Raw genomic sequence first — 57,671 nt, 5'->3', positions numbered from 1 at the left:
TTGCCCTATGGGCTGGTCCTGCCAGGTATCACCCTGACCCCGGACACGGGGGACGTTCACCGTTGGCGCACCCTTGATGCGCTGGCGTGCTACCCGGAGTTTGATTGATGCGCGTTTATCAGGTGCCAGTGCATACCCGCCTGTGGCTGGCAACGGCCCTGATTGCGTGCTCGTTACCCCAGTTACTGTTGGGTCCTGTCTGGCAATCAGTGTTGCTGGCTGTGGTGGTGGTCATTCGCTGGTTGGTGGACCATCAGCGTATGCGTTTGCCTGGGCGTATCGTGCGGGGCGTTCTGATGGTAACGGCAGTGGGTATGACCTGGTACAGCTTTGGTCGCATCTATGGGCCTGAAGCCGGGGTGGCGTTACTGGTCAGTCTGTTTGCCCTTAAATACCTTGAAATGGTCCAGCAACGTGATGCCTATGTGGTGATCGTGCTGGGCTATTTTGTGTGTGCCACAGCGCTGTTGTTCGAGCGTGGCCCCGGCATGTTCCTTTTTGTCTTGCTGTGCATGCTGTTGCTCACTGCGTGTCTGGTAGGCATCAACCACAGTGATACACGCGCCAGCGCTTTTTCTCACCTTAAAACCGGTGGGGTGATGCTGTTGCAGGCCATACCTGTGACGCTGGTCCTGTTTCTGTTGGTGCCCCGTGTTGCCCCGTTGTGGAATATGCAGCTGGATAGTGGCAAGGCCCGTACCGGCATGAGTGACAGTATCTCCCCGGGGGATATCAGTGACTTGTCTGAATCTTCTGAGTTGGCGTTCCGGGTCGCCTTTCAAGGCGAGATGCCTCCGCCCTCGGAGCGTTACTGGCGAGGGCTGACATTAAGCCACTACGACGGACGTACCTGGCAACAAGCCATGCCTCGGGGTATGGCAGTAGATAGCTATCTCTACAATGGAAGGGGAACACCTCCAGATTGGTATAACCGCTTGCAGGAACAGGGGGCGCAACAGGCGAGCTATTCCTACCAGTTGATCATGGAGCCGACCCAGCGTCGCTGGTTGTTTGCCCTGGCGGTGCCCATGCTGGAACAGGGGGATGCGTCGCTGGCCAGAGACATGCGTCTGGTGGCGAGGGCGCCGCTTTCGCAGCGGACAGCCTATACAATAACCAGTTTTCCGGGCTTGAGTGCGGCAATCCCCCTGTCCGTGCAGGAGCAAGATCTGATGTTGAGCTTGCCTCGCGACAGTTTTGGGCGCCGTGCCAGGGGGCTCGCACAACAGTGGCGTCTGAATAGCGACAGTGACAGACAGATCGTGTCCCTGGCCTTGCGTCATTTCCGGGAGCAACCGTTCCATTACACCCTCAAACCCCCACCGCTGACGGCAGATCCCATCGACGAGTTCTTGTTCCGTACCCAGCGTGGGTTTTGTGAACACTATGCCTCCAGCTTTACTTTTTTGATGCGGGCGGCGGGGGTGCCTGCCCGGGTAGTGGTGGGTTATCAGGGCGGCGAGCAAAATACGCTTGGTTCTCACTTGCTGGTGCGGCAGTACGATGCCCACGCCTGGGCGGAAGTGTGGTTGCAGGGCCAGGGCTGGGTCCGGGTGGATCCCACCGCAGCGGTAGCCCCGGAACGTATCGAGCTGGGGCTGCGGGGTTCCCTGCAGGGAGATGCAGAGGAGCAGGGAGCACTGGCCGGGCTGGAGAGTTTTGCCGCCGGGGGCTTGCTTGGCCGGCTCCAGCTGTGGGCGGATTATGTGGATTTCCGCTGGCAGACCTGGGTGCTGGGGTATGACAATCAGTTTCAGCTCCAGGTACTACGTCGCCTGCTTGGCGACGTTACGCCTTTGCGGGTGGCCGTCAGTCTGATCGTGGCCATCACCCTGTTGCTGGGGGTATACATGCTGGTACTACTGCGCCAGAGCGGAAAGTTGCAGCAAACCCTGCTGGAGCGTGAATTCTGGCGGGTTCATCAGCGACTAGAGAGGCACACCGGACAATCTCTTCCCGCGGGGCTGAGTCCAGAGGGGCTGGCCCGTGCGGTAGAGGTTCAGACGCCGAAAGCGGGACCTGTGGCCCGTCAATGGGCCGGCTATTACCAGCAATTACTCTACAATCCTGGCTTTGGTGCAGGGAAAGCCCAAATCCGTCATTTACGTCGACTGCGAAATCGCTTATACAAATTATTGGACTAGTGTGCCGCTTTCGGGGCACGCTGGTGGAGGCATAAAAATAAACCGTTGTTATGGAGAACAACCGCATGCGTGCCGCGAATTACAAGAAAGCGCTGGAGCTGACCGCGCATTCACCCTGGGCTCAGCAATTCTGGGATGATCTGGTGCCGCTCAAGGATCGGGTAGTCAGGCATCCGCTGTTTGACGAGATGGCGGCAGGTTCACTGTCCCTGCCGCGTTTCCGCTCGGCATTGTTGAACTTCTATCCGTTGGTGGAAAACTTTCCCAAATACATGGGCCTGAATCTGGCCAAGACCCGGCCGGGGCGCCATGCAGGCCATGAAGAAGCCAAGAACTGGCTGATTGGCAATATCAAGATTGAGCAGCGCCATGCCTACTGGTACCAGGATTGGGCCATGGGCTTCGGGATCACCTTGCGTGACCTGGAATTTGTCGAGCCACCTGCTGCCATGGATGCGGTGAATCACTTTCTCTGGAACATGGGGCATCAGGGCACTCTGGAAGAAGGGATTGCTTCGACCAATCTTGCCATTGAATGGGCGACGGGCGAGTGGAGCCAAAGCGTGGTCAAGGGCATGAAGGCCTATCAGGAAAATGGCGTGGCAACGATTAATCGCCACTCCATGGCCTGGTTACGGGCTCACGCCTCCTATGATGACGATCACCCCCATGAAGCCATGGAGCTGATCAAGCTGGTTTGCGTGGATGAGGCCCAGAAAGAGAGAGCCTTTGCGGCGGCCAGCAAAGGGCTGGAGTATTACATCCAGGCCCTGGATTATTGCTACGACCAGGCGGGCTGAGTCAGGGTTATGGTCGGGCGTCTGAAGTCGGACGTCTGACGCTCTAACCCAACCCAGCTGGGTGCGAGATAGCGACTTTGCAATGCAGGTGTGCCGTTGTGGCAGTCAAATCAGGCAGGGCGGCATGGGCCGCGAGATTGGCGTTACTGGTTTACTGCCTTTCGCGTCAGACGTCCGACGTCAGACGTCCGACGTCAGACGTCTGAGCGGCGTGTTTCCCGTAAATCCCTGATGACAAGCAATCACATATAAACCTTGAGCTTGTCCCGAATGACCTTCTGAATTGCCTTGATCTCCATGGGGGAGCGGTCCACCAGTTTGGAGGGCTGGATGCGGTGCAGGTGCAGGCAAGGAAAGTCCTTGCGAAATGCCCGCAGGTCCCCCTTGGTAATCACAGGCAGGAAGGGGACTTCCGTGGTTTCCTTCTTCATCAGGGCCCATAGCCCTACCTTCAGCGGTACGGGTTTGATGATCCGTTTCCCATACTTCAACAGCCGCAGTGTCAGAAACAATCCTTCCTTGCCGAACAGGTCGCCGGGCACGATATACATGCCGGTGGCATGCACGCTTTCATCCACGATGCCGTTAAAGGTGTCGTGGTAGGCGTACGGGTTTGGCAGGATGATCAGTGACCGCTCATCGTGATCCGGTAACGAGATATCGTAATTGGTATAAAGCTGCTCCACCGGTGCACTGAAAACGCACAGCGTGTCCTGGAACTGTTTGATAAAATTGACCGCCCGCTGGTGGTTGTCAAAGTCATTCAGCTTCCAGATTAGATGCTCAGGTATCCCCAAATCGCTCAGCATAAATCGCTATTTCTATTCGTTATAAATTATTAGTGCTGAGCCAAATATAGCATAGCCTTCGCTGACCACCAGAGACGATAGGCAGAAAAATGGTTACAAGTGACTGCGTTCACGTTGAAAAGGCAATGGAAGTAACGAATGCCCCATAATTTTCCCGTTGATGATGTCATTCCGCAGTTAATTCAAGCACTTGACGAGTACGGTCGTGCCATTCTGGAGGCCCCGACCGGAGCGGGGAAATCCACCCGTGTGCCTTTGGCGTTACTGGAAACAGAGTGGGCCAGCCATGGCAAAATCCTGATGCTGGAGCCGCGCAGGGTTGCGGCCCGCTCAGTGGCCACGTTCATGGCAAGCCAGCTTGGGGAACAACCAGGGGAGCGGGTTGGGTACCGGACCCGATCTGATACTCGCAGCGGCCCGAATACCCGCGTTGAAGTGATCACGGAAGGGATTCTTACCCGCATGCTGCTGTCAGATCCGGAGCTGAAGGGTATCAGCCTGGTATTGTTCGACGAATTCCATGAGCGGTCTCTGCAAGGGGATTTGGGCCTGGCGCTGGTGCGTGAAGTTCGGGAGGTTTTCCGGCCTGATCTGGGGTTGCTGGTGATGTCGGCCACGCTCGACAGCGAATCACTTCAGAGCTGGCTTGAGGCACCGGTCATTCGCAGTGAAGGCCGGCGCTTCCCGGTGGAAATCCGCTATGCCGCGGTGCCCTCCAGAGAGGACTGGAGGGTACATTGCTTACGAGAGGTTGTTGCTCTGGCGCCTACGGCAAGTGTGATGCTGGTCTTTTTGCCGGGCCAGGGGGAAATCCACTGGTTGGCAGGTCGACTTCATGAAAACGGGTCAGGGGAGCGGGTTCGCGTGTTGCACGGCGGTTTGCCTGTCAAGGAGCAACAGGCCGTTCTGGATGAGGCTCGTCACGGCGCCTCACTGATTATTCTGTCTACCAACGTGGCAGAAACCAGTCTGACCATTGATGGGGTGACTCATGTGGTGGATAGCGGGTTTATCCGTGAGCCACTTTATGATCCTGCCAGACACCGCTCGAGGCTTGTCACACGACGGGTCAGTGAGTCCAGTGCCCGGCAGCGAGCTGGCCGGGCCGGCCGGCTTGGCCCTGGGCAGTGTATACGTTTATGGGCAGAGTCAGAGGTGCTTGCCCGTTACACCGCTCCAGAAATACAGCGTGTTGGCCTCGACGGGCTGGTCCTGGATCTTGCACGCTGGGGGTGTAGCCAACCTGATGGAATGGAGTGGTTGGAGCCCCCGCCTGGAGGCGCCTGGCGTAGTGCGGTGGATCGGTTGACCTCAGCCGGGGTACTGGACGGACAGGGCGCTTTGACGCCGCTGGGTGAAGCGGTGTCTTCGGTGGCGACGGAGCCGGCGCTGGCCATTCTGGTGATTGCCGGCAGAGAGGTCGGGTTGGTTGAGACTGCATCGCGGCTGGCCGCCTTACTCTCTGATCGCGATCCCTTTCAGGGGCAGGGTGTGGACGTGCGCGACCGCCTGCAGGCCCTGGAACAGCGCCCCCAACAATATGGAAACTTGCTGGCCGAAGCCCGCAGACTTGCCGGCGGCAAACATCGTGATGAAAGCGATTGGCGGCAAGGGCTAGGCGCGTTACTGGCCTGTACCTTCCCGCAACAGGTGGCAAGGCAAAGGCCCGGGCGAGACGGGGTGTATCAGATGGTGGATGGCCCCGGTGTCCGTTTACCGGAACGGGATCGATTGCTTGGCCACGAGTGGTTAGTGGTTCTCGACACCGACGGGCAGCCACGGGATGCCCGGTTGAGGTTGGTCATGCCGTTGGATGAGCGAGCCGTGACTGCGGTGCTGGACAAGCACGCTCGCTGGCGCAAACGTGCCGGTTGGGATAGTGAGCGTGGCCGGGTGACCGGGCGTCGTGAGCAGGTGCTGGGCAATCTGGTGATTGAATCGCATCCCCTTGCCGAGCTGTCTTCAGAGCAATGTGTCGAAGGGCTGCTTCAGGGGGTTCGTGAAGCCGGATTAGACAACGCCTTGCCCTGGGATGAAGAGGCGCGCCAGTGGCAGGCCAGGGTTGCGAGAATGGCGTTACTGGAATCGGGTTGGCCGGCAGTGGACGACTCGACCCTGAAGGCAACCCTTGAGCAGTGGCTGGCTCCCTTTATGGCCGGCATGCGACGACTGGACGATCTGCGCAACCTGCCACTGCAGCATGCACTGGATGTGCTGTTGACGTTGGAACAAAGGCAGGCGCTGGAGGTGCAGTTACCGGCCCGGGTGGCAATTCCCAGCGGGCGCAACGCCACGCTTGATTATCGTAGCGAACACGTAGTGCTTGCAGTGAAATTACAGGAATTGTTTGGGCTCGGAGTCTTGCCGACCCTTGCCAAAGGGCGTTTGACGATCACCGCACATTTGCTGACCCCCGCGGGACGGCCTGCCGCGATTACCAATAACCTTGAGCGCTTCTGGCGGGAAAATTACCCGGCCGTGCGCAAGGAGCTGCGTGGGCGATACCCCAAGCATCCTTGGCCTGAGGACCCGCTTGAGGCCACTGCGACGGCACTGACCAAGCGAAGGCTGGGTCAGTAATTTCCATGTCTTTGCCGTATTCAGAAAACGGCGAAATCGATATCCAGGTTGTATTTACGGGTGGTAGGCCGCTGCCGACCGTTGGTCAGGCGTGTTACTTCGCGATAGGTGAAATCGCGGAGTTCGGCGGTGGTGACCTCACCATCTCCGTTGCTGTCTGCACGCTTGTTGGTCAGTGCATTGATGACACTAGCCGTAAAAATCCCGTTCTGGATAGCCTCGGTTTCAAGTGCGAATTCCTGTCCGCCAGATGCACTGATGATGATCGCTCCAGTAGAAGCACGCAGATCCACAAAGGCGTTCTGCAAAAGCGCGTAGGAGATGCCCGGAGATGCTTCTGATTGAGGTTGTGCTCTGACGGACAGACCGCGACTTTGTACTCCCGGTGGCAGTTCCAGACGGGCTACCGGCTCTGTGACTTCCCCTGAGTGGCAAGTATCCAGCATCAGCAGTTTGTTTCTCGAGGGAATTCCGTCGAGCAGTCGGTTGATGTCCTCGTAGGGCAGCCCTTTGCTCGCGGGAGTGGCAATGTCAATATCCGAGGTTCCAAAGAAGTAGTTGTCCTGTTCGTCAAGAAAACCGTGCCCGGCCAGAAATACGACGACGTGATCCTGCGCTGTCCCTTGGTTGAGAAACGCCTTGGCATCACGGACCGAGCGCGCGGTGACCTGGCGGTCCAGCAAGGTAAAGCGGTGAACCTCGCGGTATTGATCACTGGCGCCAAGGGCGTTGGCCAGATCGGTGGCATCTTTGGCGGCGTAGCGCAGGTCGAGACGGTCATCAGCATAATCCGAGACACCAATGGTAAGCAGATAGAGCGCTGGCTTGCGGTTGTTATCAGCCTGGTTGTAAGTGAGGAAACGGGTTTCTGATTGCAGGCCGTCATCGGTGCTGACGTAAGCCCGGATGTTGTTTCTGCCGGGTGTCAGATCAATCGACAGGGTGCCGTGGTTGTTTTTCAGGGGTAGGCCCTGCTGGCCAAACACCGGCACCTGATTCACCTGCATGTGTAGTGTCAGGTCCGAATGTTTGGCGTCCTCAACCGCATACGTCAAGCTAATCTGGTCCATTCGTTGAAGCAGCTCCTGTGGGCCGCTCAGGGTCAATGCTGGTTTATCTATATTCAGAGGCATCCGTGAGGGATGGCCATGATGACGTTGCTGCCGATGGCTGACCAGTTTTTCCCAGAGCATGCGGCTGTTGGGCGTAGCGTATCCGAGACGCTGCAGTACAATATCCGGTCGATTTAGCCAGTAATCGTATTGTGCGTAATCAAATACCTTGCTGTCTTGCACAAAACTGGCGTTGTGCAGTGCGCGAGGGGTCGACCAGTAGTAGCCATCGGGCGAGTTGATAACAAATTCACCCGACTTGTCGATGCTGATGGTTGCCACCAAGCGTGGGTGGCGGTTGCCGATATCCGGTTTCACCAATACCTGATCGAGTTGCGTGCTTACCGTGTTGAGCCGGAAGTTGCCGCTGGGTATGTCTGTCCGCCAGATCTTGATAGTGCCGTTGCTGGAGGCAGTGATGACCGCGCGCTCGTTCAGTTGTTCGAGGGCGGTGATGTGTCCCTGGTGGGCTTCCACAATGGTTTCAAGGACCAGACCGGAGCGAATATCCCGGATATTCAGGTTGCCACTGTCATCGGCATTCCACAGTTGGCCATTGGGGGTCGCCTGCATCAGTTCAGAGCGCCCCCACAGTGGGTACATCTCCATGAGCGGTTTGCCAGAGGTATCAAACTGCTGGATCACATCAATGGCCGGGTTGAACGCAGAGGAATAACCGGTCAGTCCGGAAACGAAAAATGTCTCCGTCAGTTTGTCGTATTCCAGGGACTGCTTGCCAAGCTGGGTATAGGGAAGATCCAGTGTCACGCCAGCATGAGGAAGGAGGACCTTGCCTTGATCGATTCTCACCGCCAGTGAGCGGCTCTGTTCGTCAAAGAGAACAAATTCATGGACTGTCGAATCAAAACGATACCATTCGGTTGAGGTGTCCTCGGCAACGTCATACTCATAGAGAATGTTGTCTCTCGCGTAGACGATTCCCTTGTCGGTGAAGGCATGGTCGGCGATCTGAAAGTTGAGTGTACGGACCAGTGCCGGATCGTCGGTGCTGGCGATTAGCTCCATGCCGCTGGCAGAGACATGCATCCACTTGTTATTTAGCTGTGCGCTATTAACCGGCAAAGGCAACGCGCTTTTGTGCAAATTCAGGGACGACAGATCCAGGACAAACATGTCACCTTTGCCAATGGCGCCGGTGGTGACGGTCAACGCTTCCTGCTGAACAGAGAGACTGTTGATCGGGTAGAACTGGCGGGAAAGCGTATCAATGACTTGTCCGGTGAGTGAGTCACGAATCAGGATATCGTCATCGGTAAACTGGTCGTCGTATTGAACCGTGCGGTTGAAGAGCAGGGCCCGGCTTTCAGACACTGCGGCATGGTGATTCACGGCTGGACTGTGGGGCAGGGCATACGGAGTAAACTGACCGTCAAGCGTATAAGTGCCGTTATCGGCGATGATGGTGCCCGGGCCGGAAAACACCAGGTTGCTGCTTAGGGCAGCCACCCAGACGCTTTGGTTGTCGTAATTGATCGTGCCGCATTCGGCGGGGAATTCCGTGCAATACAGCAGTATTGGTTGTTCCGGGTGGAGTGTCAGTGAGGTTATCTGCCGCTGGCCCGGTTTACTGTAATGATCGGGCAGGATCAGATCCGGGACGCTAATGGGGGATGTGGATTCCTTGAAGGAGATGGCAGGTTGGTCGCAGTAGCTTTCTTGCGGATCCGACTTTTCACGGCAGGGCCGGTTACTGATGGTCAGCTCATGCACAGAGACTCGAAGGTCCTCTCCTATGGTAACAAGGCGGCCATCGGACGCGGTGGCCATGACCATGGGGGAGGAATGTTCAAGGCGCTGGCGATGCTGAAGTTTGCCCCAGGCGGTGTTCCAGATCTCCAGTTCATTTTGGTTGTTGATTGATACAGGGTAGACCCCGAACAGGGCGCTGGTACGCAACTCTCGGTCAACCTGGAATGAGGCATCGAAATGGCCACCGAAGGGCTGATAGCCATTGCCCAACATGACCCAGCCGAGAAACCCTCTAGGGCCATAATCCCCCACATAGACCGCTTTGCCGCTGTTGGTCATGTGCAGATTCTGTCCGCCTGCCCGTGTGGTAAACAACGCCTTGCGCTGGGCAAGATCCCAAAACGTTAACCATGAAGTCTGGCTGCTGTATTCCCGGGTCAGAAACGCAAGCTGCCCTGTCTGGTCGGAATAAGCCATCCCTTGTACCCGGCCGCTGGGCTGTTGAGCAGGAAGAATCTCGGGTGCGAGTGTGCTGATGGGCAGGTCACTGTAGGCAAAGCCAAAGGAAATCTGACGCCGGTCGTAGAAGGGGATCCCGCTTTCCACCAGATCAATCCCGTATTCCTTGATGAGCAGAACAGGGCGGCCGGTGGCAGCCAGGACCCAGAACCACACCTTTCCGGTCATCACTGTACCGTTGATTTCATTGCGGGTTTCTACCGCAAATTCAGCCACGTCACGTTCCCACATTCGGGTAATCGAGGTGAGCTGAATGCTGCCCTCCTGGGCATGAAAATCACTCCGCTCGGTGGGCGTCAGGGGGTAGCGCTTGCCAATGTCAAAGTTCCTTGAAGAGGCGCTCCTGATGACGGTGTGGTAGCTGGTATTGCCGAGTGCAATGTCGCGAAAGAGCTGTTCGGATGCGTCAGGGGATGCCACCGGTTCACCTTCCGAGAGGGGCAGGAAGACAGGTGAACCGTCGCTCCCCATAAAATAGCGGTACGTCTTGCCTTGGTGAGCCGTGGGCAGGAAGGCCGAGTTGTCCATGAGGTCGTGACTGTCTCTCTCGGCGTCTGCCAGATAGGCAATGGCCCATTCATCATGTGTGCCCAGGCGTTTGGCGGGGTCTATATGGATCAACTGGTAGAGGCTGGAAGACTCGTGTCGCTGGAAAGATTGCTGGTCCTTGTCCTGTCTGGCTCGGCGGCTAATTGCAACATTTCTTGCCACCGTCGCAGATGCGCCTGCGGGAAGCGCAAAGGCGGGAATGTTCAGTGCCTGGGAAGCTGGACTGATCAAGACGAGTAGAGGAAGGATAAGGGAAACAATACGCTTGGGCATTCTGCTAACCGTCAGAAGGATTGCATCGATTTTGACAGCCGGTTGACGCAAAGCAAGCGGGCACGATCCCGGCGGGCCCTGAAAGGGTGTCCGATGGATCCTGAAAGCAAAAAGCCCGGCACTTGGCCGGGCTTTTTGTGGTGAAGCGATTACCGTGTCTTAGACAGACTGGGCAACCGGGATCTTCACGGTGTCTGCCACTTCTTGGTACTCCGGCAGCTTGTCGAAGTTCAGATAGCGGTAGATTTCTGCGGACATGGAGTCGATGGTGTTCGCGTATTCCATGTACTCGGCGGCGCTAGGCAGCTTGCCGAGGATGGACGCCACGGACGCCAGTTCAGCAGACGCCAGGTACACATCCGCACCCTGACCCAGACGGTTCGGGAAGTTACGGGTGGAGGTGGATACCGCAGTGGACTTCGGCGCGATGCGAGCCTGGTTACCCATACACAGGGAACAGCCCGGCATTTCGGTACGTGCACCGGCACTACCGAAGATGTTGTAGTAGCCTTCTTCGGTCAGCTGATGTTGATCCATCTTGGTCGGCGGGGCGATCCACAGACGGGTCGGCATGGTGCCGCTTTCCACTTTCTGCAGCAGTTTACCAGCAGCACGGAAGTGGCCGATGTTGGTCATACAGGAGCCGATGAACACTTCGTCGATCTTGGCGCCAGCCACGTCAGACAGGGTCTTGGCATCGTCCGGATCGTTCGGGCAGCACAGTACCGGCTCTTTGATTTCGTCCATGTTGATTTCGATGACGGTGTGGTACTCGGCATCGGCGTCAGCACGCATCAGGCTCGGGTTGGCCAGCCACTCTTCCATGCCGGTGATACGACGCTCAATGGTACGGGCATCGCCGTAACCGTTGGCAATCATCCACTTCAGCATGGTGATGTTGGACTTCAGGTACTCAGCCACGCTCTCTTCGGAGAGGGTGATGGTACAGCCTGCAGCAGAACGCTCGGCAGAGGCATCAGACAGTTCGAATGCCTGCTCTACGGTCAGCTCTTCCAGACCTTCGATTTCCAGGATGCGGCCGTTGAAGACATTAACCTTGCCCGCTTTAGCGACGGTCAGGTGGCCTTCCTTGATGGCTTGCAGCGGAATGGCATGTACCAGATCACGCAGGGTAATACCCGGCTGACGCTTACCGGTGAAGCGAACCAGTACGGATTCCGGCATGTCCAGCGGCATAACGCCGGTGGCAGCAGCAAAGGCTACCAGACCGGAACCGGCCGGGAAGGAGATGCCCATGGGGAAACGGGTGTGGGAGTCCCCCCCGGTGCCCACGGTATCAGGCAGCAGCATACGGTTCAGCCAGGAGTGGATGATGCCGTCGCCCGGACGCAGGGAAACACCGCCACGGTTCATGATGAAGTCGGGCAGGGTGTGCTGGGTTTCAACGTCAACCGGCTTCGGGTAAGCGGCGGTGTGACAGAAGGACTGCATTACCAGGTCAGCCTGGAAGCCCAGACAGGCCAGATCTTTCAGCTCGTCACGGGTCATCGGGCCAGTGGTGTCCTGGGAACCCACGGTGGTCATTTTCGGCTCGCAGTAGGTGCCCGGACGGACGCCTTCCATGCCACAGGCCTTGCCGACCATCTTCTGGGCCAGGGAGTAACCCTTGCCGCTGTCGTTGGGCTGCTCTGGCTTGCGGAACAGGGTGCTGGGCTCGAGACCCAGGCACTCACGGGCCTTGGTGGTCAGGCCGCGACCAATGATCAGGTTGATACGACCGCCGGCACGGACTTCGTCCAGCAGTACCTGGGAGCGCAGATCGAATTCAGCGATGACTTCGCCGTTCTTCTCAACCTTGCCCGCGAACGGGAAGACGTCGATCTGGTCGCCGGTTTCCATTTTGGAAACGTCGCACTCGAAAGGCAGGGCGCCGGAATCTTCCATGGTGTTGAAGAAGATAGGCGCAATTTTACCGCCGATACACACACCGCCAGCACGCTTGTTCGGTACGAACGGGATGTCGTCACCGAAGTGCCAGAGTACGGAGTTGGTTGCAGACTTACGGGAAGAACCGGTACCGACAACATCACCTACGTAGGCAACAGGCAGGCCTTTGGCCTTCAGTTCTTCCATCTGTTTCAGCGGGCCGATCTCGCCGTCTTTCTCAGGGAAGATGCCTTCACGGGCGTTTTTCAGCATGGCATTGGCGTGAACCGGGATGTCCGGGCGGCTCCAGGCGTCCTGTGCAGGAGACAGGTCGTCGGTGTTGGTTTCGCCGGTGACCTTGAAGACGGTCAGGGACATTTTTTCAGCCAGGTCTTCACGCTTGGTGAACCATTCGGCCTCGGCCCAGGATTCGATGACTTCCTTGGCTTTGGCGTTGCCGGCTTTCATCTTGTCTTCCACGTCGTGGAAAGCATCAAATACCAGCAGGGTGTGCTTGAGCTGTTCGGCAGCTTCTTCTACCAGTTCGGCGTCGTCCAGGGCTTCCACCAGCGGCGCGACATTGTAGCCACCCTGCATGGTGCCCAGCAGCTGTACCGCACGCTTCTTGTCGATCAGCGGGGAGCTGGCTTCGCCTTTCACAATCGCGCTCAGGAAGGCGGCTTTTACGTATGCAGCCTGGTCCACGCCCGGCGGAACGCGGTTAACGAACAGGTCCTGAATGAATTCTTCTTCACCAGCCGGCGGGTTCTTCAGCAGTTCTACCAGGTCGGCAACCTGCTGCTCGTTCAGCGGCTTTGGCGGCACGCCTTCGGCGGCGCGCTCTTCAACATGTTTGCGATAGGCTTCTAGCACAGCGTTTCCCTCTTGCTCAAATTGGCTGAATTCTTTTGGAAATCAGTCTTTTAGGGTGTAACTGGGGGTTGGAATTGCGCGCGGAGTATAGCGGAAACGCCATCAACTGTTAAGTGAAACGACCGTTATGGGTATTCACCAGATGAATACTCATAATCACTTGGCGTAAGTTTTGGCCAACTCAATATGGGGCACGGATACCTGCTGGTGGCCGGCGAAAGCGCTTGTAGCTCCACAGGTACTGTTCAGGGCCTTCATTGATCAGTGCTTCGATGGACTGATTGAGGGCCACAAGAGACGTGTCCAGATCCGGATCCGCAATGGCGTTGTCCGCGGGCCGGAAGCGCAGCTCAAAACCCTGGGTGCCGGGCAGGCGCTTGGCCCAGGCCATAAAAGGCCGGGCACCGGTTTGCTGGACCAATTTGCAAGCCAGGGTGCCGGTGTAGGCGGGCTGGCCATAAAAGGGGGCATGACGACCACTGCGACGGTCGGGCACCTGATCAGGGAGGATGGCTGTCATGGCCCCTTTGCGCATGGCGCGCACGAGTCCAGCCACACCGCGGGCTGTGGTGGGGTACATGGTGGAGCCGAAGTGTTCACGTCCCTGTCGCACCAGTGCGTCGACTTCCGGTAACCCGGATGGGGCGAACATCACGTGCAGGTCGTAGTGATCGGCCAACCAGAAGTTAAGCACTTCCCAGCAGCCTAGATGCGGAGCCAGGATCATTACCGGTTTGCCGCTATCCACGGCCGCCTGCAGTGGCTCGCCGCCGTCGACCCGGACGACCCGCTTCAGACCGGCTTCGGGGTGATGCCAGAACAGGGCAATCTCGAAGGTATTCCGGATGCTCTCGACCAGCGATTGGCGTGCCAGCCGCTTGTGCTGGCGCGCAGACAGCTCGGGGTAGCAAAGCGCCAGATTGATCCTGGAATTGCGCAAGGCCGCGGTGGGCAAGGTGGCGATAAGGGTGCCAATCAGGGTTGCCAGCCAGCGGTTCAGCGTGAATGGCAGGCAGGCCACCAGGCGCAGGGCCAGTACGGCTGTGCGCCCTTTGAATGTCTGCATGCGTGGATTCGATCGTCTTCCCATGGCGGGGGAGTATACGAGTTGCAGCGCCGGGACGCAGCAGCCATGGGTAATAACCGCTTCATGTGTGTACCACTGCAGCGAGGCCGCTATAATACTGCTCCACCACGAGGACACCATGCACGATATTTCCCACATACAGCAGTTTTTGCCCTGCGCGACGCCACAGGCGTGGATTGACTGGGCGCTGCAGCACCCGGACATTCTGCTGATTGATCATGCCCATTGTGAAAAGAAGGCGGCCAGCACGGCGTTGAACCTGATGTTTCGCTATGTGGATCGCCCCGAGCTGCTGGATGCCCTCAGCCAACTTGCAAGGGAAGAGCTGCTGCATTTTGAGCAGGTGATCCAGATCATGCGCCAGCGTGGTGTCACCTATGATCACCTGTCTCCGGCCCGTTATGCGCAAGGCCTGCGTCAACATGTGCGCACTTCCGAGCCCGGGCGATTGGTGGATACCCTTATCGTCGGCGCATTAATCGAAGCCAGAAGCTGCGAACGCTTCGCCGCCCTGGCCCCCCACGTGGACGAAGAGCTGGGCCGTTACTACCGCTACCTGCTGAAAAGCGAGTCCCGTCACTACGAAGATTACCTGCGCCTGGCCGAACAATATGCCGGCGAGCCGATTGAGGAGCGGGTGGCATTCTTCAAGGTAGCAGAGCAGGAGTTGATCGAAACACCGGATGAAGCGTTTCGGTTTCATTCGGGAATCCCGAGGCAGTGAACAGTTAACAATTAACAGTGAACAGCTGCGCGACTAACGCCGAGGGTTCATAAACACATGAGGCCGTGTCCAGAGTATGGGCGCGGCCTCATGTGTAAAGATCAAAACAACCTGTTTCGCGACGCTGTTAACTGTTCACTATTCACTGTTAACTAATCGCAAAGCTCTCCAATCGCAACCCAAGCTCACTATCCGCCACAATCTGCCACCCAAGCGCCCCCCAGTCCCCCAGCACCCAGCGTTTGCCGGTGCCGTTGGGCAGGTCAACGTCGTGGACGTTGGGGCGGTGGGTATGGCCGTGGATGAGATGCTGGACACCAGCATCCGTCATTTCCCTGACCACTTCTTCCGGGGTTACATCCATGATGTTTTCCGCTTTATTGGCGTTCTTGCCCTGGCTTTGCATGCGCATGCCCTGAGCGATCATGCGGCGCTGCTCCAGGGGCTGCGAGAGCATCCCCTGTTGCCATTGCGGGCTACGCGCCATGGCGCGGAATTGCTGGTACTCGGTGTCCAGGGTGCACAGGCTGTCGCCGTGCATGAGCAGGGCCGGGGTGCCGTACAAATCGACCACAGTGCCCTCGTCCAGCAGGCTTCCGCCACAGGCGGCGGCGAAGTCCTGGCCAAGCAGAAAGTCGCGGTTGCCGTGCATGAAGTAAAGCTTGCTGCCGCTGTCAGCAAAACGCCGAAAGGCGGCGATGGCTTGCTGGTTGAACGGGGTGTCATCGTCGTCACCGATCCAGGCTTCAAACAGGTCGCCAAGCACATAGAGGGCATCGGTCTGGCCCGCATGGGTGTTGAGCAATGTCTCCAGTGCGGTCAGGTGTTCAGGCCGGGCCGGGTCGAGATGGAGGTCGGAAATGAACAGGCTGTAAGGCATGGTTACTGGGCGCCTTCTGCCTGCTGGGCCGGGGCTTCCAGTCGGTAAGCCTTGAGAATCAGTACCGTGGCTTCCGGCACGTCGTCAGCCATCATGCCACTGAGACGTTGGCTGGTGGTCGGCTCACGGGCGATATTGTCGACCACGTTCATGCCCTCTGTGACCTTGCCGAATACCGCATAGCCCCAGCCATACTTGTTACGACCAGTGAAATCCAGATTGCGGTTGTTCACCAGGTTGACGAAGAATTGCGCGGTAGCAGAGTGCGGGTCAGAGGTGCGAGCCATGGCCAGGGTGCCACGCAGATTACGAAGCCCGTTATCGGCCTCGTTCTGAATGGCCGCCCGGGTTTCCTTGCGCTGTCCGTTCTTGTCGAAGCCACCGCCCTGAATCATGAAGTTTTCGATGACACGGTGAAACTGGGTGCCGTCGTAATAGCCGCTGTCCACATAGTGCAGAAAGTTGGCCACGGAGATTGGGGCTTTGTCTTCGTACAGCTCCACGGTGATCGGGCCTGAGGTAGTTTCCAGGCGGACCAGGGGGTTGGCCCAAAGCAGGCCGGGGAGCAGGGCGATCAGAACAGCAGCAAGGCGCATGGCTTATTCCTCGATCAGCTCGGCAGATTCGATGATCACAGGCTCAACCGGTACGTCCTGGTGAAAGCCTGAGTTGCCGGTGGCGACCGCACGGATCTTCTCGACCACTTCCATGCCGTCGCAAACGGCACCAAATACGGCGTAACCCCAGCCATCCTGGCTGCGTTCCTTGTCCAGGAAGTGGTTGTCCGCCACGTTGATGAAGAACTGGGCAGAGGCAGAATGTGGATCCGGGGTGCGGGCCATGGCAATGGTGCCAACCTTGTTGGACAGGCCGTTGCCCGCTTCATTCTGGATAGGATCACGGGTGGGCTTTTGCTGCATGTCTTCGGTGAAACCGCCGCCCTGGATCATGAAATTGCTGATCACACGGTGGAAAATGGTGCCGTCAAAATGGCCATCCTTGACGTATTGCACGAAGTTTTCGGTGGTTCCGGGGGCTTTTTCTGCGTCCAGTTGCAGGGTGATTTTGCCGTAGGTTGTATTCAGCACCACTTTCATCGGGTTTTCTCCACAGGGTAGGGCCTGTAAGCCATAGCTGAAATTGCCACGGTGCGGGCCCAGAGTCTTTGACTGAAGGGGGTCGCACTGTACACTAGCGCACCTTTATTTTCACTGTATCCGGCGAAGGCAATGAGCGAAACCAAAGCGCCCAGCAATTTTATCAGACAGATCATCGATCGCGACCTTGCAGAAGGTAAAAATGACGGTCAGGTGGTCACCCGTTTCCCGCCGGAGCCCAATGGCTACCTGCATATCGGGCATGCCAAGTCCATCTGCCTGAATTTCGGTATTGCCGAAAGCTACCAGGGTGCCTGTCATCTGCGTTTTGACGACACCAACCCGGAAAAGGAAGAAGACGAGTACATTCAGTCGATCAAGCAGGATGTGGAATGGCTGGGTTTTGAGTGGGCGGGAGAGGTGCGTTTCGCCAGCAACTACTTCGACCGGCTGTATGAACTGGCCGTGCAGTTGATCCGCAAAGGGTTGGCGTATGTGGATCTTTCCAGTGCTGAGCAGATCCGTGAAATGCGGGGTTGGGCGCAGCAGGCAGGTACCCCCAGTGAGTACCGGGAGCAAAGCCCGGAAGAGGCGCTGGCCCAGTTCGAAAAGATGAAGAACGGCGAGTTCCCGGATGGCGGGGCGGTGCTGCGGGCGAAAATTGATCTGGCCAGCCCCAATATGAACTTGCGCGATCCGGTGCTTTACCGGGTGCGCCGTGCGACGCACCATCAGACCGGCGACAAGTGGGTTATCTACCCCATGTACGATTTCACCCACCCGCTGTCAGATGCCATTGAAGGCATTACCCACAGCTTGTGTACTCTGGAATTCGAGGATCACCGTCCTTTCTATGACTGGGTGGTAGCCAATACCGATGTTGGCGCTGAGCCACGCCAGTACGAATTTGCCCGTTTGAACCTCAACTACACGGTGACCAGCAAGCGCAAGCTCAAACAGCTGGTTGACGAGAAGCACGTGGATGGCTGGGATGACCCGAGGATGCCGACCATTTCCGGGATGCGACGCCGTGGCTATACCCCCGCCTCCCTGCGTACTTTCTGTGAGTCCGTAGGAGTGAGTCGGGCGGACTCCGTGGTCGATATGGGGATGCTGGAAGCGGCTATCCGTGATGACCTGAATCAGCATGCGCCCCGTGCCATGTGTGTGATTCGTCCGCTCAAACTGGTGATCGACAACTGGGAAGAGGGCAAGGAAGAATCGCTGACTGCGCCGGTGCATCCACAAAATGAAGCCATGGGAACTCGCCAGGTGCCCATGACCCGTGAGGTCTACATCGATCAGGACGATTTCCGGGAAGAAGCCAACAAGAAGTTCAAGCGACTGGTGCTGGGTGACCGGGTGCGGTTGCGCTATGGCTATGTGGTGCGTGCTACGGACGTAGTGAAGGACGATCAGGGTAACGTTATCGAGGTCCGCTGCAGCTATGATCCGGAGACGTTGGGCAAGAACCCTGAGAATGATGAAGGTCAGGGCAAATTGCGTGGTGTGATCCACTGGGTTAGTGCCAGTAAAGGGCTACCTTGTGAGGTTCGCCTATATGACCGGTTGTTTACGGTGGCAAACCCGGCCAAGGTAGAAGAAGGCCAGACGTTCCTGGAGAACATCAATCCTGAGTCTCTCAAGGTGGTGTCCGATTGCTGGGTAGAACCGGGCCTGCGCGGCGCATTGGCCGAAACCCGTTATCAGTTTGAGCGCGAGGGGTACTTCTGCGTAGATCAGGAGAGCACGGACGAGCGGTTGGTTTTTAACCAGACCGTGGGGCTGCGGGAGTCGTGGCCCAAGGACAGCTGATAAAGGCAGTGAATAGTTAACAGTGAATAGTGAATAGCTGCGCGGTTTCGTGTGGTGGTTGACTTAAGACAGAGAGGCCGCGCCCAGAGGTTGGGGGCGGCCTTTTTGTTGGTCGCGAAGAATGGTTAGACGCCCGACTTGAGACGTCGAGCTGCGATAAACCATAAAAAAAAACCGCGGCCAGCATGGGCTGGGCGCGGTTTTTGGGCGAGCAGCGGGACTTAACCCAGCGCCTTCTCGCCGGACTGCAGGGTCTGGAAAATCAGGGTGTTGATGGTCATGGGGCCGACGCCGCCGGGGACCGGGGTGTAGGCTGAGACGCGGTCCAGAAGGGGGGCGAGCTCAATGTCACCACATTTTTGCGGGTGGTAACCAGCATCAACGACCACGGCGCCATCCTTGATCCACTCTGCCTTGATGAATTCCGGCTTGCCGACCGCGCCGACCACGATATCCGCCTGTTTGATCAGTTCTGGCAGGTTTTGGGTGCGGCTGTGACAGATGGTAACCGTGGCATTGGCTTCCAGCATCATCATGGCCATGGGTTTGCCGAGGATGGCGCTGCGCCCCACGACTACGGCATGCTTGCCTTCCAGCTTGACCTGATAATGCTCCAGCAGGCGCATGATTCCCTTGGGGGTGGCACAACCGTAGGCGGCTTCGCCCATGCTCATGCGGCCAAAGCCCAGACAGGTGACGCCATCCACGTCTTTTTCCAGGCTGATGGCATCAAAGCAGGCCCGTTCGTCAATCTGCGCGGGCACCGGGTGCTGCAGCAGAATGCCGTGCACATCGGGGTTGTTGTTCAACTCGTCAATTTTGGCCAGCAGCTGTTCGGTTGTGGTGGTTTCCGGCAATTCAATGGCTACGGATTCCATCCCCACGCGGTGGCAGGCGTTGCCCTTCATTTTTACGTAGGTGGCGGAGGCCGGGTCGGCACCGACCAGAATGGTGGCCAGAATCGGGGTGCGGCCACCGGCTTTGGCTTTCAGGGCTTCGACACGTTCGCGCATTTCTTCTTCGAACTGCTGAGCCAGGGCCTTGCCGTCGAGAATCTGGGCGGTCATGGAATCTCTCTCTACATTATTGATGGTGAAGGGAATCAGGGGGCGCGATTTTCGCATGGCCCGACCTGTGGCGCAAAAGGAACTCCCTTGTGATCACGATGCTGTGATCACAAGTTGTTTAAAATCTGAACGTTAGGGATTTTTTCTTTCCCGGTGCGTTGACGCTTACCGGGGTGCCGAGTATTATGCGCGCCTCGCTTTCAAGCACTGTTGGCGTGACTGATAAACGGGGTGTAGCGCAGCCTGGTAGCGCGCCTGCTTTGGGAGCAGGATGTCGGGGGTTCGAATCCCTCCACCCCGACCATCAGATTAGCGGAACCTGCAATGCGCCTGTAGCTCAACCGGATAGAGCAACGGCCTTCTAAGCCGTCGGTTGCAGGTTCGAGTCCTGCCAGGCGTGCCAGGCAGGAAAGCAACAAGTTTATGGTGACTGTAGCTCAGTTGGTAGAGCCCCGGATTGTGACTCCGGTGGTCGGGGGTTCAAATCCCCTCAGTCACCCCATCTTAAAAGCCTCCGGGACACCCCGGAGGCTTTTTCGTATGTGCCTCCGGGTACTGCTGTCCGATGACCGGGCGGCTATGTAGGCAGGAAGGGCGGCATTGATTATAATCTGCGCCCTTGAATATTGATCGTCACGCTTCAAAGTGGTCGGCGAGCAGCGAAAAAGTCTTTTTAAAGAGGATGTTATGCAGGTTTCTGTTGAAACGACTTCAGGTCTTGAGCGCCGTCTGACGGTGGGTGTACCGGCGGAGAAAGTGGACTCTGCAGTAGAAGATAAACTGCAGGAAGCCAAGAAAAATGTCCGTCTGGACGGTTTCCGCCCGGGCAAAGTGCCCATGCGTGAAGTAAAGCGTCGCTTCGGCAGCGCCGTGCGTAACGATGTGCTGGCTGACGTTATGCGTGAGGCCTTCATTGAGGCGGTAGAGCAGGAAAAACTGCAACCGGCCGGCATGCCGGGCTTTGAAGCGACCACCAATGAGCCGGGTAAAGACCTTGAGTTCGTGGCGACCTTCGAAGTGTATCCGGAAGTAGAGCTGCAGGCTTTTGACGGCATTGCTGTCGAGAAGCCGCAGGCAGACGTTTCTGATGAAGACGTCGACACCATGATCGAGACCCTGCGTCAGCAGCGCGCCCAGTTCGAAGAAGTGGAGCGTGCCGCAGAACAGGGTGATCGCGTCAACATCAACTACAAGGGTCTCAAAGACGGTGAAGCCTTCGAGGGCGGCACCGCAGACGGCCAGAACCTGGAGCTGGGCTCCGGTCAGATGATCCCGGGCTTTGAAGATGGCATCGTTGGCATGAAGGCTGGCGAAGAGAAAGACATCGACGTGACCTTCCCGGAGGAGTACCACTCCGAAGAGCTGAAGGGCCAAGCCGTTGTTTTCCAGATCAAGGTCAACAAGGTAGAAGGCAAGCAGTTGCCGGAAGTGGATGCTGAGTTCATGAAGGCTTTCGGCGTTGACGATGGCGACGAAGCCAAGTTCAAGGCAGAAGTTCGCAAGAACATGGAGCGTGAGCTCAAGAACGCGATCACTGGCAAAGTGAAAGAGCAAGTCATGGAAGGCCTGTCCGACCTGCACGCATTTGACCTGCCGGCGGCTCTGGTTAGCCAGGAAGTTCAGCGCATGCGTCAGCAGATGGTTCAGCAGTTCGGCGGCGGCCAGCAATTTGATGCTTCCATCCTGCCGGATGACCTGTTCACCGAGCAGGCCCAGCGCTCTGTGCGTCTTGGCCTGATCATTCGTGCGATCCTTGACCAGAACGAGCTGAAAGCTGATGCCGATAAGGTGAAAGCCCGTGTTGAGGAAATCGCCGAGCAGTACGAGAAGCCTGAAGAAGTGGTGAACTGGGTGTACGGTAACCCCCAGCAGCTGCAACAGATCGAAGGCGCGGTGCTGGAAGAGCAGGTGGTTGACCTGGTGCTGGCCAGCGCCAAGGTCGATGAGAAAACCATGTCCTACCAGGATGCAGTGAAGCCGCGTGAGCAGGCTGAAGCCTGATTAGCCAGGCGATAACGGATCGGAAAAGGGGCCTTCGGGCCCCTTTTTTTGTTCCAGGCAGTCCCGGTAGTGGCATTCGCCAGTGCTGTATTTCCTTGCCTTTGGTGAGGGTATTGCCGCAATTTTTCCTGTTTTGGCTGCCGAATTGACCTATTAATGCACAATCTGGCCAAGAATTGCGCACTTGAACCCCACCAAGGCCCACTTTTATAGACGCCCCCATGGTGCCGTCATAAGATGCCAGAACAGTGATTTTTCCCGAAGCCCTTGTAATTCGCCTGTTTGGGCCCCATTGCAGCTTCAGGAGATGGCCGTTGCGACGGCCCTAATAATACCGTCCCGTCGTCTACGGATGACCGACCAGAGGGAAGCGCTACATGATCGACTTGAGCCGTATCCAATCCATGACCCCGGAAATGAGCCAGCTCATCAAGGACCCGACCAATCTGGGTCTGGTGCCGGTGGTGATCGAACAGACTGCTCGGGGTGAGCGTTCCTTTGATATTTATTCCCGTCTGCTGAAAGAGCGGGTCATTTTCATGGTGGGCCAGGTGGAAGATCACATGGCCAACCTGATCGTGGCGCAGCTTCTGTTTCTTGAATCCGAAAACCCGGACAAGGACATCCATCTGTATATCAACAGCCCGGGTGGCTCAGTGACTGCCGGTATGTCTATCTACGACACCATGCAGTTCATCAAGCCTGATGTGTCCACTATGTGTGTCGGTCAGGCCGCCAGCATGGGGGCCTTCCTGCTGGCTGCAGGCGCAGAAGGCAAGCGTTACGCCCTGCCTAATGCCCGTGTGATGATTCACCAGCCGTTGGGTGGTTTCCAGGGCCAGGCCTCGGATATCGAGATCCATGCCAAGGAAATCCTCAAGATCAAGGGCCAGTTGAACAACCTGCTGGCTCACCACACGGGCCAGCCGCTCGAGCGTCTGGAGAAAGATACCGATCGCGACAACTTCATGGGGGCGGAAGAGGCCCAGGAATACGGCATCATTGACGCCGTCTTGAAGCAGCGTCCCGTGTAATTAGGTAACGTTCGTTTAAAAAGTGTCCTAACGGCACCGCCGGGAGCCCGGCGGGCTTGAAAAAGCCCCGGTCTCCCTGCATCTTCAAAGATACAGCGATTTTCAATACACAGGTTTAGAGGCAATTCGATGACCGATACCACTGGCAAGAGCGATGACGGCAAGCTGCTGTACTGCTCCTTTTGCGGCAAGAGCCAGCATGAGGTGCGAAAGCTGATTGCGGGACCCTCGGTCTTCATCTGTGATGAATGTGTGGACCTGTGTAACGACATCATCCGCGAGGAAGTCCAGGAAGACAGCAGCGATACAGGAGGTGAGCGTCTTCCCAAGCCCAGCGAAATCAAGGACACCCTTGATGAGTACGTGATTGGCCAAGAGCGCGCCAAGAAAGTGCTGGCAGTGGCAGTTTACAATCACTACAAGCGGCTGCGCACCAGCGGTAAGGGCCGTGATGAGGTTGAACTGGGTAAAAGCAACATCCTGTTGATCGGTCCGACCGGTAGCGGCAAGACCCTGTTGGCAGAAACGCTGGCGCGACTGCTGAATGTGCCGTTCACCATCGCGGATGCAACTACCCTTACCGAAGCCGGTTATGTTGGTGAGGATGTAGAAAACATTATCCAGAAACTGCTGCAGAAATGTGACTACGATGTGGAAAAGGCCCAGCGCGGTATTGTCTATATCGATGAAATCGACAAGATTTCCCGCAAGTCCGACAACCCCTCCATTACCCGTGATGTGAGCGGGGAGGGCGTGCAGCAGGCGTTGCTCAAACTGATCGAAGGGACCGTTGCGTCCGTGCCGCCCCAAGGGGGGCGCAAGCATCCCCAGCAGGAGTTCCTGCAGGTGGATACGTCCAACATGCTGTTCATCTGTGGTGGTGCCTTCGCCGGTCTCGACAAGGTTATCCGTGACCGTTCCGAGAAAGGCGGGATCGGTTTCTCTGCCGAAGTGAAGAGCAAGGACGATACCCGCAATCTTGGAGAGTTGCTGGTGGATGTGGAGCCCGAGGATCTGGTGAAGTATGGCTTGATCCCGGAGTTCATCGGCCGTCTGCCTGTCATCGCGACGCTGGAAGAACTGAGCGAGGAAGCCCTGGTTCAGATTCTCACCGAGCCACGCAACGCCCTGACCAAACAGTATGCCCGCCTGTTCGAGATGGAAGGTGTGGAGCTGGATTTCCGCGAGGACGCCCTGCGCGCAGTGGCCAACAAGGCCATGGTTCGCAAGACCGGTGCCCGTGGACTGCGTTCCATTCTCGAAAGTGTATTGCTGGACACCATGTATCAGGTGCCTTCCATGGATGGCGTGGCCAAGGTGGTCATCGACAGCCCTACCATCAAAGGCGAATCCGACCCGTTGTTGATTTACGAAAACAGCGAGCAGTCTTCCAAGGTGGCGCCTGACTGAGGCGCCTCCCCGGTTATTTAGAGGCAATCTGTGCTGAAAGATATCCCCCTTTTGCCACTGCGTGATGTGGTGGTATACCCCCATATGGTCATTCCGTTGTTTGTTGGCCGGGAAAAATCCATTGCTGCTCTCGAAGCGGCCATGGCCGCTGACAAGCAGATCATGCTGGTGGCCCAGCGAAATGCATCTGACGATGATCCCGGTGTCGACGACATTTATCGGGTGGGTACCGTCTCAACCATTCTGCAGCTGCTGAAACTCCCTGACGGTACCGTGAAGGTACTGGTAGAAGGGGGCCAGCGTGCTCACGTTGTGAAGGCAGAGTTTGGCGAGCAAGGCGCCATTGCCGACGTTCGCGAACTGGAAGAAGGTTTGCCGGACAGCGGCGAACAGGATGCACTGGCCAAGTCTTTGCAGTCCCAATTCGAAGACTATGTGAAGCTGTCCAAGAAAGTGGCGCCGGAAGTCACAGGGTCAGTTTCATCCATTGACGAAGTCAGCCGTCTTGCCGACACCATTGCAGCGCATCTTCAACTCAAGCTTGAAGAGAAGCAGGACGTGCTGGAAATGGTGGATGTCCGTGAGCGGGTAGAGCACCTGATTGCGCTCATGGAATCGGATATTGATGTCCTGAAGGTAGAAAAGCGCATCCGTGGCCGCGTCAAGAAGCAGATGGAAAAGAGCCAGCGCGAGTATTACCTGAACGAGCAGATGAAGGCGATCCAGAAAGAGCTTGGTGATCTGGACGAAACCGGTAATGACCTGGACGAGCTGGAAAAGAAACTCGACAGCGTGGGCATGCCGAAGGAAGCGCGCGACAAGGCCCAAAGCGAGTTCAACAAGCTCAAGATGATGTCGCCCATGTCGGCAGAAGCGACCGTGGTACGAGGTTATCTGGACTGGATGACCTCGGTGCCGTGGAAAAAGCGCAGCCGGGTAAAACACGACCTCGCCAATTCCAAGCAAGTGCTGGACAGTGACCATTACGGTCTGGAAGAGGTAAAAGACCGTATTCTGGAATTTCTGGCAGTGCAAAGCCGGGTCGGCAAGGTGAAAGGACCTGTACTGTGCCTGGTGGGGCCGCCTGGTGTGGGTAAGACTTCGCTGGGGCAGTCCATCGCCAAGGCGACCAACCGCAAGTTTGTTCGCATGGCGCTGGGTGGTGTACGCGATGAGGCTGAAATTCGCGGTCATCGCCGGACCTATATCGGTTCCATGCCAGGCAAGATTATCCAGAAGCTGTCCAAGGTCGGGGTAAGAAACCCGTTGTTCCTGCTCGACGAAGTCGACAAGATGGGCATGGATAACCGCGGTGATCCGGCCTCTGCGCTGCTTGAGGTTCTGGACCCGGAGCAGAACGATACCTTCAGCGACCATTACCTGGAAGTGGACTACAACCTGTCAGAAACGTTGTTCATTTGTACGTCCAACTCCATGAATATTCCCGGACCGTTGCTGGACCGAATGGAAGTGATCCGTATCCCCGGTTATACCGAGGATGAGAAGGTCAACATTGCACTGCAGTACCTGGTGCCCAAACAGATCAAGAACAACGGTCTGAAAAAAGACGAGTTGGTGATCGGCGATGACGTGGTGCGTTATGTGGTGCGTCATTACACCCGCGAAGCCGGTGTTCGTGGTCTGGAGCGTGAGATCAGCAAGATCTGCCGCAAGGTCGTGAAAGAGAACCTGTTGGCGGGGGATGCCGCTGCGTCGGTGGCTCTCAGCGAAGATCAGGTAGAGCACTATCTTGGCGTGCGCAAGTTCAGCTTTGGCCGCGCAGAAGAGAATGACCAGGTTGGTCAGGTTACTGGCTTGGCCTGGACCTCCGTTGGCGGCGAGTTGCTCACGATTGAAAGTGTTTCCACTCCCGGTAAGGGGCGGGTAATCTCTACCGGCTCTCTGGGCGATGTGATGCAGGAATCGATTCAGGCGGCCTGGACGGTGGTGAAAAGTCGTGCGGGCACATTGGGAATTCGCCGTCGGGCACTGGAGCGCAACGATCTCCATATGCATGTGCCAGAAGGGGCAACGCCGAAGGATGGCCCAAGTGCTGGCATCGGCATGTGCACGGCCATGGTGTCGGTGTTGACGGGCATCCCGGTCAGGGCAGATGTGGCCATGACGGGTGAAATTACCCTGCGTGGCCAGGTATTGCCGATCGGTGGCTTGAAGGAAAAGCTTCTGGCAGCACACCGCGGTGGCATTAAAACGGTATTAATACCGGAAGAAAATGAACGGGATCTCAAGGAGATTCCGGAGAATATCAAGGCATCCCTGGATATCAGGCCTGTAAAATGGATTGACCAGGTGCTTGATGTGGCGCTGACTCACCAACCCAGTCCGCTTTCACAAGCGGAGCAGGAGGAGGATCTGGCGTTAGCTGAAGAGAAAAACCAGGAAGGTAACAAGCGTCCCAGTACACACTGACAGTCAACGTTTAAAAGTAATTTTAAATAGTTGATCTGTATGGTTTTTCATTTTTTTAAAACTTGGGAGAGTCTGCACTGTTGGTTCCTTGACGGCCCTTATACCCATTGGTATAAAAGCGGCTTCGCCAAAGGAGAGTGCGTCTCGCCTCGACCATAAAACCGGGAAAACAGAAAGGGGAACTTTGTGAATAAGTCAGAGTTGATTGATGCGATTGCCGCTAGCGCGGACATTTCCAAAGCTGACGCTGGTCGTGCTTTGGACGCTACTTTGGAAGCGGTAACTGGCGCCCTGAAAAAAGGTGACAGCGTTTCTCTGGTAGGTTTTGGTACTTTTGCTGTGAAAGAGCGCGCTGCACGTGAAGGCCGTAACCCGCAAACTGGCCAGACCATCCAGATCAAGGCAGCGAAAGTACCGGGCTTCAAGGCCGGTAAAGCGCTGAAGGATGCGGTGAACTAAACTGTTTGCAGGAGCGGTAGTTCAGCTGGTTAGAATACCGGCCTGTCACGCCGGGGGTCGCGGGTTCGAGTCCCGTCCGCTCCGCCAGTTTGAGAAAGCGCAGCCGTTCGCGGATGCGCTTTTTTCCGTTTATAGGAACTGTTGCTTGATGGGCGGTTCTGACATAACAAGACAGACATTCGAATCGTAATTCGAGAGTACCCCGACGGAGTAATTTCATGCAGGAGTTCAGACGGTTTGTCCGCGGTCCCGTGGGCAAGGTCCTGCTTGCCGCGATCATTCTTCCTTTCGTGATTTCCGGCTTTTACGGCTATTTTGTTGGTGGCGGTAGCGGCGATGTGGTGGCTGAAGTGGAAGGCACACCCATTACCCGTAACGCGGTCAACCAGCGGGTAGAGCGTGTTCGCGACATGTTGCGACAGCAAAGCCCGAATATGAATCCGGCCTTGCTGGATTCCTTTGTGCGCCCGGAAATGGTGCTCGATGGCCTGGTCAACGAGCAGTTGATCCTCAGCGCTGCCGAGCAGTCCAAGCTGGTATTCAGCACCAACCAGGTATCTGCTGACGTTCGCCAGATCGAGTTGTTCCAGGAAGACGGCAAGTTTTCCAATAACCGTTTTGAGCGTGAGTTGCGTAGCCGTGGCATGAGCCCGCAGGGCTACATCCGTGGGCTCCAGCAGGACATGGTTAAAGAACAGTATCGTGCGGGCTTCATGGCTACGAACTTCGCCTTGCCGTCCGAACTGGACGAGCAGCGCCGCCTGGGTGAGCAGGTTCGCGATATCCGCTATACCGAGCTGGATCTCAATGCCCTGCGTAGCAGTTTCTCCGTGAGTGACGATGAAATCGCCACCTTCTACGAGGAGAACCAGGGCGAATTCATGCGTCCGGAAGAGTTCCGTATTGCCTACGTGAGCCTCTCGGCAGATCAGTACGCCGATCAGGTGTCGGTCACCGATGAGGATGTGGCGGAAGAGTATGAGGTCCGCAAGGCGATTCTTGCTGAATCCGGTGCCAATACGGCTCGCAAGGTAGCGCATATCCTGATCGCAGTAGACGGTGATCGTAGTCTGGAAGACGCCAAGGTACGTGCCGAAGAAGCTGAGAAAGCCATTGCCGGTGGTATGAGTTTCGCCGATGCCGCTGCGGACTATTCGGACGACCCGGGTTCGGCCACCAGCGGTGGTGACCTGGGCGTGGTGACCAAGGGCGCGCTGCCGGCAGAAATGGAGGCGGCCATTGCAGAACTCGAACCGGGTGTGGTGTCTGCACCGGTAGTAAGCGATGCGGGTGTACACCTGATCAAGGTCACCGAAGTGGCAGAAGAGCGTGACATGCCTACCCTGGCAGAACTCTCCTCGCAAATTCGCGCGGATCTCAAGCAGGCTCGTGCTGAGGCCATGCTCAACGAAGATGTGGCGACCCTTGAAGAGTCTCTGTACGAGCACAGCTCACTGGACAGCCCGGCAGAGCAGATCGGTGCAGAAGTACAGCGTACCGAATGGGTTGCCCTGTCCGCGTTGCCGTCTCCGTTAAACGCGCCGGCCGTTCAGCAAGCCCTGAACAGTGATGAAGTTCGCCGTGATGGCCATAACAGTGAGTTGCTTGAATCTGCCCCGGGCCAGTATCTTGCCGTGCGGATCGTCGAAGAGAAGGCCGCAGAGCCGCTGCCTCTGGACGAAGTCCGTTTCGCCATTGAGGAGCGTATCAAGGGTGAGCGCGCGGCTGACAAGGTTCAGTCCCTGATCGGCGAGGCCGAGAAAAAGCTGGAAGAGGGCGCTAGCCTGGAAGATATTGCTAGCCTGTTTGAAGCGGAAGTCCAGGAGCAGGAAGGGCTGCAACGTGGTGGCGCCGAGCCGTCCATGGAAGTGGTCAATGGTGCTTTCGGTCAGTCACGCCCGGCGGAAGGCGGCGAGGGCAGTGTGGCGATTACTCGCACCGGAAATGGCTCCCTGATTGCGTATCAGGTCACTCGAGTGGAAGACGGTAACGCCGACCCGCTCACTGACGAGCAACAGCTGGCAGCCCTGCGTGAGCTTGGCAATATCGAGGGTCAGCGCAGTTTCCGTCAGGTTGTTGCCCTGTTGAGAGAAGAGGGGGATGTGGAACTGCATCCATCTCGCCTCAGTACCAATGCGGGTGATGAGCAGTAAGTTCGTTATCAGCACGACTAAAAAGCCCACCAGACGGTGGGCTTTTTAGTATATAGCTATCAGCTATCAGCTGTGAGCTACAAGCTACAAGCTACAAGCTACAAGCTACAAGCTACAAGCTACGCTTGGCAGGAAGAAAAAACTCAAAATAGTTCCCGGTTTTTTGAAGAACGGAAACGCCTTCCAGATCGTTGAGTTCGGCGCCAATAAATAACCTGAGCACTCCGTAGGAACGTAGCGCAGCGGAGTAACGCACGTAGTGCGGCCCCGAAGGGCTGAGCGAAGCGAATAACCATGCTCGCATGGCGAACCGAGTCTAAACGAGGTAAGGATTCCAGAGCGCATGGGCACCATCACTTGAATGGTCTCTGCAGAATGCCCCCTTCGGACCGCACCTTTTTCTCCTGCAAAACACGGGGCGAAGACGCCTCTGTAGCAGCTTGCGCGGCTTTGTTTTGAGAATGTTGCCAACAAAAAAGCCCGCCCGGGAAACCGGGCGGGCTTTTTGTTGGGTTCGAGAGGGGGAGGCGGCTTATCTGCTGCCCCTGCCGTTGTCTTACTCGGCTTCCAGCTCGAAGGGCATGGACACGGTGCTGGCACCGGCATCGACATAGGTAATCTCGCCAGTGATGCCGGACGCCAGATCCGAGCACAGGAAGGCGGCGGTGTTACCGACTTCCTCAATGGTTACATTGCGACGCAGTGGCGCTTTGGCAGCGTTGTAGTCGAGCATGCTACGGAATTTCTTGATCCCGGAGGCAGCCAGGGTGCGAATCGGACCGGCAGAGATACCGTTCACACGGATACCTTCCGGCCCCATGCTGGAGGCCAAATAACGGACAGACGCTTCCAGGCTGGCTTTGGCCATGCCCATGACGTTGTAGTTAGGCACGGTCTGGCGAGCGGCGTGGTAGCTCAGGGTGAGCAGGGCGGCGTTGCGGCCGGCCATCATCTTGCGGCCTGCTTTGGCCAGCGCGACGAAGCTGTAACTGGAGATGTCGTGGGCAATCTTGAATCCTTCGCGGGTGGCCACGTCGACGAAGTTACCGTCCAGTTCGTTACCGGGGGCAAAGCCGACAGCGTGAATGATACCGTCCAGTCCATCCCACTTGGCCGCCAGACCCTCGAATACCGCGTCAATCTGGGTGTCATCGGTGACATCACAGGGAAAGCACAGTTCGGTGCTGCTGCCGTAACGTTCGGCGGCTTTTTCCACACGGCTTTGCAGCTTGTCATTCTGGTAGGTGAAGGCCAACTCGGCGCCTTCACGATGCATGGCTTCGGCAATACCGGTAGCGATGGAGCGGTCGCTGGCAATACCAACGATCAGATAGCGTTTGCCTGCAAGAAATCCCATGGTCTTCCCTCAACGGTTTCAGGTGTATCCCGGTTTATGTGGGTGCAGTGTGTGCATTGCGGCCAAGTATAGGCAATTTCTGCCCTGATGACGCGAACTCGGCCCCATTGAAATGCAACGGTGTGTTTCCTTTGGCGGGGCTTTCAATAGCCCACTAATCCCCGGCAAAAGCCGCGTTGATCAGCTTACGGGTGTAGGCTTGCTGGGGGGCATCGAATATCGCTTCCACGTCGCCCTGTTCGACCACCTGGCCATCTTTCATAACCATAACCCGGTGACAGATGGCGCGGATTACCTTGAGATCGTGGCTGATAAACAGATAGCTCAGCTGGTGGCGCTGCTGCAGGGACTTCAGCAGTTCCAGAATCTGGAATTGGACACTGCGGTCCAGCGCTGAGGTTGGCTCATCAAGGATCAGAAGGTCTGGCTGCAGGATAAGCGCCCGGGCGATGGCGATACGTTGCCGCTGCCCCCCGGAGAATTCATGGGGATACCGGTGCCGGGCCTGTTGTGGCAGGCCCACTTCGTCCAGCAAGGCGTTGACACGGCTGTCCCGCTCCTGGCGAGCCAGGGCCGGTTCGTGCACGGCAAGCCCCTCGGCAATGGCCTGGCCCACCGTCATGCGGGGATTGAGACTACCGAAGGGATCCTGAAACACCACCTGCATGCGGCGGCGCCAGGGCCGTAATTGCCCCTGGCTAAGTGTATGGATGGCGGTGCCATCCAGGGTGATGCTGCCCTTGCTGGCGATTAGCCGGAGCAGGGCAAGTGCCAGGGTCGATTTACCCGACCCAGACTCGCCAACAACGCCGAGGGTTTCGCCCTTGTGTACCGTCAGGCTGATACGGTCTACGGCCTGAAATACCGGTGCCGGAGCAAATAGCCGGGTGCGTTTACCTTTGAAGGCCACGTCGATATCGGTGGCTTCCAGCAGGACGGCGGTGTCCTCAGGCAGGGCAGGCATACGGCCCTGCGGTTCGGAGTTCAGCAGGTGCCGGGTGTACTCCTCCTGCGGTTCCGTCAGCACGGTCCGCGTCGGCCCGGCTTCCACGCGTTTGCCGTTGTGCATGACAATGATGTCATCGGCAAACCGGCCGACGACGCCAAGATCATGACTGATCAGAAGGATCGACAGGCCAAGCTCGGTCTGCAGTCGCTTGATCAGGGTCAGGATGGTTTCCTGTACGGTGACATCCAGAGCGGTAGTCGGCTCGTCGGCAATCAGGACCTGGGGATTATTGGCCAACGCCATGGCAATCATGACGCGCTGGCGCTGCCCACCACTTAATTGGTGGGGATAGCGCTTTAGCATGTCATCACTGGCGGGCAGTTCCACTTGTTCGAGCAGTTCCAGGCAACGTTTGCGGGCCTGGGCATGGCTCATGCCCTGATGGACAAACAGGCTTTCGCTGATTTGCTTCTCGACGGTGTGCAAGGGATTGAGGGCGGTCAGCGGCTCCTGGAAAATCATCCCGATACGGCCGCCGCGCAAGGCCCGCTTCTGCTTGTCGTTGAGCTGCAGCAGGTCCTCACCCTCGAAAGTCACGCTGTCCGCTTTCCAGGTGGCGCTGTCGGGCAGCAAGTCGAGTATCGAGAGGGCCGTTAACGACTTCCCCGAGCCGGATTCGCCCACCAGTGCCAGCATGCGACCGGGTTCCAGGTCCAGATCCATGCCATCCACGGCAACCTGATGACCAAACTGTATGTGTAGTCCGCGCAAGGAAAGCAGGCTCATTGCAAAAACTTCCTTGTGTCAAAGGCGTCACGAATCGCTTCGCCGATGAACACCAGCAGCGTCAGCATGATGGTGAGCGTGGTGAAAACGCTGATGCCAATCCAGGGGGCATGCAAGTTGGCTTTGCCCTGGCCTACCAGCCGGCCCAGCGAGGGGGCATCGGGCGGCAAGCCGAAGCCGATGAAATCGAGAGATGTCAGTGTGACAACGGCGGCATTGAGGATGAAGGGCAGGAAGGTCAGCGTCGCGACCATGGCATTGGGCAGCATGTGGCGGAACATGATCACCGGAGCCCGCACGCCCATGGCTTTGGCTGAGCGCACGTAATCCATGTTTCGACAGCGCAGGAATTCAGCACGAACCAGATCCACCAGTGTCATCCAGGAAAACAGCAACATGATGACCAGCAGGCTCCAGAAGCTGGGAACCACAAAACTGGAAATGATTATGATCAGGAACAGGGTGGGCATGCTGGACCAGATTTCGATAAAGCGCTGGCCAAACAGGTCCAGCTTGCCGCCGTAGTAGCCTTGCACAGCACCCACGAGGATACCGACGATGCTCGACAGGATGGTCAGCATCAGCCCGAACAGCACGGAAATGCGGAACCCGTACAACAGTCCGGCCAGGATATCGCGGCCCTGGTCATCGGTACCCAGCCAGTTCTCCGAGGAGGGCGGGGCCGGGGCAGGGACATCCAGGTCGTAGTTGATGGTGTTGTAGCTGAAGGCGATAGGGGGCCAGATCATCCAGCCCTTTTCGTTGATCAGCTCCTGTACCACCGGGTCTCGGTAGTTGGCTTCAGATTCGAAAAAGCCGCCGAAGGTGGTCTCCGGGTAGCTGTTGAATACCGGCACGTACCAATCGCCCTCGAAGCTCACCAGCAACGGCTTTTCGTTGGCGACCAGCTCGGCACCAAGGCTCACCACAAACAGCAACAGAAATACCCATAGCGACCAGTAGCCGCGACGATTGCTGCGAAATGCTTGCCACTGGCGGGCCCAGACGGGGTTGGTGATTTTCAGCAGAGGCATATCAGTGGTCTCTCCGCTCAAAATCGATGCGCGGATCGACCCACACGTAGGTCAGGTCACTGACGAGCTTCATGACCAGGCTCAACAGGGTGAAGATGAACAGGGTGCCGAATACCACCGGGTAGTCCCGGCTGATCACCGCTTCGAAGCCCAGCAGGCCGAGGCCATCCAGTGAGAAGATGTATTCGATCAGTAGCACACCGGTGAAGAACATGCTGATAAAGGCAGCGGGGAAGCCTGCGATGATAATCAGCATGGCATTGCGGAACACATGACCATACAGCACCTGTTTTTCCGCCAGACCCTTGGCGCGGGCGGTTTGCACATACTGCTTGCGGATCTCATCCATGAAGGAGTTCTTGGTCAGCATGGACAGGGTGGCGAAGTTGCCGGCCACGATGGCTATGGTGGGTAGGGTGATGTGCCAGATATAGTCCCATACCTTGCCCATTACCGTGAGTTCATCAAAGTTGTCAGAGGTGAGCCCGCGTAACGGGAACCATTCGAAATAGGAGCCGCCGGAAAACAGCACGATCAACAGCAGGCCCAGCAAGAAACTGGGAATGGCGAAGCCGATGACGATAAGGGTGCTGCTCCATACATCAAAACGGGTGCCATCGTGCACCGCCTTGCGAATGCCGAGGGGGATGGAGACCAGATAGGCGATCAGGGTGCTCCACAAGCCAAGAGAGATAGAGACTGGCAGGCGCTCGATGATCAACTCGGTGACCGACCGATCGCGGTAGTAGGATTCGCCAAAATTACCGCTGAAATAGTTTTTCACCATGAGCCAGAAGCGCTCGGGGGCAGGCTTGTCAAAGCCGTACATCTTCTCGATACGCTCCACCAGTTCCGGGGGCAGCCCTTTGGCATTCTGGTAATTGCCCCCGGTCATGGTGTCGGCACTGCCGCCGGCAAAGCTGCTTCCGGTGCCGCCAGTGCCGATCCCCTGAAGTTCAGCCAGGGTTTTTTCCACGGGCCCACCGGGCGCGGCCTGGATAACAACAAAGTTCAACAACAAAATGCCAAACAGAGTCGGTATCACCAGCAACAGGCGTTTGCCGATATAGAGCTTCATTGCGCAGTGCTATCCCACCAGGTGTCCAGAGAGGTATCGAGTGGCACGTACCGGGCAAACTCCGGGTGACGCAGCCGGGCCTGGTAGGCAATGCGATGCTCGTTGGTGTACCAGTTAAGCACCGAGTAGTAATTCCATTGCAGCACCCGGTCCAGGGCTCGGCAGCTGGTCACCAGCGCTTCGCGGTTGGGGGCCGCGATGATCTGGTCGACCAGGGCATCCACGACCGGGTTCTGTATGCCGATCAGGTTGCGGCTGTTGGGTTGATCGGCAGCGGCTGAGCTCCAGTATTCCTTCTGCTCATTGCCTGGAGAGCTGGATTGCCCGATGCGCCCCACAATCATGTCGAAATTGAAATTACGGATGCGCTCCACGTATTGGGCTGAATCAATGGTGATAACGCTGGCGTCAATGCCCAGGGCTTTGAGGTTGCGCGAGAATGGCAGCACCACACGCTCGAAGGCCGGGGAGCTGAGCATAATCTCGAATTTGACCGGGGTCCCCTTGGGCGAGAACAGGGTGCCATCACGGAACTGGTAACCCGCCTGTTTGAGCATCTGTTGCGCCTGGCGAAGATTCTCACGTGGGCGGCCAGAACCGTCGCTCTGCGGGGGCTGGTAGGCAGTGGTAAAGACTTCATCGGGTAGCTGGTCCCGGAACGGCTCCAGCAATGCCAGCTCGGCCTTGCTGGGCAAGCCGGTTGCCGCCATGTCGGAGTTTTCGAAATAACTGCGGTTACGCTTGTACTGACCGTAGAACAGGTTGCTGTTGGACCACTCGAAATCGAACGCGTAGCCGATGGCCTTGCGCAGGGTCATATCCTGGAAAAGGGGTTTGCGGATGTTGAACAGGAAGCCCTGTGCGCCCCACGGGTTGTGGTGAGCGACGGTTTCGGTCTTGATCTGCCCTTTGCTGAAAGCGGGCCCTTTGTAGGCCGTTGCCCACAGTTTTGAGTTGTTTTCGTGGCGCCAGTCGTAGTTGCCACTTTTGAAGGCTTCCAGTGCCACATTTTCTTCGAGGTAATAATCGTAAGTGATGGTGCCGAAGTTGTTACGGCCGCGCATGACCGGCAAGTCTTTTGCCCAGTAATCGTCACGCAGCGCATAGGTAATCTGCTTGCCGGGGTCGGCCTTGACGATACGGTAGGGGCCAGAGCCTACGGGAATAGACATGCCACTTTTTTCGAAGTCCTGTTTTTCCCAGATGTGTTTGGGTAACACGGGAAGCTGACCGATGATCAGCGGGAGCTCCTTGTTGATGCTGCCAGGCTTGAAATGAAAGGTCACCGTAAGTGGGTCGTTGATTTCGACGTTATCCACTTCTGCATAGTAATAGCTGTAAAAAGGGCGCCCTTTCTCCATCAGGGTGTTAAAGGTCCAGGCCACGTCCTCGGCACGCACCGGGTGCCCATCGGAAAAACGGGCTTCTTCGTGCAGGTGGTAGCGTACCCAGCTGCGGTCATCTGGCCACTCGATGGTTTCTGCCAGTAGCCCATATTGGGTGAAGGGTTCGTCTTCGCCGCGCACGGTGAGCGAATCGTAGAGATGGGAGTTATCGGTTGCCCCCATGCCGGCAGCGGGGCGCCCCTTGGGCACGAACGGGTTGAGTGAATCGAAGCTGCCTACCACATGCAGACGCAGGGAGCCGCCTTTGGGAGCATTCGGATTGGTATAGTCAAAATGACTGAAACTTGCCGGGTACTGGGGCTCGCCGTGCATGGCAATGGCGTGGCCCTTGTGAACTTCCGCGCTGGCTAGCCCGGAACAAAGACACAACCCCAGAAACAGCCCACGCAGCATTCGTTGATGAATGGTGCCGTGAATGGCCATAGGAACTCCTTTTTATTCTTTCATCCACCAAGTATCCAGACCCAGCCCGAAGGGGATTGGTTCCGGGGGACGGGCAAACTTGTCCCACCAGGCAATCCTGTGGTGGCGGATATGGTAATTGAGGACGCCATAATGCTGGTAGCGCAGGCGACGATCCAGTGCCTGCAGTGCCTGCGTGTAGTCATTTTCTGTCGCGGCGGACAGCGCGGTGTTAACCAGGTGATCCACAATCGGATCGCTGATGCCGGCCAGGTTGCGGCTGCCCGAAATGTTGGCGCTGTCGGAGAGAAAATAATCCTTCAGCTCCGGGCCTGGGTAGTCGCGCATGGGCAGCACAGACAGCACCACGTCATACTTGAAGTGATCCAGCTTTTCCTTGAAGGCCGCAGGGTCGACTTCCCGGTAATCGGCTTCAATACCCAGTCGTTTGAGATTGCGGAACCAGGGAGCAAGTATGCGGTAGATACCGGGGTTATGGTAATTCAGAACCGTGAAGCGAAGCGGTTTGCCCTCGCTGTTGACCAGCTTGTTGCCTTGCATCTGCCAGCCGCTCTCCTTGAGAAGCGTGAGGGCTTCACGCATTCGGTCACGGATCTGGCCGCTGCCGTCGTTGACCGGCGGGGTGATATCCGCAGAAAAATAATCGTCGGGCAATGCGCTGGTCAGCGGAGCAAGCAGGGCCTTCTCGGCGTCTGTTGCGCTTTGGGTGGCACGGTACGGGCTATTGGGAAACCAGCTAACGGTACGGGTATAGGCGTTGGCAAACAGGTTACGGTTTGACCACTCGAAATCGAACAGCAGGCTTGCCGCCTTCCTCACCCTTTGGTCGTCAAATGGGGCCCGCCGGGTGTTGAAGAAAAAGGCCTGAACCGGGCGGGGAATCCGGTGGGGGATTTCCGCCCGCAAGACTCGCCCGTCATTCATGGCGGCGAAGTTGAATGCGGTAGCCCAGCGTTTCGAACTGTATGTGTAATGAAGGTCATAACCGCCAGACTTGAACGATTCAAATCCCACATCGGCATCCCGGTAAAATTCGAAGATCACCTTGTCGAAATTGTAACGCCCGCGATTCACTGGCAGGTCTTTTGCCCAGTAATCTTCAACCCGCTCAAATACCACCTTTTTGCCGCCACTGATGTCGCTGACCCGGTACGGGCCGCTGGAGACCGGCGGTTCCAGTGTGGTGCGGGTAAAATCGTGCTTTTCCCAGTAGTGCTTTGGCAGAATCGGGATGGCGCCAACAATCAGGGGCAAGTCCCGCCGCGCCTCACTGAAGGTAAAGCGAACCGTTTGTGCATCTATCGCTTCAACAGAGGCCACATCGACCAGCCGCAGGCTGTATTCGGGGTGCCCCTGTTCGCGCAGGGTGTTGAATGAGAACACCACATCGTCAGCGCGAATGGGTTCTCCATCATGGAAGCGGGCGCCATCACGCAGGTGAAAAATGCACCAGCTGCGGTCTTCAGGGTATTCAATCCAGTCGGCGATCAGTCCGTAAGCTGCTCCGGCTTCATCCCCCAGCGGGTTATGTGGCTGAGATCCCATTAGCAGGCTGTCACCCAGCTCGGTGACCCCGTACATCTGGATGCCGGGTGTATCAGCGGGGCTGATGCCCTTGAGGATATAGGGATTGAGGCTGTCGAAGGTGCCGTTTCCGAACAAGGTGATACTGCCGCCTTTGGGGGCGTCCGGGTTTACGTAATCCAGATGCTTGAAGTCGGCGGGGTATTTCAGGTCGCCGAAGGGGTGGTAGCCGTGGCTACGAGTGACGTGGGGCTGTTCCGCCTGTGCCGAAGGGAGAATCCCCAGGCACAGGCAGGCAGTGATCAGACATCGTTTAGAAAGATTGGCGAATATCAACGTAAAGAGTCAGCCGTTGCCCGGGTTGAATGTATCGGTTGCTGGCCACTGTCTGGTTCCAGCTCTTGATATCGTTTACCGATACATTAAAGCGGTCGGCAATGGCATACAAGGAATCCCCGTTACGTACGGCATAGCGAACCTTTCGGACCATCTTGTCGTCAGCCCGGCTGGCCGGGCTGGCTGCCTGACTGCCTTTGGCCCAGATGGCAAGTGACTGGCCGATGCTCAGGCTGTCGCCAGGTGCCATGTTGTTCCAGCGTGCCAACTCTTTCACGCCCACGTCATGGGAACGGGCAATCGCCCACAGGGTGTCGCCGGAGCGCACGGTGTAATCGAGCCGGGTGCGGCCGTTTCGCTCACGCCCCTGATTGGCGGCAAGGCGGGCGTCGGCACTCAGGGTGTAGCTGTCACTACTGGCCGCGGGCCCGGGAATCAGCAGGGTACGACCTGCAATAATGGTGTTGCCCTTCAGATGGTTGATGCTGCGTAGTGCCTGGGGGGTGGTGCGGTAACGGCGTGCAATGGCGCCGAGGTTGTCGCCGGGCTGAATCTCATAGCGGGCCCATTGCATGCGCTGGTCAGCGGGCAGGGCGGCGAGGCCTGTGCGGAAGTTGTCTGCCCGCTCCACCGGGATTAGCAGCCGGTGAGGGCCATCCGGTGAGGTGGCCCAACGGTTGTAGGACGGATTGAGCAGGTACAGCTCCTCGACGGAAATGTCTGCCAGCCGAGCCGCCTGGGCCAGATCAATCTGCCCACCGGTGTCTACTTGCTCGAAATAGGGTTCGTTGCGGATGGGGTGTAGTGCTACCTCGTACTTGCCCGGCTCCTGCACGATCTGGGCGATGGCGAGCAGTTTGGGCACGTAGGCAGTGGTTTCACGAGGGAGTTTGAGACTCCAGAAATCCGTCGGTTTGCCTGCCTCTTCGTTACGGCGAATGGCACGGGAGACCGTGCCACCCCCGGCGTTATAGGAGGCCAGCGCCAGAAGCCAGTCGCCGTCAAAGCGATTGGACAGTTTCTGCAGGTAATCCAGGGCCGCATTGGTGGATTTGATGACATCGCGGCGCTGATCTTCCCACCAGGTGCGTTGCATGCCGAAGTAGTCACCGGTGGAGGGGATGAACTGCCAGGGGCCAGCGGCGCGGCCGTGGGAATAGGCAAAGGGGTCGAAGGCGCTTTCCACTATGGGCAGTAGTGCCAGTTCCAGTGGCATTTCACGGGCTTCTGCCTGCTCGACAATATAGTGAAGATAGCGCTCGGAGCGAGTGGTCACCCGTTGAAAGTATTGAGGGTGCCGGGCATACCATTCCCGTTGCACGCGAATGCGGTCGTTTTCAACGGTGAGATCGAGCCCGTATCCGGCACGCAGGCGGACCCACAGATCGTCATCATCGGCCGGGTCAGGTTTGCTGGCGTCGTCCACCGGCGCGGGTTCTTCCATGCCATTGGCCAAGTTCACGTCATCTACCGAGGGCTCTGCCGCGGGCATGGGGGGCAATTCATCAATGGATTGATGGCTGGCGCAACCAGACAACAGGGCCAGTCCTACCAACATGGCTGCGCTAAAAAATATTTTCATAATAATTCGGACAGCAAAAATTTTCGGTAATTCTAAAAGTCAGGCTTTGCCGGCAGCAAGCGCTGTCGGCTAAAAGTTGTCCTTCCAGCGACGCAAGGCGGCAAACGTCTGCGTATCACTCTCGCGGGCACCGGGCTCGCGGGCCTCGCAGGCTGCTTTGACAGCAGGGTCCGATGCCCTCAAAAAGGGGTTGGTACGGGTTTCTTCGGCCAGCGTGGAGGGCAGGGTAATCTCTCCCAGCTGCCTTGCTTGCTTCACGGCGCTGTGGCGCGCCTGCAGTCGAAGATCGTCCGGAGTTACCGCCAGGGCAAAGTCCAGATTGGCCTGAGTATATTCATGGGCACAGTAGACCAGGGTCTCGCCGGGCAGTTCGGCGAGGATTTGAAGAGAATCATGCATTTGTGACGGAGTTCCCTCAAACAGTCGCCCGCAACCTCCGGCAAACAGGGTATCGCCACAAAACAGCCAGTGCTGGTCGGCGCAGTAGAAGGCAATGTGTCCCAGCGTATGGCCTGGCACCTCCATCACGCTGAGGGCGATATCGAGCCCAGCGGGGGTAATGCAGTCATTGTGGTGCAAGGGATGCGTCATGCCGGGAATGGATTCGCGGGCTGGGCCATACACGGGGATATCCCTGTTGGCGGTAAGGGCTGCGATTCCGCCCACGTGATCCGGGTGGTGATGGGTGATCACGATGGCGGTGAGAGCAAGAGCGTGCTGGGCCAGAAACTGCTCGACCGGGGCGGCGTCACCGGGGTCTACCACGACGCAAGCGTCACCCTGGGGGATGGCCCAGATATAGTTGTCACGGAATGCGGGGATGGCAGTGGGGCTCGATAGCATGACGTGATAGGCTCCTGAGGAAGACGTTTAACAGGTATTGTCCCCATGCAACTGCCGCCACTCAACCGTATTTCGTTCAGTCCCTCTGCTGCAGGCTCGGAAGCGATGGTCCGCGGGTTCGACCAATGGCTCGAAACAGAGCCCGGCCAGGCCGTGCTGGCTGCTGAAGCGGGCATGCTCAACGAGTGGTTGCGCGGCCAGGTCGGACAGCGTGCTGTGGTGGCGTACAGTAGCCGCGGCCAGGACTTGCTGCGCGAGTGCCCCTTGCGCTGGCATACCTCGGTGGCGCCGCCAGGGTTTGACGGAGTGGCGATCCAGGCGCGGCCGGAGTTGTTGCCCTTTGCCAAGAGTAGCGTCGATCTCATGGTGCTGCATCATGTGCTGGATTTCGCACAGGACCCTCACCAGGTGTTACGGGAAGCCAGCCGGGCGATTGCGCCGGGGGGCAAGATTGCGCTGGTCGGTTTCCATCCCTTGAGCATGATGGGGCTGGCGCGCTGGTTCTTTTGGCGTGAGCGTCCTGGCTGGTCCGGCCGTTTCTACCGGCCAAACCGTGTCACGGACTGGCTGCAGGTGTTGGGATTTGAGGTCGATGGGATGGCCAGTGGCTTCTATACTATGCCGCTTTCTCAACATGGCCGTTCGCGGATTCGTTTGCTGGCGTGGCTGGGGCGCGTATTGTGGCCTCGTCATGGCGGTACCTATTTGCTGGTTGCCCGCAAGCGGGCGGGTATGGTCAAGCCTTTGCCGAGCCGCCAACGTAAAGTGCCTCGCAATACCGTTGTTCCTGTGCCAGTGGCGCGCTGGGGGCAGCAGAACCGGGAGTCCTGATTCATTGAAAGCAGTTTATATTTATACCGACGGCGCCTGCCGGGGTAACCCTGGCCCAGGGGGCTGGGGCGTTGTGTTGCGTTACGGCAGCAATGAGAAAGAAATGTACGGTGGTGAGCCTGAGACCACGAATAATCGTATGGAGCTGATGGCCGCGATTCGTGGGCTGGAAACCCTGACCAAGCCGTGCCAGGTGGTGCTGACCACGGATTCCCGTTATGTCATGGATGGCATTACCTCCTGGATGGCCAACTGGAAGAAGCGCGGCTGGAAAACGGCCTCAAAGCAGCCGGTCAAGAATGTGGATTTGTGGCAGCGTCTGGATGCCGCTGCGCAGCCACACACCATCGATTGGCAATGGGTCAAAGGGCATAGCGGTCATCCGGAAAATGAACGGGCAGATGCGCTGGCCAATCGTGGCATCGACGAGTTGTAACCGAATACTGGTGAAGGAAAGCTAATGCGTCAGGTCGTACTCGATACGGAAACTACCGGCCTGGAGCCCAATGATGGGCACCGGGTGATCGAAATCGGTTGTGTTGAAGTCATCAATCGCCGGATTACCGGCAATAATCTTCATCTGTACCTCAACCCTGAGCGGGACATCGACGAAGGGGCGCTGGCTGTGCACGGCATCAGCACCGAGTTCCTGGCGGACAAGCCCACGTTTGACAAGGTGGTTGATGAGTTTTTGGCCTTTGTAGATGGCGCCGAACTGGTGATTCACAATGCCCCCTTTGATGTGGGCTTCCTGAACCATGAATTGCGCCGGCTGGGCGCCGCCTACGGCAGCATTGAACAGCGCTGCGGGGTGCTGGATACCCTGGTCATGGCACGGCAGAAGCATCCCGGCCAGAAGAACAACCTGGATGCGTTGTGTCGCCGTTATGACGTGGAAAACGGACACCGTGAGCTTCACGGGGCCTTGCTGGATGCGGAGATCCTGGCGGATGTCTATCTCGCCATGACCGGTGGCCAGACCCGGCTGTCGCTGGGGGGGAGTGACGGCGCCGATCAGGGCGGTAGTGCAGTGGCAGAAGCCATCCGCCGGCTGGATGCCCAGCGCTCACCGTTGAAAGTGGTGCGTGCAAGTGAGTCTGAAGTGGCACGGCACAGTGCCAAGCTGCAAGCCATTGCGGGCAGTAATGGAGAGCCTACCCTGTGGGAGCGCTCCGAGAGCGATTCGCTGCACTAGGGAGCCTCTGAACAACGCCTTGCGTGCTCAGTCTTTCAGGCTGGCTCCCTAATCCTGTCTTTCTGTCTGACCGGGAAAGGGGGTAATACCCCTTCCCCGGTGGCCCCCATCAATGATGCTCTTCAGGGCTTTCGCTGTATTCACTGGCATCGTGGTGCTCGATCCAGCCATTCTCGTACATGTAGGTAGTCGCCGGCTCCAGTGCCATGGCCGTCATCACCAGACCGGTGATGGACATGACGATGGTGTAGGGCAGGGCCATGATCACCATGCGGCCATAGGACAACCTGACCAGAGGTGCCAGTGCAGACGTCAGCAGGAACAGGAAGGCCGCCTGGCCGTTGGGGGTCGCAACGGAGGGAATGTTGGTCCCGGTATTGATGGCGACGGCCAGCAGGTCAAAGGTATCGCGGTCAATTTCCTGCTTGAGTAGCGCCTGGCCGACTTCGTCTACATAGACCGTGGCGACGAATACGTTATCGGACACAGCTGACAGTACCCCGTTGGCGATGTAGAACGCCGGGCCCTGGACATGCTTCTCGAGGGTCAGTACGTATTCGATAACGGGTGCGAACAGCTGTTGATCGGCGATCACTGCGACCACCGCGAAGAAGACGGTGAGCAACGCGGTGAAGGGCAGAGCTTCCTCGAAGGCAGCACCGAGGCGGTGTTCTTCGATGATCCCGGTAAAGGATGTGGCAAGAATAATGACTGTGAGCCCCACCAGGCCAACCGAGGCTGCGTGAGTGGCCAGGCCAACGACCAGCCAGACGGCCGTGATTGCCTGGACAACCAGCGCTGCCCGGTTCTGGGGGGTGCGTTTGCGGTCTTGCTCCAGCGCGTACTGTCGCATGATGCCACGTACTTTTTCGGGGATATCCTCGCCGTAGCCAAAGCTGCCGCTGATTTCAAGGAAGACGCAGGTCATTAATCCCACCAACAGAACCGGCAGGGTAATGGGGGCCATGCGCAGGAAGAACTCGCCAAACTCCCAGCCTGCCTTGTTCGCAATCAGCAGATTTTGGGGCTCCCCCACCAGTGTGCAGACACCGCCCAGTGCGGTGCCGACCGCGGCGTGCATTAACAGGCTACGCAAAAAAGAACGGAATCGCCGCAGGTCCTCGCGGTGCAGTTCTTCAACGCTGGTATCGTCACCATGGTCGTGTTTTTGCTGGAATGTCTTGCCAGAGGCGACCTTATGGTAGATGCCATAGAAGCCGGTACAAACGGCAATGACCACCGCAGTAACGGTCAGTGCGTCCAGGAAAGCAGACAGCACCGCTGCCGCCATACAGAACAGCAGGCTCAATCGCACCTTGGATTTCACCCCCAGCAAGATGCGGGTGAACATGAATAGCAGCAGGTCTTTGAGAAAGAAAATACCCGCTACCATGAAGATCAGCAGCAGCATCACCTCAAGGTTGCTCTCTACCTTGTGCAGCACGGTATCGGCTGAGGTCAGCCCAATCATGACCGCCTCAATGGCCAGCAGACCACCCGGCTGTAGCGGGTAACACTTCAGGGCCATGGCCAGGGTGAAAATGAACTCTGCCAACAGCAGCCAGCCCGCGGTGACAGGGCCGAGGGTCAGCGCCACCACAGGGTTGAGCGCCAGGAACGCAATGATGGTGTACTTGTACCAGGCCGGAGCCTGACCGAGAAAGTTGTGCAAAAAGGCGCGGCCGATGGTCGCGGGCATGACAATTACCTGCTGGGCGTTGGGTGGGGGTTGGGCGCCGCAATGATAAGGAGTTGCCATGCCCCAGTACAGTGCAAAGCATGGACAAATTGTCCTAGATCAAGGTCGTATTGCGATCCCTGCTGGGTAGCGGTAACAGGTAATAAGGCTTTTACGCCTTTTGCAACTGTGGCGAGGTTAACAAAAAGCCAATAAATCAGTTGCTTACATTTGAAAGTTGACGCAGTGTTTAATCGCATGCCAAAGTTGATGCGCCTTGTTTTACAATCTTGTTGTAGTGTTTCGGGCGCATCCGGGGGGCAAAATACCCGGGCTTCAGCCCGACAATAATAAAGTTTGGTGCTTGCGGAGAGTCCATGGTCGCCATTACAAACACCACCTCCCTGACTTTTCTCAAGGAAGCGATCGATAGCACCTTGACCGAAGCTGAGACCCGGCTGGAGGCGTTTTCCGATGATAACGCTCTGAAAGAAGAGCTGGAGCACTGTGCAACGGCGTTTCAGCAGTTGCGGGGGATCTGTCAGGTGGTCGAGCTTCCTGCTGCCGCCCTGATGAGCGAAGAAATGGCGCTGGCCGCGCGCGAGTTGCTGGAAAAAGTGTCCGAAAGCCGGATTCAGGCGTTGGGCAATGCCATTGTGCTGTTGACCCGTTATTTCGATTACGTTCAGTTGAAGAATCGTACCTTGCCATCCTTGTTGATTGGCGGCATCAATGAGCTGCGTCGAGCTGGCGGCAAGCCATTGATTCAGGAAAGTCATTTCTTCAGTGCAGATCTGTCCCGCCAGCGCAACCCGGAAGCCCCTGACACTGAGGTCAGCCGTGATGAGCTGGCGGCATTATCTCGCCGGTTGCGGCATATGTATCAGGTCGGGCTGGTCGGTATCCTGCGTGAGCAGAACCCGCCGACGCACCTCAAATTAATGGCCCGCGCCATGGCGCGACTCGACAAGGCGGCAGGCCCGTGTGGCCTTAGCCGCTTTTTCTGGGTGGGGCAGGCCGCCCTGATGGCCATGGCGGCAGATGAAATGGCCCTTACGCCCGCTCGCAAGGCATTGTTGTCCCAGTACGATCGCCAGCTGAAGAAGGTGGTGTATGACGGTGGCCAGGCGTTGGATGAAAATGCGCCTTTACTGCTTCTCAAGGAAAGCCTTTATCTGGTCTCGCTGAGCGCCGTACAGGATGGTGTGATTGGCCAGGTGAAACAGGTCTTTGATCTGAAAAATGCAATTTCGGATACCGAGCTTCAACGTGAACTGTCCTTGATGACAGGGGCCAGTGGCTCCGTGATTCGTTCAGTGGCCAGTGCCATGCGGGATGAAATTGGTGAGCTGAAACAGACTCTGGATCTTGCCTCCCAGGGGGTGGCCGATACCAATTATGAAGCGGTGGCGGATAGTCTCAGTCAGTTGGGCAGCACCCTGTCCATGATCGGCAAGGATGATGACGCGGCGGCCATCAAGGACCGCTCCGCTCAGGTTCGGCAGTGGCCTGCTGACCAGAGTGTCGAGACCGATGCATTCCATGCCCTCGTGGATGATCTGCTGCGAGTGGAAAACGTGGCGGCAAATCTTGAGCGCAGCCTCGCGCCGGAAGATGATGTTCACAAGGCCAGCAATAACACGGCTATTTCCCTGTACCAGCTTGATGAAGCTCGAATGACAGTTGTCGGTGAGTGTCGGGCTGGCCTGGCCCTGGCCAAGCGGTCCATCAGCTCCTTCATGGACAACAATTGGGATGCCATGCACCTGTCAAACCTGCCAGGTACTTTTGCCTCCATTGCCGGCGGCCTGATGTTCCTGGAGTTACAGCGGGCGAAGGGGGTGACAGAAGCGTGTCACCAGTACATTCGCAAGCAATTGATCGAAGGCGAAACGGCCCCGACCCGCGAAAACATGGAGACCCTGGCCGACGCGCTGACCGGGGTCGATTACTACCTGGAAAGCATGGAAGAGCAGAAACCGATTGGCGAAGGCGTGCTTGAAGTCGCTGAAGAAAGCATGAAAGCCCTGGGGTACCCGGTGGACAAGGTTGCCTGACATGATTGATCTGTCTCGCCCGGAATCCAACGATGCCGACACCGCACGCTGCTACGTGATTCATGAGCAGAACATTCTGGTGGCAGGGGCGCCGGGTCAGGATTGGCTGCCACAATTGCCGGCGTTTCTGCTGCGCCAGCATCCGGATTACCATTTTCTTGGCTGGCTGGGCGATGAGCCATGCTATGTCTGCGAGTTCAGCCGCCATGAACTCGACGATGGTAGCCTGCAGCCCATGCCTGCCCGACGTTTGATGGGCGCGCTGGATGAGCCGGGTTTCTCCATGTTCAGTCGCGCTCTGCAGTTTCTCTCCTGGCAAAAAAATCACCGTTTTTGCAGCCGCTGTGGTACCCCGACAGAGCCGCACCCCCGTGATCTTGCCATGGTGTGCCCATCCTGCAGCTACAGCCAATATCCTCGTATCACCCCTTGTGTGATTACCCTGGTAACAAAGGGCGAGTATGCCTTGCTGGGTCGCTCCGAACGCTTCCCTGAAGGGTTCTTTTCCTGTCTTGCCGGGTTTATGGAAGCCGGTGAAACCGCGGAACAGGCGCTTGCCCGTGAGGTCAGAGAAGAAAGCGGCATTGAGGTGGGAGAGCTTCACTACCTGGGTAGCCAGTCCTGGCCGTTTCCGCATTCCCTGATGCTGGGTTTTCTTGCGGATTATGCCAGCGGCGAGATTCGCATTGATGACGATGAGATTGTCGAGGCCGATTGGTTTCATTACAACGATCTGCCGATGACACCGCCCCCGGGGAGCATTGCCCGCAGCCTCATTGATCACTGGATTGCCCGTTTTCATTAACAAGGACTTTTCATGAACTACACGCTTGCCCCTCTGGTTCTGTTTGCCTTCAGCCTGATTTTTGTGCTGCTGGGTGCAACGGTGCTCTTGCGTCAGCGCTGGTTGCTGCAATGGTTGAAGGGCACCGCTGGCATTTTGCTGGTTGTGGCAGCGGTCTATCTGAGCCTGTTTGCCCTGAACATTTACGGCTACAAGGAATATGCTCAGGAAGTGCCGGTGGCGACGGTGAGTTTTCGTCAATCCGGAGAGCAGTCCTTTATTGCTACAGTGACCCGCACGGATGGCAGCGCAGAGGATTTTCGCCTCAAGGGCGATCAGTGGCAGCTTGATGCGCGCATTATCAAGTGGCGGGTGCCTTTCAGTCTTCTCGGGCTGAAGCCGGGTTATCAGCTCGACCGGATATCCGGCCGTTACTATGCCCTGGAAGACGAGCGCTCCCGGGATCGCACGGTATACAGCCTTCACCGCGACCCGGTCGGGATTGATGTCTGGCAAATGGCCAATGATGGCTGGAGTGTGCTCATTGATGCGCGCTACGGCAGTGCGGCTTATCTGCCGATGGCGGATGGGGCCTTGTTTGAGGTTAACGCCGGGGCAACGGGACTTGTTGCTCGCCCCATGAACGGCGCCGCACAGCAAGCCATTTCTGGCTGGAATTGATTCCTCGGTTCAGGCATGCCTCTCTGGGGCATGCCAAAAGGCCTGTCCTGACTCCCCGTTTGGCATACCCCTCTGTACCCGGCTTCGGTAGAATCACCGGGATCTTTCTGTTTGCCCTGTCGGGGCAGCACTCACTGAAAACACCCAAGCAGGTACATTGTGATCGCGTTTCTTTCTGAATATGGCATGTTTCTCGCCAAGGTTGTCACTCTGGTGGTGGCGCTTCTCTTCATCATCGGGGGCATTGCCGCTTCCGCCAGCCGGGGCCGTGGTAAGGCCGATCAGGAGGGCGACCTGCGTGTGCGTCACCTGAATGATGACTTCGAGGATCTGAAAGACTGTCTTGAGCACGAGATCATGCCCGAAGCCCAGCGCAAGAAAATGCGCAAGGAGCGCAAGAAGCAAGACAAGCTGGAAGCCAAGCAAAAGAAAAAGGCGGGCACTGAAGACAAAGCTATGCCTCGCTTGTTTGTTCTGGATTTTGATGGTGATGTGCAAGCCAGCTGTGTGGAAAACCTGCGCAAGGAAATCAATGCGGTGCTGCAGGTGGCCAACCAGGATGACGAGGTGCTGGTGCGCCTGGAAAGCCCGGGTGGCTTGGTACACAGCTATGGGCTGGCGGCCTCACAACTTCGTCGTATCCGTAACAGCGGCATCAAGCTTACGGTCGCAGTCGACCGGGTTGCGGCCAGTGGTGGCTACATGATGGCCTGTATTGCTGACCGGATTGTTGCTGCCCCGTTTTCGATTATCGGCTCCATTGGTGTCGTCGCGCAGATCCCTAACTTTCATCGGTTGCTGAAGAAAAATGACATTGATGTGGAGCTGATGACGGCAGGGGAATACAAGCGTACCCTGACCATGCTCGGTGAAAATACCGATAAGGGCCGTGAAAAATTTCAGCAGGAACTGGAAGACACGCACCAGCTGTTCAAGGATTTTGTGCGCGATAACCGTCGAGGTCTTGACCTGGACAAGGTCGCTACCGGCGAGCACTGGTTTGGCGCTCAGGCCAAAGAACTGGGTTTGATTGACGACATCATGACCAGTGATGAGTTACTGCAATTGCGCAAGGACAACCAGGCCCTGTATCAGGTTAACTGGGAAGTAAAACGCAAGCTTGGTGAGCGGTTGGGCTTTTCCATGGAGAACGTGCTGCACCGGGTGGTGGAAAAATTGTGGCACCGTGGAAGCCAACGGCAGATGCATTAACCCTGTTTGATTAACAGCCTGTCAAAGGAGAGGACCATGACGTTTCAGGCATTACTGACTACCGAAAGCGACAATGGCTACCAGAATGCGGTGGTAGAACGTGAGTTGGCTGATCTGGGCAGTGAGGGTGTGCTGGTGCGTGTGCAGTGGTCGTCTCTCAACTACAAGGACGCCCTGTCTGCTACCGGGAACAAAGGGGTGACCCGAACGTTTCCTCATACCCCCGGGATTGATGCTGTTGGCGTCATCGAAGAAACCGGCAATGGCCCCTTCGCGGTTGGCGATACGGTGATTTGTACAGGTTATGACCTGGGTATGAATACCGACGGGGGTTATGGGCAGTATATTCGTGTGCCTGCTGAGTGGTTGGTGCCGTTGCCTGAAGGATTGGCGCCCCGCGATGCCATGTTGATGGGCACTGCCGGGCTGACTGCCGCGCTGTGTGTCGAATCGCTGCTCGATACCGGGGTAAATCCCGATCAGGGCCCGGTGTTGGTGACCGGTGCTACTGGTGGTGTGGGATCCATTAGCGTGGCAATTCTTGCCAAGCTGGGTTTTCGGGTCGCGGCAGTGACTGGCAAGGCCGATTCTCATGACTGGCTGCGTGAACTTGGCGCTGCTGAGATTGTGGATCGCAAGGCGTTTCTGGAAAGTGCCAGCAAACCCATGCTCAAGGAGCAATGGGCTGGCGCGGTAGATTGCGTAGGTGGTGAAATGCTGGCCGGTGCGCTGAAGAGTCTGAAATACGGCGGTAGTGCAGCGTGTTGTGGCCTGGCGGGTTCGCCGAATCTGGAGATGACGGTATTCCCGTTCATTCTGCGTGGCGTGAACCTGCTTGGGGTAGACAGCGTGGAGTTGCCCTGTGAAATCAAGCAACAGATGTGGCAGTTGCTTGCAGATCAGTGGATGCCAGAAAATCCGAAGGCGCTGGAAGCGGCCGAAATTGGTCTTGAAGACGTTAGCGAGTGGGTTGGAAAAATTCTCGAAGGTGGCGTGCGTGGTCGCGTGGTGGTGCGCTTGCCCTGAGATCCAGCGTTGTTGCGGATTCGTAAAAACGCGGCCTTTGGCCGCGTTTTTTATGGATTCTGCGGTGCCCTATGATTCATTATTCATCCATGTTTTCGAATATGGACGGCAGGATCGGATATGGATAAAAACCATTGGCTCAAGATCGCCTGTTACCTGGATGGCCGGGGAGGGCGTACGGTTTTTGGCACGGACGAGGCTCTCCAGTCTGATCGTACTCACTGGGTCCATCTCGATTATACCGAACAGGCCAGTGCCGACTGGATGTCCGCCAATGGTATCCCTGACGGCGTGATTGAAGCGCTCACCGCTGCGGAAACCCGGCCGCGGGCGTCGGAAGTTCATGGCGGCCTTCTGGTTTACCTGAGAGGGGTGAACCTTCATCCGGGGGCCAGGCCGGAAGATATGATTGCGCTGCGATTGTGGCTCGGGCCCCATGGTGTGATCAGCACCCAGAAGCGTACGTTAGTGACCGTCGAGACGGTCGAGGGCACTTTGGCGGGTGGAGACGGCCCAGTAAGTGCGTCGGGGCTGGTCGCCAGATTGGTTGATGAGCTGACCTGGCGAATGGAAGATGTGATCGAGAATCTCGAGGCGGAGGTAGAAAGTTGCGCCGAGCAGTTGGAGGCGTCTCCGACCATGTCGTTGACCTCTCAGCTGAGTCTTTTGCGTCGCCGGGCGATTACCTTGCGCCGCTATCTGGCGCCGCAGCGTGAGGCGTTAGCGAAACTCCAGTCTGACCGCCACTTTGCTGAAGACGATATCCTGTTGGTACGTGAAGCATCAGACCGGCTCCAGCGACTCCTTGAAGACCTTGATGCTGCCCGTGAACATGCGACTCTGCTCCAGGAAGAGGTCTTTTCGGTTCAGAACGAAGCCATCAATGACCGCATGTATCTGCTGGCGATGATTTCAGCATTGTTTTTGCCGCTTGGCTTCCTGACCGGGTTGTTTGGTATCAATGTGGGCGGGTTGCCCGGCGTCGAGAATGACAAGGCTTTCCTTTGGTTCTGTGCCGGCATGACAGTGATTGCCATTGGCGTGCTGATCTGGATGCGAAAACGCCGCTGGCTATAAGGCGCAGCGGCGTTTTCGAACCGTTTGGCGAGGTAAAGCGATCAGGCCTGACGGTAGATCGGACGGGGGTCGTTCACATCACCCTGATAGCGGACGGTGAAATCCTTCAGGCTGGCTACGGCTTCTTCGATGCTGCGATCTTCGCGTACTTCGAACGCGTTGAAACCACAGCGGGCCAGATAGAATAACTGATCACGTAACACATCGCCTGTGGCACGCACTTCACCCTTGAACGCAAAGCGGGTGCGTAATTCGCGAGCGTAAGAATAGCCGCGGCCATCCTTGAATGCAGGGAAGTGAATAGCCACCAGGGAAAGGGCAGAAAGGTCATCTGCCAGGTCCTTGGGTTCTTCGCCCGGTGCGAGCCAAACAGCCACATCGCCACGGGTCATCAGGGTGTCACGGTTCTCTTGCCAGTAAGCCAGCGGAACGATGACTTTGCCATCCGGCAGGCCTGCCTCGAGGGCATCTGCTTCCAGGCGTGCCCATTCGTTATCCACGATGGCGCCGTCAATAATGACCTTACCCATAGATATGCTCCTTGAACGGGTCCATGCCGATACGCTCGTAGGTGTCGATGAAGGGCTCGTTCTCGAGGCGCTTCTCAACATACAGGCCAATGATTTTTTCGATCACGTCGGTGATTTCGTCGGATTCGAAAGACGGGCCCATTTTTTCGCCTACCTTTGATTCACGATCACCACGGCCTCCCAGGGTAACCTGGTAGAACTCCTTGCCTTTCTTGTCCACACCAAGGATGCCGATGTGGCCAATGTGGTGATGGCCACAAGCGTTCATGCAACCGGAAATATTCAGGTCGATCTTGCCCAGATCATGGAGATAATCCATGTCGTCAAAGCGGCGCTGAATGGATTCCGCTACCGGGATGGACTTGGCATTAGCCAGGGCACACAGGTCGCCACCCGGGCAGCACACCATATCAGTGAGCAGGCCCAGATTGGGGGTCGCAAAGCCCAGTGCGTCCAGTTCCTGCCAAAGGGCGAACAGGTCACTGGCCGCCACATCGCTGAACACCATGTTCTGCTGGTGGCTGTTGCGGATTTCACCAAAGCTGTACTTGTCGGCAAGATCGGCAACGGCATCCAGCTGCTCGTCGCTGATGTCGCCAGGTACCCGGCCGGTTTTTTTCAGTGTCAGGGTGACCGCACGGTATCCCGCCTGTTTGTGAGGGCGGGTGTTGGTGTGGTACCAGCGGTTGAAGGCCTTGTTGTCTGCGAGCAGGGCATCCAGTTCACTGGTGTCGACATCGCTGCGGTATTCCACATCGGTGAAGCAGGCCTGAATACGGGCCACTTCGGCTTCTGTCAGCGTCATGGGGCCATCTTTGAGCTCAGCGAATTCTTCTTCCACCAGCTCACGGTATTTGTCGGCACCCAGCGCCTTCACCAGAATCTTGATACGGGCCTTGTACTTGTTGTCGCGGTTGCCGTACTTGTTGTACACCCGCAGGATCGACTCCAGATAAGACAGCAGGTGTTGCCACGGCACGAACTCGCCAATCACGGCGCCGGTCATGGGGGTACGACCCAGGCCGCCGCCTGCCCATACCTGGAAACCGGTTTCGCCAGCATCGTTGTGTACCAGCTGCACACCGATATCGTGAACACCGATAATGGCCGGATCTTCATCAGGCACCGCATTGACCGCAATCTTGAACTTGCGGGGCAGGTAGGCGAATTCCGGATTGAAGGTTGACCACTGACGGATAATTTCGCACCAGGGGCGTGGATCCTCGATTTCCTTCGGGTTCACGCCGGCGTATTCGTCGGTGGTGGTGTTACGGATACAGTTGCCGCTAGTCTGGATGGCATGCATCTGGACATCGGCCAGTTCGGCCAGAATGTCAGGCACATCTTCCAGTGCCGGCCAGTTCATTTGCACGTTCTGGCGGGTGCTGACGTGGGCGAAGCCCTTGTCGTAAGTGCGGGAGATATGCGCGAGCCGGCGCAGCTGACGGGAAGACAGCAGGCCATAAGGAACGGCGATGCGCAGCATGGGCGCATAACGCTGGATGTAAAGGCCGTTCTGCAGGCGCAAGGCGAGAAACTCATCCTCGCTGAGCTCCCCGGCCAGGTATCGACGCGTCTGGTCGCGATATTGCGCTACCCGTTCATTCAGCAGTTGCTGATCGTGTTCCTGATAGACGTACATGGGACTGTATCACCGTCCTTTTGCTTGAAATTCAATAGCTAAGCGCCACCCGCACTGGGTGAGTGCGGCACTCTAACAAAGCGCCCTTATAGTGAAAAGAAATATCTTGGCATATCTCTATAACGGCAACCGATATAAAAAAGCCTATTTCGCGGCAGCGTCGAGCACCATGTTGACGGTGATGACCATGCCGATAACAAGCGCAATCACCAGAATGACGTAGACGCCGATATAGTTGCCGGCATCGCCCTTGGTGAAGTCCCGCTCCCGGTTTTTGGCGCTTTGCACACCGAACAGGGCAGCGAGAATGCTGTTGATCGTTTGCAGCAGGCCAGGTTTGGTGTCCTGATCCGGTGCATCCTTGGGGTCTGTCATCACATAGTCCTGCGTTATGGCGACGGCTAAACGCCGGGAATCGGGGCGCATATTGTACGCCGCTGCCGAGGGTGGGAACACCCCGTAATGATGCCGTTCGGCCCACCCTTGAAACGATTGGGCGGTGGCACCATTGAATATGCTGAGTACCTGACTAAAATACTCAGGAAAGAGACCTCAGTCGCCCTTCAGGCCGGCTTGAGGCCACGAACCGGATCAGGAAGCGTAATGGCAGAGCAGTTGATCGACATCACCGAACCGGCCCAGGACTACCTGCGAGACCTGCTGGGCAAGCAGGATCAGGGCGGCATTGGCGTGCGTATCTTTGTTGAGCGTCCCGGCACCCCCCATGCCGAGTGTTGCATGGCGTATTGCCCGGACGGTGAGCAGGAAGAGGACGATGTACGCTTCGATTACGAGGGCTTTCATGCCTGGATCGAAGGTAAAAGCGTGCGTTATCTGGAAGATGCGGTCATCGACTACAAGAAAGACAGCATGGGTGGTCAGCTGACCTTCCGGGCGCCGAAATCCCGTGTGCCGGATATCAGTGAAGACGCCAGTGTGGAAGAGAAGATCAACTACGTGCTTTACGCAGAGATCAATCCCAATCTGGCTTCTCACGGCGGCAGTGTACAGCTGCTGGAGCTCACCGAGGACATGGTCGCAGTGCTGGAATTCGGCGGTGGCTGTCAGGGCTGCTCCGTCGTCGACGTGACGCTGCGAGACGGGGTAGAAAAAACCCTGAAAGAGCGTATACCGGAACTGACGGGGGTTCGTGACAAGACAGACCATACCGTGACGGACAACGCTTACTACAGTTAGAAGGCAGCTGTGAGCTTTGAGCTACCAGCCAACAGCCAACTGTAAAAACAAAAACGCAGCCCTTGAGGCTGCGTTTTTGTTTTAGGGTTTTAACTCGTAGCTCGTAGCTGAAAGCTCATAGCGGCTTTCATCCACAGCTCGGCTTGCGGCCCGCTGCCTTGGCCTGGTTGTACAGCGGCATCACCTCTGGCAGGCGAGCCTGCAGCCCGCCGATGCGCGTGGCATTGGAGGGGTGGGTGGACATGAATTCCGGTGGCCCATCGCCGTTGGCAGCCGCCATGTTCTGCCACAGATTTACACTCTCGCGGGGGTCGAAGCCCGCCTGGGCCATGAGCTGAAGACCAATAATATCGGCTTCGGCTTCATGCTTGCGGCTGAACGGCAGTGCGACACCATACTGGGCGCCGACACCGAGTGCGGCCATGATGCCCTGTTTGGTGGCGCTGTCTTCACCGGCCACTGCGCCCAGTAATTGAAGGCCATTTTGGGTGGCGTACTCCAGTGACATGCGCTCGTTGGAATGCTGCGCTTGCACATGGCCGATTTCATGGCCGATGACCGTCGCCAGCTGTGACTGATTGGTGGCGACCTTGAGCAGGCCGGTATTGACCCCGATCTTGCCCCCTGGCAGGGCAAACGCATTGGCGCTGTTGTCCTGGAACAGGTTGACCTCCCACTGCTGGCTGCCATCCAGCGTTGAGGTGATGGCGGTGGCCACACAGCGTACATAAGCGGTTTGCTGCTGACTGCTACTGACAGGGGTCTCTTGTTTCATTTGCGCATAGGCGGTGGCGCCCATTTCATCCATTTGATCTGCCGGCATCAGCAGAAACTGGTTCCGTCCCAGTGGGGAGGTGGCACAGGCTGCCAGCGCTACGCCAGCGCAAAGTATGATAAGCGGTTTCTTCATTGTCATTCCGTTACTCCCATTCCCGAAGGAAACGTCGGGATACCCACATTAGCCAGCTGGCCCAGCCGGCGCTTCCGAGGAAGACTATAAGGCCAAACAGGGAGATACCCCAAGGTGATGGCCCAACTTTGCCAGCCAGCATGACACTGCCGCCAATGAACGAAGAGGCGACCAATAGTGCTTGGACCTGCCGATACTGGCCCCGTTCCAGTCGGGTCACCATTCTTTCCAGTTGGCGGGGGTCCAGTCCCTGCTCCTGGGGGCTTTGCTGGCCGGGGACAGGGGGGGGAGCATAGACCTTGTCGACCACATCCAGTGCCCGCAGGCTCAGGCTTTTGGCCAGTCGGGCAGGAGAGTAGCGGGTGCGGATCATGCGCTTGAGCAGGGGCTCGGCTTCGGTCATCAGATCGAAGTCGGGGTTAAGCAGGCGCCCGAATCCCTCCAGGGTAATGATGGCCTTGATGAACAGGGCAATATCACTGGGCAGCACCAGATTATGGTTGCGTACCATGGCGGTGATGTCATTGAGCAACGCGGTGATATCCAGTTCCGAGATGGAGACGCCGTGATACTGGCTGATGACATCTTCCACATCCGACACCAATTGTTCGAAGTTCACCGGTTGGCCATCGGACCAGCTGGCCAGAACCGCCGCGCACTGTTCAGCTTCACGGATGACGACTGCGCGGGTCATCTGCAGTATTTGTTCACGGCGGCTATGACTGAGCTTGCCGACCATGCCGAAATCGAGCATGGCGATACGGTTGCCCGGCAGGATGATGAAATTCCCGGGGTGCGGATCGGCATGAAAAAATCCGTCTTCCAGTGCCATTTTCCAGGCGGCCAGGGCGCCACGGCGTGCAATCTGGGCCCGGTCCAGGCCCGCGGCATCCAGCTTTTCCAGTGCCTTCGCCGGGATGCCTTCAATGTGTTGTTGAACCTGAACGGTGGATGACGACAACTCCCAGTAAACCCGCGGGACGGTGAGCCATTTCAGCGAACGCATGTTTTTGCGGATTCGATCGGCGTTACGGGCTTCAATGGTGAAGTCCAGCTCCCGCAGCAACGAACGGCGGAATTCACGGATCAATTCCACCGGGCGGTAGCGACGGATTTCCACGGAGTTGTCGCAAGCCAGCTTGGCCAGCTGGTCGAGCAGGCGAAGGTCGGAGTCGATCTTGTTACGAATACCCGGCTTCTGGATTTTTAGCACAACCTTCTGGCCGCGCCGGGTAAGGGCGCTGTGGACCTGACCAATGGAGGCCACCCCGATTGGGGTCGGGTCGACACGGGCAAACAGGCTGTCAATCGGCTTGCCCAGGGCCTCTTCAATCAATGGGGCAAGCTCTTCAAAGGGAATGGCGCTGGCCTGATCCTGCAGCTTCTCGAACTCGGCAATCCAGTCCAGCGGAAACAGGTCAACCCGAGTGGCCAGTATCTGGCCGAGCTTGACAAAGGTGGGCCCCATTTCTTCCAGTGCACAGCGTAGTCGCTCAGCGGTACCCATGCGCAGGATGTCGCCCTTTACCGGGCTGCGGACGAGTTTGCCCGCCTGCTCAATGGGGGTGGCCAGCCCAAGCCGGCGGATCACGTCGGCAAAACCATACTTGAACAAAATGCCTGCCAGCTCGTTCATGCGAAGCAGGTCTTTACCGGTATGCAGCAGATTCACAACGGATCCTTGTTGAGGTGTCAGTCCCAGAGAATTACAGCTTGTGATGAATTCTGGCAAGATGCCATGGCATCAACGGCAGCAAGAAGTGCAAAAGCATGTCAAAACCCTATGTAAGAGAAGACCTGGTCGAAGTCAGGGAAAGCCCGCTTCATGGCCGGGGTCTGTTTGCCCGCCAGTCGATTCCCAAAGGCACGGAATTGGGACTATGCAAGACTCAACCTGCAAAAGGTCAGGGGCCTTACGTGCTCTGGATCGATGATGACGGTGAAGAGCGATACCGGGTGTTGTGCAATCTGCGGTTTATCAACCATGGCAAGCAACCCAATGTGGCCTATTACGATGACCTGACCGTCGTGACCCTCAAAGCGGTCAAGGCGGGGGCGGAATTGCTGCATGATTATGGGGATGAGTGGGAATAAGAGCAGTTAATAGTTAACAGTGAATA

The 57,671-nt window shown here is 57.3% G+C and carries 45 protein-coding genes and 4 tRNA genes (1 of these 49 running past the window's edge); 27 read left to right on the top strand and 22 right to left on the bottom strand.

What is annotated here, in order from left to right; all coding sequences use genetic code 11:
- The 3 genes from A15D_RS04735 to A15D_RS04725 form a co-directional block, all read left to right on the top strand.
- A protein-coding gene (locus tag A15D_RS04735) for a DUF58 domain-containing protein (protein WP_102790973.1) crosses the window boundary here: on the top strand, window positions 1-108 show its 3' portion. It extends 852 nt beyond the left edge of the window; only the last 108 of its 960 coding nucleotides appear in the window; its start codon lies beyond the left edge, outside the window; its stop codon occupies window positions 106-108.
- Window positions 108-2,144 carry a DUF3488 and transglutaminase-like domain-containing protein gene (locus tag A15D_RS04730; protein ID WP_233192079.1) on the top strand — a complete coding sequence of 679 codons (2,037 nt, stop codon included), beginning with the start codon at window positions 108-110 and terminating at the stop codon, window positions 2,142-2,144. The genes A15D_RS04735 and A15D_RS04730 overlap by 1 nt, the downstream gene beginning before the upstream one ends.
- A 65-nt stretch (window positions 2,145-2,209) precedes the next feature.
- Complete coding sequence (locus A15D_RS04725; RefSeq protein WP_102790971.1) at window positions 2,210-2,944, top strand: TenA family transcriptional regulator; 735 nt, start codon at window positions 2,210-2,212, stop codon at window positions 2,942-2,944.
- 242 nt (window positions 2,945-3,186) lie between these two features.
- On the opposite strand, the gene A15D_RS04720 is transcribed toward A15D_RS04725, so the two are convergent.
- On the bottom strand, window positions 3,187-3,753 hold the full coding sequence (locus tag A15D_RS04720; protein ID WP_102790970.1) for a hypothetical protein: 567 nt from the start codon (window positions 3,751-3,753) through the stop codon (window positions 3,187-3,189).
- 138 nt (window positions 3,754-3,891) lie between these two features.
- Between A15D_RS04720 and hrpB the strand changes: the two genes are divergently transcribed.
- On the top strand, window positions 3,892-6,333 hold the full coding sequence (gene hrpB / locus A15D_RS04715) for an ATP-dependent helicase HrpB (protein WP_102790969.1): 2,442 nt from the start codon (window positions 3,892-3,894) through the stop codon (window positions 6,331-6,333).
- A 20-nt stretch (window positions 6,334-6,353) separates the two neighbouring features.
- Here hrpB and A15D_RS04710 read toward each other — a convergent pair whose 3' ends face one another.
- The 3 genes from A15D_RS04710 to A15D_RS04700 all read right to left on the bottom strand — a co-directional run bounded on the left by A15D_RS04710 (window position 6,354) and on the right by A15D_RS04700 (window position 14,322).
- Entirely contained in the window at window positions 6,354-10,496 is a 4,143-nt protein-coding gene (locus tag A15D_RS04710) for a caspase domain-containing protein (protein WP_102790968.1), read from the bottom strand.
- A gap of 159 nt (window positions 10,497-10,655) precedes the next feature.
- A complete protein-coding gene (acnB, locus tag A15D_RS04705; protein WP_102790967.1) occupies window positions 10,656-13,256 on the bottom strand; it encodes a bifunctional aconitate hydratase 2/2-methylisocitrate dehydratase in 2,601 nt (866 codons plus the stop codon).
- Window positions 13,257-13,437: 181 nt separating this feature from the next.
- Window positions 13,438-14,322 carry a lysophospholipid acyltransferase family protein gene (locus A15D_RS04700; protein ID WP_233192077.1) on the bottom strand — a complete coding sequence of 295 codons (885 nt, stop codon included), beginning with the start codon at window positions 14,320-14,322 and terminating at the stop codon, window positions 13,438-13,440.
- Window positions 14,323-14,461: 139 nt separating this feature from the next.
- Here A15D_RS04700 and A15D_RS04695 point away from each other — a divergent pair, with 139 nt between their 5' ends.
- The gene (locus A15D_RS04695) at window positions 14,462-15,067 is read left to right on the top strand and encodes a tRNA-(ms[2]io[6]A)-hydroxylase (protein WP_022986583.1); all 606 of its coding nucleotides are present in this window, start codon (window positions 14,462-14,464) and stop codon (window positions 15,065-15,067) included.
- A gap of 148 nt (window positions 15,068-15,215) precedes the next feature.
- On the opposite strand, the gene A15D_RS04690 is transcribed toward A15D_RS04695, so the two are convergent.
- From A15D_RS04690 to A15D_RS04680, 3 genes are read right to left on the bottom strand one after another with little or no spacing between them, the layout of a single operon-like run.
- Window positions 15,216-15,947: a UDP-2,3-diacylglucosamine diphosphatase gene (locus A15D_RS04690; protein WP_102790965.1), complete on the bottom strand. Its 732-nt coding sequence runs from the start codon at window positions 15,945-15,947 to the stop codon at window positions 15,216-15,218.
- A gap of 2 nt (window positions 15,948-15,949) precedes the next feature.
- Entirely contained in the window at window positions 15,950-16,543 is a 594-nt protein-coding gene (locus A15D_RS04685; RefSeq protein ID WP_102790964.1) for a peptidylprolyl isomerase, read from the bottom strand.
- 3 nt (window positions 16,544-16,546) lie between these two features.
- Window positions 16,547-17,044, bottom strand: a complete 498-nt coding sequence (locus A15D_RS04680) for a peptidylprolyl isomerase (RefSeq protein ID WP_102790963.1) — start codon at window positions 17,042-17,044, stop codon at window positions 16,547-16,549.
- 132 nt (window positions 17,045-17,176) lie between these two features.
- Between A15D_RS04680 and A15D_RS04675 the strand changes: the two genes are divergently transcribed.
- Window positions 17,177-18,859: a glutamine--tRNA ligase/YqeY domain fusion protein gene (locus A15D_RS04675; protein WP_102790962.1), complete on the top strand. Its 1,683-nt coding sequence runs from the start codon at window positions 17,177-17,179 to the stop codon at window positions 18,857-18,859.
- Between the two features lie 221 nt (window positions 18,860-19,080).
- Here the strand turns inward: A15D_RS04675 and folD are convergent, their stop codons facing one another.
- On the bottom strand, window positions 19,081-19,926 hold the full coding sequence (gene folD, locus A15D_RS04670) for a bifunctional methylenetetrahydrofolate dehydrogenase/methenyltetrahydrofolate cyclohydrolase FolD (protein ID WP_031227022.1): 846 nt from the start codon (window positions 19,924-19,926) through the stop codon (window positions 19,081-19,083).
- A gap of 227 nt (window positions 19,927-20,153) precedes the next feature.
- Here folD and A15D_RS04665 point away from each other — a divergent pair.
- From A15D_RS04665 to A15D_RS04620, 10 genes are all read left to right on the top strand, one after another.
- Window positions 20,154-20,230 (top strand) — tRNA-Pro (locus A15D_RS04665).
- Between the two features lie 22 nt (window positions 20,231-20,252).
- Window positions 20,253-20,329: transfer RNA gene (locus tag A15D_RS04660), tRNA-Arg, on the top strand.
- Window positions 20,330-20,352: 23 nt separating this feature from the next.
- Window positions 20,353-20,428 (top strand) — tRNA-His (locus tag A15D_RS04655).
- Between the two features lie 185 nt (window positions 20,429-20,613).
- Window positions 20,614-21,927, top strand: coding sequence for a trigger factor (tig, locus tag A15D_RS04650; protein ID WP_102790961.1), 1,314 nt, complete (start codon window positions 20,614-20,616; stop codon window positions 21,925-21,927).
- A gap of 377 nt (window positions 21,928-22,304) precedes the next feature.
- Window positions 22,305-22,961, top strand: coding sequence for an ATP-dependent Clp endopeptidase proteolytic subunit ClpP (gene clpP / locus A15D_RS04645; protein WP_304528954.1), 657 nt, complete (start codon window positions 22,305-22,307; stop codon window positions 22,959-22,961).
- A 129-nt stretch (window positions 22,962-23,090) separates the two neighbouring features.
- A complete protein-coding gene (clpX, locus tag A15D_RS04640; RefSeq protein ID WP_102790960.1) occupies window positions 23,091-24,371 on the top strand; it encodes an ATP-dependent Clp protease ATP-binding subunit ClpX in 1,281 nt (426 codons plus the stop codon).
- Between the two features lie 30 nt (window positions 24,372-24,401).
- Window positions 24,402-26,801, top strand: coding sequence for an endopeptidase La (gene lon / locus A15D_RS04635; protein WP_102790959.1), 2,400 nt, complete (start codon window positions 24,402-24,404; stop codon window positions 26,799-26,801).
- Window positions 26,802-26,987: 186 nt separating this feature from the next.
- Window positions 26,988-27,260, top strand: coding sequence for an HU family DNA-binding protein (locus A15D_RS04630; RefSeq protein ID WP_102790958.1), 273 nt, complete (start codon window positions 26,988-26,990; stop codon window positions 27,258-27,260).
- Window positions 27,261-27,270: 10 nt separating this feature from the next.
- A tRNA-Asp gene (locus tag A15D_RS04625) sits at window positions 27,271-27,347 on the top strand.
- Window positions 27,348-27,478: 131 nt separating this feature from the next.
- Window positions 27,479-29,413, top strand: a complete 1,935-nt coding sequence (locus tag A15D_RS04620; RefSeq protein ID WP_102790957.1) for a SurA N-terminal domain-containing protein — start codon at window positions 27,479-27,481, stop codon at window positions 29,411-29,413.
- Between the two features lie 556 nt (window positions 29,414-29,969).
- Here A15D_RS04620 and A15D_RS04615 read toward each other — a convergent pair.
- The 8 genes from A15D_RS04615 to gloB form a co-directional block, all read right to left on the bottom strand.
- On the bottom strand, window positions 29,970-30,770 hold the full coding sequence (locus tag A15D_RS04615; RefSeq protein ID WP_102790956.1) for an enoyl-ACP reductase: 801 nt from the start codon (window positions 30,768-30,770) through the stop codon (window positions 29,970-29,972).
- Window positions 30,771-30,924: 154 nt separating this feature from the next.
- Window positions 30,925-32,505: an ABC transporter ATP-binding protein gene (locus A15D_RS04610; protein WP_102790955.1), complete on the bottom strand. Its 1,581-nt coding sequence runs from the start codon at window positions 32,503-32,505 to the stop codon at window positions 30,925-30,927.
- A complete protein-coding gene (locus A15D_RS04605; RefSeq protein ID WP_102790954.1) occupies window positions 32,502-33,539 on the bottom strand; it encodes an ABC transporter permease in 1,038 nt (345 codons plus the stop codon). The genes A15D_RS04610 and A15D_RS04605 overlap by 4 nt, the downstream gene beginning before the upstream one ends.
- A gap of 1 nt (window position 33,540) precedes the next feature.
- Complete coding sequence (locus A15D_RS04600) at window positions 33,541-34,617, bottom strand: microcin C ABC transporter permease YejB (RefSeq protein WP_102790953.1); 1,077 nt, start codon at window positions 34,615-34,617, stop codon at window positions 33,541-33,543.
- The gene (locus A15D_RS04595; RefSeq protein WP_102790952.1) at window positions 34,614-36,446 is read right to left on the bottom strand and encodes an extracellular solute-binding protein; all 1,833 of its coding nucleotides are present in this window, start codon (window positions 36,444-36,446) and stop codon (window positions 34,614-34,616) included. Before A15D_RS04595 ends, A15D_RS04600 begins: the two co-directional genes overlap by 4 nt.
- A gap of 12 nt (window positions 36,447-36,458) precedes the next feature.
- On the bottom strand, window positions 36,459-38,306 hold the full coding sequence (locus A15D_RS04590) for an extracellular solute-binding protein (protein ID WP_233192075.1): 1,848 nt from the start codon (window positions 38,304-38,306) through the stop codon (window positions 36,459-36,461).
- A complete protein-coding gene (locus A15D_RS04585; RefSeq protein ID WP_102790951.1) occupies window positions 38,284-39,888 on the bottom strand; it encodes a LysM peptidoglycan-binding domain-containing protein in 1,605 nt (534 codons plus the stop codon). Before A15D_RS04585 ends, A15D_RS04590 begins: the two co-directional genes overlap by 23 nt.
- Before the next feature lie 69 nt (window positions 39,889-39,957).
- Window positions 39,958-40,731: a hydroxyacylglutathione hydrolase gene (gene gloB / locus A15D_RS04580; RefSeq protein ID WP_102790950.1), complete on the bottom strand. Its 774-nt coding sequence runs from the start codon at window positions 40,729-40,731 to the stop codon at window positions 39,958-39,960.
- 45 nt (window positions 40,732-40,776) lie between these two features.
- Between gloB and A15D_RS04575 the strand changes: the two genes are divergently transcribed.
- Genes A15D_RS04575 through dnaQ form a run of 3 tightly spaced genes read left to right on the top strand, consistent with a single transcriptional unit; the run spans window position 40,777 to window position 42,757 of the window.
- Entirely contained in the window at window positions 40,777-41,562 is a 786-nt protein-coding gene (locus tag A15D_RS04575) for a class I SAM-dependent methyltransferase (RefSeq protein ID WP_102790949.1), read from the top strand.
- Window positions 41,563-41,566: 4 nt separating this feature from the next.
- Window positions 41,567-41,998, top strand: a complete 432-nt coding sequence (rnhA, locus tag A15D_RS04570; RefSeq protein WP_022986562.1) for a ribonuclease HI — start codon at window positions 41,567-41,569, stop codon at window positions 41,996-41,998.
- 24 nt (window positions 41,999-42,022) lie between these two features.
- Window positions 42,023-42,757, top strand: a complete 735-nt coding sequence (gene dnaQ / locus A15D_RS04565) for a DNA polymerase III subunit epsilon (RefSeq protein WP_022986561.1) — start codon at window positions 42,023-42,025, stop codon at window positions 42,755-42,757.
- Window positions 42,758-42,866: 109 nt separating this feature from the next.
- Here the strand turns inward: dnaQ and nhaB are convergent, their stop codons facing one another.
- Window positions 42,867-44,456, bottom strand: a complete 1,590-nt coding sequence (nhaB, locus tag A15D_RS04560; protein ID WP_102790948.1) for a sodium/proton antiporter NhaB — start codon at window positions 44,454-44,456, stop codon at window positions 42,867-42,869.
- Between the two features lie 356 nt (window positions 44,457-44,812).
- Here nhaB and A15D_RS04555 point away from each other — a divergent pair, with 356 nt between their 5' ends.
- The 6 genes from A15D_RS04555 to A15D_RS04530 all read left to right on the top strand — a co-directional run bounded on the left by A15D_RS04555 (window position 44,813) and on the right by A15D_RS04530 (window position 51,272).
- A complete protein-coding gene (locus tag A15D_RS04555; RefSeq protein WP_102790947.1) occupies window positions 44,813-46,492 on the top strand; it encodes a hypothetical protein in 1,680 nt (559 codons plus the stop codon).
- 1 nt (window position 46,493) lies between these two features.
- Window positions 46,494-47,297, top strand: a complete 804-nt coding sequence (gene nudC, locus A15D_RS04550; protein WP_102790946.1) for an NAD(+) diphosphatase — start codon at window positions 46,494-46,496, stop codon at window positions 47,295-47,297.
- A 12-nt stretch (window positions 47,298-47,309) separates the two neighbouring features.
- Window positions 47,310-47,957, top strand: a complete 648-nt coding sequence (locus tag A15D_RS04545) for a hypothetical protein (protein ID WP_102790945.1) — start codon at window positions 47,310-47,312, stop codon at window positions 47,955-47,957.
- Between the two features lie 159 nt (window positions 47,958-48,116).
- Window positions 48,117-49,169, top strand: coding sequence for a protease SohB (gene sohB, locus A15D_RS04540; RefSeq protein ID WP_199175762.1), 1,053 nt, complete (start codon window positions 48,117-48,119; stop codon window positions 49,167-49,169).
- Window positions 49,170-49,205: 36 nt separating this feature from the next.
- Window positions 49,206-50,195, top strand: a complete 990-nt coding sequence (locus A15D_RS04535; protein ID WP_102790944.1) for a YhdH/YhfP family quinone oxidoreductase — start codon at window positions 49,206-49,208, stop codon at window positions 50,193-50,195.
- A 120-nt stretch (window positions 50,196-50,315) separates the two neighbouring features.
- The gene (locus A15D_RS04530) at window positions 50,316-51,272 is read left to right on the top strand and encodes a zinc transporter ZntB (protein ID WP_102790943.1); all 957 of its coding nucleotides are present in this window, start codon (window positions 50,316-50,318) and stop codon (window positions 51,270-51,272) included.
- A gap of 41 nt (window positions 51,273-51,313) precedes the next feature.
- Here A15D_RS04530 and A15D_RS04525 read toward each other — a convergent pair whose 3' ends face one another.
- The 3 genes from A15D_RS04525 to A15D_RS04515 all read right to left on the bottom strand — a co-directional run bounded on the left by A15D_RS04525 (window position 51,314) and on the right by A15D_RS04515 (window position 53,819).
- Window positions 51,314-51,802 (bottom strand): DUF934 domain-containing protein, encoded by a 489-nt coding sequence (locus A15D_RS04525; RefSeq protein ID WP_022986553.1) that lies wholly within the window; start codon window positions 51,800-51,802, stop codon window positions 51,314-51,316.
- Window positions 51,795-53,444 carry a nitrite/sulfite reductase gene (locus A15D_RS04520; protein WP_102790942.1) on the bottom strand — a complete coding sequence of 550 codons (1,650 nt, stop codon included), beginning with the start codon at window positions 53,442-53,444 and terminating at the stop codon, window positions 51,795-51,797. Before A15D_RS04520 ends, A15D_RS04525 begins: the two co-directional genes overlap by 8 nt.
- Window positions 53,445-53,588: 144 nt before the next feature.
- A complete protein-coding gene (locus tag A15D_RS04515) occupies window positions 53,589-53,819 on the bottom strand; it encodes a DUF2970 domain-containing protein (protein WP_022986551.1) in 231 nt (76 codons plus the stop codon).
- A gap of 228 nt (window positions 53,820-54,047) precedes the next feature.
- Here A15D_RS04515 and nfuA point away from each other — a divergent pair, with 228 nt between their 5' ends.
- Window positions 54,048-54,641 (top strand): Fe-S biogenesis protein NfuA, encoded by a 594-nt coding sequence (nfuA, locus tag A15D_RS04510; protein ID WP_022986550.1) that lies wholly within the window; start codon window positions 54,048-54,050, stop codon window positions 54,639-54,641.
- A 127-nt stretch (window positions 54,642-54,768) separates the two neighbouring features.
- Here nfuA and A15D_RS04505 read toward each other — a convergent pair whose 3' ends face one another.
- Window positions 54,769-55,557: a M48 family metallopeptidase gene (locus A15D_RS04505; protein ID WP_102790941.1), complete on the bottom strand. Its 789-nt coding sequence runs from the start codon at window positions 55,555-55,557 to the stop codon at window positions 54,769-54,771.
- Between the two features lie 4 nt (window positions 55,558-55,561).
- Window positions 55,562-57,223: an AarF/ABC1/UbiB kinase family protein gene (locus A15D_RS04500; RefSeq protein WP_233192073.1), complete on the bottom strand. Its 1,662-nt coding sequence runs from the start codon at window positions 57,221-57,223 to the stop codon at window positions 55,562-55,564.
- Between the two features lie 98 nt (window positions 57,224-57,321).
- Here A15D_RS04500 and A15D_RS04495 point away from each other — a divergent pair, with 98 nt between their 5' ends.
- A complete protein-coding gene (locus A15D_RS04495) occupies window positions 57,322-57,645 on the top strand; it encodes an SET domain-containing protein (protein ID WP_022986547.1) in 324 nt (107 codons plus the stop codon).
- Window positions 57,646-57,671: the final 26 nt, after the last annotated feature.

The organism is Alcanivorax sp. MD8A, from assembly GCF_002888555.1.
In the GTDB taxonomy this organism is placed as follows: domain Bacteria; phylum Pseudomonadota; class Gammaproteobacteria; order Pseudomonadales; family Alcanivoracaceae; genus Alcanivorax.
This window is presented reverse-complemented; position numbering and strand designations above follow the sequence as displayed.

What these genes read in the sequence shown, in the direction of transcription:
- A15D_RS04730 (WP_233192079.1), top strand. Translation starts at nt 108, where the DNA reads ATGCGCGTTTATCAGGTGCCAGTGCATACCCGCCTGTGGCTGGCAACG.
- A15D_RS04725 (WP_102790971.1), top strand. Translation starts at nt 2,210, where the DNA reads ATGCGTGCCGCGAATTACAAGAAAGCGCTGGAGCTGACCGCGCATTCA.
- A15D_RS04720 (WP_102790970.1), bottom strand. Translation starts at nt 3,753, where the DNA reads ATGCTGAGCGATTTGGGGATACCTGAGCATCTAATCTGGAAGCTGAAT.
- hrpB (WP_102790969.1), top strand. Translation starts at nt 3,892, where the DNA reads ATGCCCCATAATTTTCCCGTTGATGATGTCATTCCGCAGTTAATTCAA.
- A15D_RS04710 (WP_102790968.1), bottom strand. Translation starts at nt 10,496, where the DNA reads ATGCCCAAGCGTATTGTTTCCCTTATCCTTCCTCTACTCGTCTTGATC.
- A15D_RS04700 (WP_233192077.1), bottom strand. Translation starts at nt 14,322, where the DNA reads ATGCAGACATTCAAAGGGCGCACAGCCGTACTGGCCCTGCGCCTGGTG.
- A15D_RS04695 (WP_022986583.1), top strand. Translation starts at nt 14,462, where the DNA reads ATGCACGATATTTCCCACATACAGCAGTTTTTGCCCTGCGCGACGCCA.
- A15D_RS04690 (WP_102790965.1), bottom strand. Translation starts at nt 15,947, where the DNA reads ATGCCTTACAGCCTGTTCATTTCCGACCTCCATCTCGACCCGGCCCGG.
- A15D_RS04685 (WP_102790964.1), bottom strand. Translation starts at nt 16,543, where the DNA reads ATGCGCCTTGCTGCTGTTCTGATCGCCCTGCTCCCCGGCCTGCTTTGG.
- A15D_RS04680 (WP_102790963.1), bottom strand. Translation starts at nt 17,044, where the DNA reads ATGAAAGTGGTGCTGAATACAACCTACGGCAAAATCACCCTGCAACTG.
- A15D_RS04675 (WP_102790962.1), top strand. Translation starts at nt 17,177, where the DNA reads ATGAGCGAAACCAAAGCGCCCAGCAATTTTATCAGACAGATCATCGAT.
- folD (WP_031227022.1), bottom strand. Translation starts at nt 19,926, where the DNA reads ATGACCGCCCAGATTCTCGACGGCAAGGCCCTGGCTCAGCAGTTCGAA.
- tig (WP_102790961.1), top strand. Translation starts at nt 20,614, where the DNA reads ATGCAGGTTTCTGTTGAAACGACTTCAGGTCTTGAGCGCCGTCTGACG.
- clpP (WP_304528954.1), top strand. Translation starts at nt 22,305, where the DNA reads ATGATCGACTTGAGCCGTATCCAATCCATGACCCCGGAAATGAGCCAG.
- clpX (WP_102790960.1), top strand. Translation starts at nt 23,091, where the DNA reads ATGACCGATACCACTGGCAAGAGCGATGACGGCAAGCTGCTGTACTGC.
- A15D_RS04620 (WP_102790957.1), top strand. Translation starts at nt 27,479, where the DNA reads ATGCAGGAGTTCAGACGGTTTGTCCGCGGTCCCGTGGGCAAGGTCCTG.
- A15D_RS04615 (WP_102790956.1), bottom strand. Translation starts at nt 30,770, where the DNA reads ATGGGATTTCTTGCAGGCAAACGCTATCTGATCGTTGGTATTGCCAGC.
- A15D_RS04610 (WP_102790955.1), bottom strand. Translation starts at nt 32,505, where the DNA reads ATGAGCCTGCTTTCCTTGCGCGGACTACACATACAGTTTGGTCATCAG.
- A15D_RS04605 (WP_102790954.1), bottom strand. Translation starts at nt 33,539, where the DNA reads ATGCCTCTGCTGAAAATCACCAACCCCGTCTGGGCCCGCCAGTGGCAA.
- A15D_RS04600 (WP_102790953.1), bottom strand. Translation starts at nt 34,617, where the DNA reads ATGAAGCTCTATATCGGCAAACGCCTGTTGCTGGTGATACCGACTCTG.
- A15D_RS04595 (WP_102790952.1), bottom strand. Translation starts at nt 36,446, where the DNA reads ATGGCCATTCACGGCACCATTCATCAACGAATGCTGCGTGGGCTGTTT.
- A15D_RS04585 (WP_102790951.1), bottom strand. Translation starts at nt 39,888, where the DNA reads ATGAAAATATTTTTTAGCGCAGCCATGTTGGTAGGACTGGCCCTGTTG.
- gloB (WP_102790950.1), bottom strand. Translation starts at nt 40,731, where the DNA reads ATGCTATCGAGCCCCACTGCCATCCCCGCATTCCGTGACAACTATATC.
- A15D_RS04575 (WP_102790949.1), top strand. Translation starts at nt 40,777, where the DNA reads ATGCAACTGCCGCCACTCAACCGTATTTCGTTCAGTCCCTCTGCTGCA.
- dnaQ (WP_022986561.1), top strand. Translation starts at nt 42,023, where the DNA reads ATGCGTCAGGTCGTACTCGATACGGAAACTACCGGCCTGGAGCCCAAT.
- nhaB (WP_102790948.1), bottom strand. Translation starts at nt 44,456, where the DNA reads ATGCCCGCGACCATCGGCCGCGCCTTTTTGCACAACTTTCTCGGTCAG.
- A15D_RS04555 (WP_102790947.1), top strand. Translation starts at nt 44,813, where the DNA reads ATGGTCGCCATTACAAACACCACCTCCCTGACTTTTCTCAAGGAAGCG.
- nudC (WP_102790946.1), top strand. Translation starts at nt 46,494, where the DNA reads ATGATTGATCTGTCTCGCCCGGAATCCAACGATGCCGACACCGCACGC.
- A15D_RS04545 (WP_102790945.1), top strand. Translation starts at nt 47,310, where the DNA reads ATGAACTACACGCTTGCCCCTCTGGTTCTGTTTGCCTTCAGCCTGATT.
- A15D_RS04535 (WP_102790944.1), top strand. Translation starts at nt 49,206, where the DNA reads ATGACGTTTCAGGCATTACTGACTACCGAAAGCGACAATGGCTACCAG.
- A15D_RS04530 (WP_102790943.1), top strand. Translation starts at nt 50,316, where the DNA reads ATGGATAAAAACCATTGGCTCAAGATCGCCTGTTACCTGGATGGCCGG.
- A15D_RS04525 (WP_022986553.1), bottom strand. Translation starts at nt 51,802, where the DNA reads ATGGGTAAGGTCATTATTGACGGCGCCATCGTGGATAACGAATGGGCA.
- A15D_RS04520 (WP_102790942.1), bottom strand. Translation starts at nt 53,444, where the DNA reads ATGTACGTCTATCAGGAACACGATCAGCAACTGCTGAATGAACGGGTA.
- A15D_RS04515 (WP_022986551.1), bottom strand. Translation starts at nt 53,819, where the DNA reads ATGACAGACCCCAAGGATGCACCGGATCAGGACACCAAACCTGGCCTG.
- nfuA (WP_022986550.1), top strand. Translation starts at nt 54,048, where the DNA reads ATGGCAGAGCAGTTGATCGACATCACCGAACCGGCCCAGGACTACCTG.
- A15D_RS04505 (WP_102790941.1), bottom strand. Translation starts at nt 55,557, where the DNA reads ATGACAATGAAGAAACCGCTTATCATACTTTGCGCTGGCGTAGCGCTG.
- A15D_RS04495 (WP_022986547.1), top strand. Translation starts at nt 57,322, where the DNA reads ATGTCAAAACCCTATGTAAGAGAAGACCTGGTCGAAGTCAGGGAAAGC.